General features: G+C 40.4%; 47 protein-coding genes, 1 pseudogene and 1 riboswitch (1 of these 49 running past the window's edge). Of the genes and pseudogenes, 3 read left to right on the top strand and 45 right to left on the bottom strand.

What is annotated here, in order from left to right; translation table 11 throughout:
* Positions 1 to 1,451: 1,451 nt before the first annotated feature.
* Positions 1,452 to 1,991: pseudogene (locus BN1068_RS07575) on the top strand (phospho-sugar mutase); the annotation flags it as partial.
* Positions 1,992 to 2,268: 277 nt separating this feature from the next.
* On the opposite strand, the gene glyA reads toward BN1068_RS07575, so the two are convergent.
* The 4 genes from glyA to BN1068_RS07595 all read right to left on the bottom strand — a co-directional run bounded on the left by glyA (position 2,269) and on the right by BN1068_RS07595 (position 6,470).
* A complete protein-coding gene (gene glyA, locus BN1068_RS07580; protein ID WP_077602878.1) occupies positions 2,269 to 3,504 on the bottom strand; it encodes a serine hydroxymethyltransferase in 1,236 nt (411 codons plus the stop codon).
* Positions 3,505 to 3,757: 253 nt separating this feature from the next.
* The gene (locus BN1068_RS07585; RefSeq protein ID WP_077602249.1) at positions 3,758 to 4,303 is read right to left on the bottom strand and encodes a TIGR01440 family protein; all 546 of its coding nucleotides are present in this window, start codon (positions 4,301 to 4,303) and stop codon (positions 3,758 to 3,760) included.
* 94 nt (positions 4,304 to 4,397) lie between these two features.
* Positions 4,398 to 5,780 (bottom strand): methyl-accepting chemotaxis protein, encoded by a 1,383-nt coding sequence (locus BN1068_RS07590; protein ID WP_077602250.1) that lies wholly within the window; start codon positions 5,778 to 5,780, stop codon positions 4,398 to 4,400.
* A gap of 84 nt (positions 5,781 to 5,864) precedes the next feature.
* Positions 5,865 to 6,470, bottom strand: coding sequence for a low molecular weight protein arginine phosphatase (locus BN1068_RS07595; RefSeq protein WP_077602251.1), 606 nt, complete (start codon positions 6,468 to 6,470; stop codon positions 5,865 to 5,867).
* A 443-nt stretch (positions 6,471 to 6,913) separates the two neighbouring features.
* Between BN1068_RS07595 and BN1068_RS07600 the strand changes: the two genes are divergently transcribed.
* Positions 6,914 to 8,383: an alpha-amylase gene (locus BN1068_RS07600; protein WP_077602252.1), complete on the top strand. Its 1,470-nt coding sequence runs from the start codon at positions 6,914 to 6,916 to the stop codon at positions 8,381 to 8,383.
* 90 nt (positions 8,384 to 8,473) lie between these two features.
* On the opposite strand, the gene BN1068_RS07605 is transcribed toward BN1068_RS07600, so the two are convergent.
* The 41 genes from BN1068_RS07605 to BN1068_RS07815 all read right to left on the bottom strand — a co-directional run bounded on the left by BN1068_RS07605 (position 8,474) and on the right by BN1068_RS07815 (position 55,639).
* The gene (locus tag BN1068_RS07605; protein WP_077602253.1) at positions 8,474 to 9,022 is read right to left on the bottom strand and encodes a manganese efflux pump MntP; all 549 of its coding nucleotides are present in this window, start codon (positions 9,020 to 9,022) and stop codon (positions 8,474 to 8,476) included.
* A 198-nt stretch (positions 9,023 to 9,220) separates the two neighbouring features.
* On the bottom strand, positions 9,221 to 10,243 hold the full coding sequence (locus BN1068_RS07610; RefSeq protein WP_077602254.1) for an L-threonylcarbamoyladenylate synthase: 1,023 nt from the start codon (positions 10,241 to 10,243) through the stop codon (positions 9,221 to 9,223).
* Between the two features lie 236 nt (positions 10,244 to 10,479).
* Positions 10,480 to 10,881, bottom strand: coding sequence for a hypothetical protein (locus BN1068_RS07615; RefSeq protein ID WP_077602255.1), 402 nt, complete (start codon positions 10,879 to 10,881; stop codon positions 10,480 to 10,482).
* Positions 10,882 to 10,950: 69 nt separating this feature from the next.
* Positions 10,951 to 11,544, bottom strand: a complete 594-nt coding sequence (spoIIR, locus tag BN1068_RS07620) for a stage II sporulation protein R (protein WP_077602256.1) — start codon at positions 11,542 to 11,544, stop codon at positions 10,951 to 10,953.
* A 127-nt stretch (positions 11,545 to 11,671) separates the two neighbouring features.
* Entirely contained in the window at positions 11,672 to 12,538 is an 867-nt protein-coding gene (gene prmC, locus BN1068_RS07625; protein WP_077602257.1) for a peptide chain release factor N(5)-glutamine methyltransferase, read from the bottom strand.
* Positions 12,539 to 12,541: 3 nt separating this feature from the next.
* Positions 12,542 to 13,612, bottom strand: a complete 1,071-nt coding sequence (gene prfA, locus BN1068_RS07630; protein ID WP_077602258.1) for a peptide chain release factor 1 — start codon at positions 13,610 to 13,612, stop codon at positions 12,542 to 12,544.
* A 275-nt stretch (positions 13,613 to 13,887) separates the two neighbouring features.
* Entirely contained in the window at positions 13,888 to 14,133 is a 246-nt protein-coding gene (locus BN1068_RS07635) for a hypothetical protein (protein ID WP_254846728.1), read from the bottom strand.
* A gap of 129 nt (positions 14,134 to 14,262) precedes the next feature.
* Positions 14,263 to 14,742 (bottom strand): GNAT family N-acetyltransferase, encoded by a 480-nt coding sequence (locus BN1068_RS07640; protein WP_077602260.1) that lies wholly within the window; start codon positions 14,740 to 14,742, stop codon positions 14,263 to 14,265.
* A 243-nt stretch (positions 14,743 to 14,985) separates the two neighbouring features.
* Positions 14,986 to 15,609 (bottom strand): thymidine kinase, encoded by a 624-nt coding sequence (locus tag BN1068_RS07645; protein WP_077602261.1) that lies wholly within the window; start codon positions 15,607 to 15,609, stop codon positions 14,986 to 14,988.
* 231 nt (positions 15,610 to 15,840) lie between these two features.
* Positions 15,841 to 16,086 carry a type B 50S ribosomal protein L31 gene (locus tag BN1068_RS07650; protein ID WP_077602262.1) on the bottom strand — a complete coding sequence of 82 codons (246 nt, stop codon included), beginning with the start codon at positions 16,084 to 16,086 and terminating at the stop codon, positions 15,841 to 15,843.
* A gap of 180 nt (positions 16,087 to 16,266) precedes the next feature.
* Positions 16,267 to 17,550 (bottom strand): transcription termination factor Rho, encoded by a 1,284-nt coding sequence (gene rho / locus BN1068_RS07655; RefSeq protein WP_077602263.1) that lies wholly within the window; start codon positions 17,548 to 17,550, stop codon positions 16,267 to 16,269.
* 1,236 nt (positions 17,551 to 18,786) lie between these two features.
* Entirely contained in the window at positions 18,787 to 20,073 is a 1,287-nt protein-coding gene (locus BN1068_RS07660; protein WP_077602264.1) for a UDP-N-acetylglucosamine 1-carboxyvinyltransferase, read from the bottom strand.
* A gap of 123 nt (positions 20,074 to 20,196) precedes the next feature.
* Positions 20,197 to 20,838 (bottom strand): fructose-6-phosphate aldolase, encoded by a 642-nt coding sequence (gene fsa / locus BN1068_RS07665; protein WP_077602265.1) that lies wholly within the window; start codon positions 20,836 to 20,838, stop codon positions 20,197 to 20,199.
* Positions 20,839 to 20,972: 134 nt separating this feature from the next.
* A complete protein-coding gene (gene fba, locus BN1068_RS07670; protein WP_077602266.1) occupies positions 20,973 to 21,827 on the bottom strand; it encodes a class II fructose-1,6-bisphosphate aldolase in 855 nt (284 codons plus the stop codon).
* 106 nt (positions 21,828 to 21,933) lie between these two features.
* Positions 21,934 to 22,299, bottom strand: a complete 366-nt coding sequence (locus BN1068_RS07675; RefSeq protein ID WP_077602267.1) for a response regulator — start codon at positions 22,297 to 22,299, stop codon at positions 21,934 to 21,936.
* A gap of 779 nt (positions 22,300 to 23,078) precedes the next feature.
* Positions 23,079 to 25,670 carry an AAA family ATPase gene (locus BN1068_RS07680; protein ID WP_077602268.1) on the bottom strand — a complete coding sequence of 864 codons (2,592 nt, stop codon included), beginning with the start codon at positions 25,668 to 25,670 and terminating at the stop codon, positions 23,079 to 23,081.
* 9 nt (positions 25,671 to 25,679) lie between these two features.
* Positions 25,680 to 26,276 (bottom strand): hypothetical protein, encoded by a 597-nt coding sequence (locus BN1068_RS07685; protein ID WP_077602269.1) that lies wholly within the window; start codon positions 26,274 to 26,276, stop codon positions 25,680 to 25,682.
* Between the two features lie 1,724 nt (positions 26,277 to 28,000).
* Positions 28,001 to 29,605, bottom strand: a complete 1,605-nt coding sequence (locus BN1068_RS07700) for a CTP synthase (RefSeq protein ID WP_077602272.1) — start codon at positions 29,603 to 29,605, stop codon at positions 28,001 to 28,003.
* A gap of 273 nt (positions 29,606 to 29,878) precedes the next feature.
* Positions 29,879 to 30,583 carry a hypothetical protein gene (locus BN1068_RS07705; RefSeq protein WP_077602273.1) on the bottom strand — a complete coding sequence of 235 codons (705 nt, stop codon included), beginning with the start codon at positions 30,581 to 30,583 and terminating at the stop codon, positions 29,879 to 29,881.
* 5 nt (positions 30,584 to 30,588) lie between these two features.
* Positions 30,589 to 31,173 (bottom strand): cob(I)yrinic acid a,c-diamide adenosyltransferase, encoded by a 585-nt coding sequence (locus BN1068_RS07710; RefSeq protein ID WP_077602274.1) that lies wholly within the window; start codon positions 31,171 to 31,173, stop codon positions 30,589 to 30,591.
* Positions 31,170 to 31,616, bottom strand: a complete 447-nt coding sequence (locus BN1068_RS07715; protein WP_077602275.1) for a bifunctional adenosylcobinamide kinase/adenosylcobinamide-phosphate guanylyltransferase — start codon at positions 31,614 to 31,616, stop codon at positions 31,170 to 31,172. Before BN1068_RS07715 ends, BN1068_RS07710 begins: the two co-directional genes overlap by 4 nt.
* Positions 31,568 to 32,194 carry a histidine phosphatase family protein gene (locus tag BN1068_RS07720; RefSeq protein ID WP_077602276.1) on the bottom strand — a complete coding sequence of 209 codons (627 nt, stop codon included), beginning with the start codon at positions 32,192 to 32,194 and terminating at the stop codon, positions 31,568 to 31,570. The genes BN1068_RS07715 and BN1068_RS07720 overlap by 49 nt, the downstream gene beginning before the upstream one ends.
* The gene (gene cobS / locus BN1068_RS07725) at positions 32,152 to 32,958 is read right to left on the bottom strand and encodes an adenosylcobinamide-GDP ribazoletransferase (RefSeq protein WP_077602277.1); all 807 of its coding nucleotides are present in this window, start codon (positions 32,956 to 32,958) and stop codon (positions 32,152 to 32,154) included. Before cobS ends, BN1068_RS07720 begins: the two co-directional genes overlap by 43 nt.
* Positions 32,958 to 33,797, bottom strand: coding sequence for a cobyric acid synthase (locus BN1068_RS07730; protein ID WP_077602278.1), 840 nt, complete (start codon positions 33,795 to 33,797; stop codon positions 32,958 to 32,960). The genes cobS and BN1068_RS07730 overlap by 1 nt, the downstream gene beginning before the upstream one ends.
* The gene (locus BN1068_RS07735; protein ID WP_077602279.1) at positions 33,794 to 34,354 is read right to left on the bottom strand and encodes a bifunctional adenosylcobinamide kinase/adenosylcobinamide-phosphate guanylyltransferase; all 561 of its coding nucleotides are present in this window, start codon (positions 34,352 to 34,354) and stop codon (positions 33,794 to 33,796) included. The genes BN1068_RS07730 and BN1068_RS07735 overlap by 4 nt, the downstream gene beginning before the upstream one ends.
* Positions 34,336 to 35,451: a threonine-phosphate decarboxylase CobD gene (cobD, locus tag BN1068_RS07740; protein ID WP_254846729.1), complete on the bottom strand. Its 1,116-nt coding sequence runs from the start codon at positions 35,449 to 35,451 to the stop codon at positions 34,336 to 34,338. Before cobD ends, BN1068_RS07735 begins: the two co-directional genes overlap by 19 nt.
* Complete coding sequence (cbiB, locus tag BN1068_RS07745) at positions 35,387 to 36,352, bottom strand: adenosylcobinamide-phosphate synthase CbiB (RefSeq protein ID WP_077602281.1); 966 nt, start codon at positions 36,350 to 36,352, stop codon at positions 35,387 to 35,389. The genes cobD and cbiB overlap by 65 nt, the downstream gene beginning before the upstream one ends.
* Positions 36,330 to 37,826, bottom strand: coding sequence for an adenosylcobinamide amidohydrolase (locus BN1068_RS07750; protein ID WP_077602282.1), 1,497 nt, complete (start codon positions 37,824 to 37,826; stop codon positions 36,330 to 36,332). Before BN1068_RS07750 ends, cbiB begins: the two co-directional genes overlap by 23 nt.
* 5 nt (positions 37,827 to 37,831) lie before the next feature.
* The gene (locus BN1068_RS07755) at positions 37,832 to 38,863 is read right to left on the bottom strand and encodes a FecCD family ABC transporter permease (RefSeq protein WP_254846730.1); all 1,032 of its coding nucleotides are present in this window, start codon (positions 38,861 to 38,863) and stop codon (positions 37,832 to 37,834) included.
* Positions 38,853 to 39,851, bottom strand: a complete 999-nt coding sequence (locus BN1068_RS07760) for an ABC transporter substrate-binding protein (protein WP_077602284.1) — start codon at positions 39,849 to 39,851, stop codon at positions 38,853 to 38,855. Before BN1068_RS07760 ends, BN1068_RS07755 begins: the two co-directional genes overlap by 11 nt.
* 263 nt (positions 39,852 to 40,114) lie before the next feature.
* Positions 40,115 to 40,293: riboswitch (cobalamin riboswitch) on the bottom strand.
* 396 nt (positions 40,294 to 40,689) lie between these two features.
* Complete coding sequence (gene rpoE / locus BN1068_RS07765; RefSeq protein ID WP_077602285.1) at positions 40,690 to 41,199, bottom strand: DNA-directed RNA polymerase subunit delta; 510 nt, start codon at positions 41,197 to 41,199, stop codon at positions 40,690 to 40,692.
* Between the two features lie 619 nt (positions 41,200 to 41,818).
* Complete coding sequence (icmF, locus tag BN1068_RS07770; protein WP_077602286.1) at positions 41,819 to 45,049, bottom strand: fused isobutyryl-CoA mutase/GTPase IcmF; 3,231 nt, start codon at positions 45,047 to 45,049, stop codon at positions 41,819 to 41,821.
* Between the two features lie 156 nt (positions 45,050 to 45,205).
* Complete coding sequence (locus BN1068_RS07775) at positions 45,206 to 45,811, bottom strand: TetR/AcrR family transcriptional regulator (RefSeq protein WP_077602287.1); 606 nt, start codon at positions 45,809 to 45,811, stop codon at positions 45,206 to 45,208.
* Between the two features lie 117 nt (positions 45,812 to 45,928).
* Positions 45,929 to 47,068, bottom strand: coding sequence for an acyl-CoA dehydrogenase (locus BN1068_RS07780; RefSeq protein WP_077602288.1), 1,140 nt, complete (start codon positions 47,066 to 47,068; stop codon positions 45,929 to 45,931).
* A 4-nt stretch (positions 47,069 to 47,072) separates the two neighbouring features.
* The gene (locus BN1068_RS07785; protein ID WP_439822974.1) at positions 47,073 to 48,206 is read right to left on the bottom strand and encodes an acyl-CoA dehydrogenase; all 1,134 of its coding nucleotides are present in this window, start codon (positions 48,204 to 48,206) and stop codon (positions 47,073 to 47,075) included.
* Positions 48,207 to 48,379: 173 nt separating this feature from the next.
* A complete protein-coding gene (locus BN1068_RS07790) occupies positions 48,380 to 49,237 on the bottom strand; it encodes a 3-hydroxybutyryl-CoA dehydrogenase (RefSeq protein WP_077602290.1) in 858 nt (285 codons plus the stop codon).
* Between the two features lie 55 nt (positions 49,238 to 49,292).
* Positions 49,293 to 50,480: an acetyl-CoA C-acetyltransferase gene (locus BN1068_RS07795; RefSeq protein WP_077602291.1), complete on the bottom strand. Its 1,188-nt coding sequence runs from the start codon at positions 50,478 to 50,480 to the stop codon at positions 49,293 to 49,295.
* 88 nt (positions 50,481 to 50,568) lie between these two features.
* Positions 50,569 to 52,677: a heterodisulfide reductase-related iron-sulfur binding cluster gene (locus BN1068_RS07800; protein WP_077602292.1), complete on the bottom strand. Its 2,109-nt coding sequence runs from the start codon at positions 52,675 to 52,677 to the stop codon at positions 50,569 to 50,571.
* 319 nt (positions 52,678 to 52,996) lie between these two features.
* A complete protein-coding gene (locus BN1068_RS07805; protein ID WP_077602293.1) occupies positions 52,997 to 53,245 on the bottom strand; it encodes a hypothetical protein in 249 nt (82 codons plus the stop codon).
* A gap of 110 nt (positions 53,246 to 53,355) precedes the next feature.
* Positions 53,356 to 55,026: an arginine--tRNA ligase gene (gene argS / locus BN1068_RS07810; protein ID WP_077602294.1), complete on the bottom strand. Its 1,671-nt coding sequence runs from the start codon at positions 55,024 to 55,026 to the stop codon at positions 53,356 to 53,358.
* Positions 55,027 to 55,207: 181 nt separating this feature from the next.
* Positions 55,208 to 55,639 carry a YwiB family protein gene (locus BN1068_RS07815; RefSeq protein WP_077602295.1) on the bottom strand — a complete coding sequence of 144 codons (432 nt, stop codon included), beginning with the start codon at positions 55,637 to 55,639 and terminating at the stop codon, positions 55,208 to 55,210.
* Between the two features lie 200 nt (positions 55,640 to 55,839).
* Here BN1068_RS07815 and BN1068_RS07820 point away from each other — a divergent pair, with 200 nt between their 5' ends.
* A protein-coding gene (locus tag BN1068_RS07820; protein ID WP_077602296.1) for a transglycosylase domain-containing protein crosses the window boundary here: on the top strand, positions 55,840 to 57,671 show its 5' portion. 187 nt of this gene lie beyond the right edge of the window; the window shows 1,832 of its 2,019 coding nt (coding positions 1-1,832); its start codon is at positions 55,840 to 55,842; its stop codon lies off the right edge, out of view.

Here is a 57,671-nt window from a genome sequence, read left to right on the forward strand (position 1 = left end):
GCCGCCAAGTCCCCAGATTATATTATTTTCATTTAATATATCGGCTGTCTTTGCCAGAGCATGTAACAATATGCAAATCTCCTTTCTTTCTGTTATTTATTTTAATCATAACAGAGTTTTAACTGAAAAATAATGAGGGATTATCTGATTGTTCGCATCTTCAGGGACCATATTTAAATAGAAAGTTATTCTATTATAAGAGTTTATATTTTTTATAGATAACTCAACTTTCGCACCTAAGAATAAATACACTGACCTTGCTATTCCAGGCTGTACATGGTCTCTATTATCATGCTTGTTTTTAGTTAATTCATCTTTTTATTTTTTGAACAGATTATTGTGTATAGCTTCCGCTCCGGCCAACCACTCCGCTTTCCATGGGGACGGCTTCAGCTAACTTGAAAAGAAACCCGCTTTTCAAGTGGATCTTCAGCTCGCCCTGTTCCCATAGGAGTCTACGTGGTTGGCCTGCGCTCTAATAGGATTCTACAGCGCATGGAAGAAATAATATCCTGATGAAGTTAGATGAAATCATCGTTTTTAGCCTAAATAAGCAATCATGCTGATGTTTCAAATGATTTTTAGCAGTTCAAATCATGACAGCATGAATAATCCATATCGAGAATAGCTTTCATGCACCAAAAATAAGGATTGCCGAGCATGTTTACCTTTACCATGCAACACGAAAATTCGTTCTGTCAGATCTGCCTTTTATTTGTTCAATTATTTCAGTATAGAATATCCTGCTAGCGGAGGCGGACCGTTTTGACTCCTGAGGGATTAGCACCATCTGAAGATCCACTTTTGCCAAGTGATCTTCTTGGCAAAAGTTAGCTGAAGAGCGTGCCCCTAGGAAAGCAAAACGGTCCGCCGTAGCGGTCGCTTTACAGCTTTACACCTTACCTTCTATCTTTATCAACAGATATACGGAAGAAATGATCAACCCCTATTCCTATGGATAGGAAGTTTCTTTTTAAAGTGCGAAAGTTGAGTAGATAAGCAATAAAAATAACTTCATTTATATTTATCTGAATAAATTATGAAATTAATCTCTTTTTCTTAAATTCAATGTATAATTCTGTAAGGATTTATAGTATAATGAACTCAAATAACCTTCTTGCTGTTAAATAGAAATGAGTGCTATTTGGCTGTGCAGGAAATTTGTCTACATCTCCAAAATTTAGAATATTTTGTCATTTTTAGACAGCTTGAAAAGCGGCCGGAGAGCAAAATAGAATATATTTCAAGGGAATATTTTTAAACAAAACGTAAACATCGCAGTCATGTTATCATGTATAACATAGAACCATTCCATATATTAACAATATATAATAATGGGGGAAAGCGATGTTTTTTTGTACCAATTTCTAGTATTTTCTGGAAAATATAAAGTTATTTCTAAATAGCAGTGAGAGAAGTGCATTGTTTTTAATGTTGAAGGGGGAATGTTTATGTCATATCAAAGCACCTATGAACAATGGAAGAATGAAGAAGCTCTTGATAGAGAGCTCAAAACAGAATTAGAAAGTCTCTTAAAAAATGAAACAGAATTAGAAGATGCTTTCTCACATCCCTTAGAATTTGGTACTGCCGGCATGCGTGGAATACTTGGCCCGGGAATTAATCGAATGAACATTTATACGGTGAGACAGGCTACAGAAGGTCTGGCCCGATTTATGGAAAGTCAGACAGAAGAGAATAAATCCAGGGGGGTAGCGATTGCCTACGATTCCAGACATAAGTCTCCTGAATTTGCTCTGGAAGCTGCAAGGACACTTGCACGTCACGGGATCCCGGCCTATGTATTCGAATCACTGCGTCCAACTCCTGAATTATCCTTTGCTGTAAGACATTTAAATACATTTACAGGAATTATGATTACTGCATCACATAATCCCGCAAATTATAATGGCTATAAAATTTATGGAGAAAGCGGAGGACAAATGCCGCCGAAAGATGCAGATGCGTTAACAGAATATGTCCGCTCTGTAGANCACTTTACCTTCTCTCTTTATCAACAGATATATGGAAGAAATGATCAGCCCTTGTTCCTACGGATAGGAAGTTACTTTTTAATGTGCGAAAGTTGATTCTTTTATTATAAAAACCAAGCAAATAATTTAAAAAAGCAAAACTTATGTACCTATTATAACCAGTAAAAATTGCATATAGAAATAAATAATCCACAGAGTTATTGTTGAGTACTCTGTGGATTATTTGCTTCTTTATTTTTTAAAATAGTAATCTATTATCCACATTGGGGATAATTTATTTGTAGAGTGGGAATTTTTCTGTTAGTGCTTGTACGCGTTCTTTGGCTTCTTTTAGTTTTGCTTCGTCTTCGTAATTTTTTAGTGTAAGTGAGATGATTTCTGCTATTTCTTTCATTTCTTCGGTGCCGAATCCGCGGGTTGTTACAGCTGCGGTTCCGATGCGGACGCCGCTTGTTACGAATGGGCTTTCGGTATCGAATGGAATTGTATTTTTGTTTGTTGTTACGCCAATGTCATCTAAAGCTTTTTCAGCTACTTTTCCAGTAAGATTCAATGGTGTAACGTCTAATAATAATAAATGGTTGTCTGTTCCGCCTGATACGATACGGATGCCTTCTTTTTGCAGTGCATCGCCAAGCGTTTTAGCATTGTCGATAATGTTACCGGAGTATGCTTTAAAATCATCGGATAAGACTTCTTTAAAGGAAACAGCCTTTGCTGCAATGATGTGCATTAAAGGTCCGCCCTGAATTCCCGGGAAGATAGCTTTATCAATTTTTTTCGCATATTCTTCTTTACAAAGAATCATACCTCCACGTGGTCCGCGCAGTGTTTTATGCGTTGTTGTTGTAACAAAATCAGCGTGTGGAACCGGATTTTCATGGTGGCCTGTAGCAACTAATCCGGCGATATGTGCCATATCAACCATCAGATAAGCATCGACAGCATCCGCAATCTCTCTGAACTTTTTAAAATCAATGCTTCGTGAATACGCACTTGCACCGGCAACAATCAATTTCGGTTTTACTTCTTTTGCTTTTTCCAGAACAGCGTCATAATCCAGCTGTTCTGTTTCTTTATCCACACCATAGTCAACAAAATTGTATAAACCGCCACTAAAGTTAACCGGGCTTCCGTGTGTTAAATGTCCGCCGTGGTTTAAATTCATTCCTAATACCGTATCTCCCGGCTCAAGAAAAGCGAAATAAATTGCCATATTCGCCTGGGACCCGGAGTGAGGCTGTACATTCGCATGATCTGCACCAAATATTTGCTTGGCACGTTCTCTCGCAAGATCCTCTACAACATCAACATACTCACAACCGCCATAATAGCGTTTATGTGGATAACCTTCTGCATATTTATTCGTAAGTATGGAACCCATTGCATCCATAACTGCTTTGGATACAAAGTTTTCGGAAGCAATCAGCTCAATTTTATCCTGCTGACGCTCTTTCTCCTGTAACATTGCCTGAAAAACTTCATTATCTGCTTGTTTTACATATTCCATCATTCGTGTACAGCCTCCTATGTAAGGTAAAGTATGAAAATTATTATTTATTGTCCAAACTGAGGGAAAAGGAATAAAGAATCCAATCTATATAATACATGTCCAAAAAGTTCGATAAATAGGACCAAGAAGTTCAAGGCGACAAGCTATTTCCAAACGGAGCGTATGCTTTTACATACGTGAGTATTGGAAATAGCTTGTCAACGAAGAAATTCGCCGTGTCATTTTTATTGGACTTTTTGAACACCCTTTATTATCTAGAAGGATTCTCTCCGTAAAATGCCCGATGCCCGCCAATCAATTTCGGACGTGTCCGGGCAGCGCGGACTCTGGCATGACCAATCGTACGCTGTTTTAGCTTAAGCGGAACAGCTACTGGTTTTAAGTGCATACCAATCATTGTTTCGCCAATGTCTATTCCGGCATGTGCGCTTATATTTTCAACAACAGCAGGACTTTCCATTTGCTGATAAGCATAGCTTGCCATCGATCCGCCGGCTTTTGGAACAGGCACGACAGCCACTTCCTCTAACCCGTACTGTACAGCTGTCTGTCTCTCTACGACAAGAGACCGGTTTAAGTGTTCACAGCATTGAAAAGCAAGATGGACACCTGTTTGTTTTTGCAGCTTTGACATCTGCTCATAAATCGTTTTTGCAATTTCTGTACTTCCGCTTGTTCCAATGGGCTGACCAGCTACTTCACTTGTCGAACAGCCGATGACAACAATCTCATCTTTCCGCAGACAGTCCAGCGCCAGCCACTCGTCAATAACCAGCTTCAGGTCTTTGATTATCATAAATGACACACACCTTTACAGTCAGTCATTCCATTCCTCCGTTTGACACAGTAAATAATAGAATCATTTATAGCATACCATGATTTTTTAAAAATTACGATACATCTTGATGACTGGTTTCTTCTAAAGTTTCCCCTTCGGCATTTAATGGCTCCAAAGGTGTAACGCTGGCAGTTTCAGCCACCTGTTTCACCTTAAATTGTTTAATCTGCTCTCTCAAAGCACCTGCATGCTCCTCCATCTCACGCGCCAATTGGTCTACCTGCTCCATCGTTACAACCTGTTCCTGAATCGCAGCATTCACTTCCTGTGTTCCGGCAGATGTTTCTTCGGCAATTGCTGCTACTTCCTGAGACTGGTTTGCTGTATTTTGAATCGATTGCAGCTGCTGCTCTACTAATTTATAAATCGTATCAATCTGTGTCGCTGTTTCCGTTACAGTGCTGCCCATTTTAGCTATGGTACGATTTGTATTTTCTCCACGGTCCACTTCCTCACGCGCAGACTTCACATTCGTATTAATTTTTGCTGCTACCTGCTTGACATCATCCTGGATAGAAAGCAAGAGTGCGGAGATATCATTAACCGCTTTCCCGCTTTGATCAGCCAGCTTCCTTACTTCTTCAGCAACAACAGCAAAGCCTTTTCCGTGTTCGCCGGCTCTGGCAGCTTCAATAGAAGCATTTAAGGCTAATAAGTTCGTTTGTTCTGCAATTTCGCCAACTAGGGTAATAATTCCTTCAATTTCCATCGTACTCTTGCGTAGATGGTTCACGTCTTCTAATGAAACTTCCTGCTCTACAGCAATACGCTGAATGCCATCAACAAGCTGTTTCACGACATTTTGTCCCTCTTCCAGCATATTAATCATAGAGTTAGACTGCTCTTTGGATATCTCTGCTTTATCCTGTACCTCTTTGGCTAATCCCGTTGCTATTTCAATAGAACCCACTGTTTCCTGTGTCGCACGTGATGAATTCTCTGCCCCATCTGAAATTTCGGTGATAGATTCGCCAATTGCTGCAGAATGCTGCGTTGCCCTGTTTGAAGCTTCTTTTAATTGCGTCACTGTCTCATTTGTTTCCTCAAAATGCTGATCAATATTTGTCACCATTTTATTTAAGCTTTGCAGCATACTGTTTACAGCAACAGACAAGGATTTAATCTCATCATCCGATTTTGGTATTTCCACCTGCAGCTCCAGGTTTCCTTTTGCTGCTTCCCCAGTAATCTGTTCTAATTTCTGCAAAGGCTTTGTGATCCATCTCGCTGCAAAAAACGCAAGGATTCCAGACCAGATTACACCTAACAGCAATGTCACAATAACAAAGACCTGTTGTGATACATTAATCCATGACTGTATATAGTCAAATAAAAAATAAATAAAAATCGCACTTGTTGTATACGTGATAAGTGCTAAAAAAGTTGTAAACACTACCAGCTTTAACCTTAAACTAAACCGATACTTATTCCCCATTAAACCTTCCACTCCCCCATGTAAACTTTCTTTGGTTTACGAAGACTTCATGAAATCCTACGCTTTAAAATCATCCAAAGGTCTTTACTCTTCAGAAGACAGCCATTGGTTCAGACACGTTTCAATTTCCTGCTTCGTTTCCAGGTAATACGCTGCCGGGCCGCCAAATGGATCAGCAATATCTGAATGAACCAGCTGACTTTTTAAGCGGTGAATCGTTTCAAGCTCTTCATGGCATGCTTCATACAAGAGCTGATTCTGCTGTACCGGATCTAATTCCGCATCCGATTGCTCTAAACAGCGCTTTCTTTTTTCTTCCAATTCTGTATAGGCTTGTTCTAATTGATTCCATATTTGTATATCGGCATGTAGTGCAAATTCTTTAAGTGTATATGTCTTTTTTCTTTCTTCCGGGTATTTGGCCCAGATCATTTCCTTATGGGAAGCCGTCATTGTCAGGATAAGATCTGCCCACTGAACCACTTCTTCACTAATTTGGGAAGCCTGATGATTCATTTCAATACCCTGTTCTCTCAAGATCTCTGCTGCCTGACTGCTTACCGGGGCGCCTGGCATAGCAGTGATTCCACAGGATTTCACATGCATATCTGCTGGTGCACGGTGCTTTAATAATGCTTCTGCCATAGGACTGCGACATGTATTTCCTGTACATACAAAGAGTACATTCATAGGTAAATCCTCCTGTTTTCATCAAAATAATTTTAGGAATAATATTTTTCTCTATCATATCATGAGTAAATTAAAAACGCAGAACCCTCTAAAACCTGCAGATGGTGTTCCGTCTCGCTTGGAATTGCTGCAGAAGTCCATTCAATAATAACTGGCAGCTGGCTGAACCTGTTTCCGTTAAAAGGGAACAGGTTCTTTATATTATTAAATGTATAAATACAGGATACGAGCTTGATTTTACTATTAATCAGCTCTCGATCTGAGCCTCTTTTTATTTATTTCAAAAATAAGAGGTTTGGTTTCCGTGAATAAAGTGTATCTACATCTTAGTGACAAAAATATATTCGGAAAGAATTACACCCCCTTTAGATAAAGGCTTCTCCATATGAACACTATTCGATGAAGCAGAATTACCTAACCGACAAAAAACAAGGAGAAATAATATGAAGCGAAATCATACGATGATTCAATTTTTTGAGTGGCATCTGGAAGCTGATGCAAATCACTGGAATCGCCTGAAAGAAGCAGCTCCTGCATTAAAAAACAGAGGAATTGATGCGATTTGGATTCCTCCTGTAACAAAAGGGATGTCTGCTGAGGATACAGGGTATGCGCCATATGATTTATACGACTTGGGGGAATTTGATCAAAAAGACAGTGTCGCTACAAAATACGGAACGAAAAAGCAGCTTTTGGACGCAATTAGGACATGTCATGATCATGATATCCAGGTTTATGCCGATGTCGTCATGAATCATAAAGCCGGAGCAGATGACACAGAAGTTTTTCAAGTAATTGAAGTTGATCCAAACGACCGGACAAAAGAGGTTTCAGAGCCCTTTGATATAGAAGGCTGGACGAAATTCACATTTCCAAATCGGGATAATAAGTATTCTTCATTTAAATGGGGATTTGAATATTTCAACGGGACAGACTTTGATGCAATGGAGGATAGAACCGGTGTCTTTCGAATTATCGGTGACAATAAAACCTGGAATGACGAGGTAGACGATGAATTCAGTAATTATGATTATTTAATGTTTGCCAATATCGACTACAATCATCCGGAAGTGCAGGAAGAAATGATCCGCTGGGGCAAATGGTTCGCAGATTCATTACATTGCAACGGCTTCCGTCTGGATGCGATGAAGCATATTAATCATGCATTTATTAAACTATTTGCAGAACAGATTACCCAGCATTGCGGAGATGATTTTTATTTCGTTGGTGAGTTCTGGAAACATGATTTGGAAGCATGCCAGCAGTTTTTAGAGCAGGTCGATTATAATATCGATTTATTTGATGTAGCGCTGCATGATAAACTGCACACAGCTTCTAAGTCCGGAAATGATTTTAATCTCACAACGATTTTTGATGATACATTGGTTCAATCACATCCGCTTCAAGCTGTAACCTTTGTTGATAATCATGATACACAGCCTGGAGAAGCACTCGAATCCTGGGTTGAGGATTGGTTTAAACAAAGTGCATATTCTCTTATTTTACTGCGTAAAGACGGCTATCCCTGCATTTTTTACGGCGATTATTTTGGCATCAGCGGAGAAAATCCAATTGATCCGAAACAAGAAGCCATCAACCCTATTCTTTATGCCCGTTATCATAAAGCATATGGTGAACAAGAGGACTACTTTGATCACCCTAATACCATTGGCTGGGTCCGTTGCGGCATACCGGAAATAGAACGCTCAGGCTGTGCCGTTGTCATTTCCAATGGAGATGATGGTGAAAAGAGAATGCGTGTAGGAGAAGAACGTGCAGGGGAAATTTGGGTTGACCTGACCGGTACAAGAGACGAGCATATCGCCATTGAAGAAGATGGATTTGCTGCTTTCCCTGTCAACGGAGGCAGCGTGTCAGTATGGGCGCTTCCACAGGAGGATGTTGAATTATAAACAATGCAGACTGCTATTGACCCTGCAATCTTGTATTGCAGGTCCATAAGTAAGTCAGAGAAAAACGTATATCTGAATGAATATTGTTTCTCAGCTGAACAGCATATAAATTCCAAAGCTGCAAAGTATGATTCCGCCCAAAACTTCGCTGTAAATTCCCAAAAAGCCTTGCAGCCTTCTGCCTAAAAATAGACCTGCCCATGTCAGAATACAGCTCACTATTCCAAAAATAACGAGCGTGATAATAATAGTTACTCCGGAGATACCCAGGCTGAAGCCTACTGTAAAGCTGTCAAGACTGACGCTGAATGCGAGCATCCATAGTCCCAGGCCAACAGGCTGCCACCTGTACTCATCTGATGTATGGAAAGCAGAGAAAAACATATGTGCACCGATAAAGAATAAGAGTACCCCTGATGCCAATGCGGTCCATTGCCCGACTTGTTCTGATAAAGCATGTCCAAGCAGCATTCCTATCATTGGGAAAATCATATGGAAGCCGCCGATTACCAGTCCGATGACAGCAATCCGCTTTAACCGCATTTTATTCATCCCTAAGCCTAAGCTGATAGAGAATGCGTCCATGCTTAAACCAATTGCGAGCAGAGCCAGTGAAAGTAATTCGGTAGAAAAAAACATCCATACGTCCCCCTTTGAAGCATGCTTGTACAATTTATGCTTCGACTGCAGAGAATATGAATGTTTTTATACCGGAAAAGCAAACCAACTCACCTCCGCAGGATGCGGTGGCTTCTACGTTGCCCACACGACGCGGGCGTTCTTAGTAGAATCTCCTCTTATTGCCGTGTCATTTTTATTGGACTTTCTGAACATCCTCTAAATTATACTATCCGCTGCTTTTCGCAGACGGTTCATTACTGCCTGGCCAATTCCTTTTTCCGTAAATGTTTCGCAAATAATTTTATCCACATTGGCCTGTTTAAAGAATCGTAATCCATCATATAAAGTAGATGCAATTTCCTCTATTGTCCCGCCAAGCTTGTGAACATGTGTATCCTCAGCAAATATTTCAGCTGTTTGATCCGATACGAGTATACCTACTCTATTACCTGCCAGCTTTTCTTTATCCGCTAAATCTTTGAGTGCCTCACTTGAGCCTGTAAATAAATAGAGCGGGACCTCTGGTGCGTAATGTTTATATTTCATTCCTGGAGCTTTCGGGCGGTCCACAGATGATGCTGCAAGACCGGGGTCCATCATGACAGCACCTGTCTCCAGTTCTAATTGTTCTTTTGTAATTCCTCCGGGGCGCAAAATAACCGGTATTTCCCCAGTACAGTCAATAACAGTTGATTCTAAGCCGACACCAGTTTGTCCGCCATCAATTAAGCCGGCGATCCGTCCATTTAAATCATCATATACATGCGTTGCTGAGGTCGGGCTGGGTTTTCCGGATACATTTGCACTTGGGGCTGCAACCGGTTTTCCCGCCGCCTGGAGTAATGCAAGTGCAACAGGATGACTGGGAATCCGGACACCAATGGTTGATAAGCCCGCTTTTACACTTTGTGCACAGTACTCGTTTGCCGGTAAAATATATGTTAAAGGGCCAGGTGAAAAAGCCTCCATTAATTTATACACATAGTCCGGAATAAACGTGACAAGCTCTTTTAATTGATCTGCAGAGGCAACATGAGCAATCAGCGGATTATCCTGCGGCCGCCCTTTTGCTTCAAATATTTTACGGACAGCTGATTCATTGGTAGCGTCGGCTCCCAGCCCATATACCGTCTCTGTCGGAAAGGCAACAACCTCTCCTGCCCGCAGCATTTCAGCCGCCTCATGAATATCCTTGTCTAATATATTTGTTGAATTTATTTTCCATACTTTCGTGTGCATAACGTTCCCTCTTTTCTACGTATCTATTTTAGTCGATTCATGACTGAAACGCAAAGAAGGGAATATTTCATCATACTTATGCACATTATTCACAGTTTTTATCCACAGAATAATCTTTGTTCACATATTCCTGCCATTTATACACAGCCACCTGTGAATAGTGTGTATAATTTTCTCTTGACAAATAGAAATGTAGTTCATTGTAGTTATATCAAGCTTTTTTTATTTTCACTATCCTAGGAAACCTGATATGCCCACCAATTACCTGTTTTTTCTGAATTTATATTCTTAAATGTGACATCGCTTTCTCTTTTGAACTGTAAAGACTCCAAAAGGATATCCACAACTGGGCTTTGATTATGCACATATACACATTTTATGTCGTTTTTTCGGGAAATTACGAGAACGGACTCGAAAACAACAAATAATTTCTGTACATGCTCCTTGTTTAAATATAATTGCTTCAGCCAATACGTCGATTTATCTACCATCTCCAGATTAAAGCAGCCCTCAATACTCCCGTCTACTTCTACAACATAGCTTTCTTCCGTTAATTTTTTACCAAAAAGCCTTTCATTCTTATGAATAAAATCCTCTATCAATTCTATTTTCGCTTCTTTGACTTGGTAGATTTGCATTTTTCCCATCCTCCATTCTTTTAATGTAGAAGAGTAACTTAGTATATGAATATGCCTCTATCAAATAAACTATGACAACCCCAGCCATTTAAATAAAAAGAATTCTACTTTTACTTCTTCGTCTTCTTCTGCCTCTGCTGTATCTTCACTCGCTACAGATGTACCGTTAAAGAAATCTAAAAAGCATAATGGCGGGAACAATACACACCACCAGTTCGCACCAGAGCCTTCGCCAAGAGTTACTAAAATTGCTTCGTATTCCCCTGCCGGATAAAGATAGTTTCCATATAATTTCGCCGGAAAAGATATATTCTCTCCATATTCCAATTCAAAATCCTGATCACTATTTTCTTTTGTCAGTGTATCACTGACTACTTCCTCCAGTTCTGGAAGCCGGTCGTTGATCAATGCCCGGGCTTCCTCTATATCTTCAATATCCTTCACCCATTCCGTGATAACTTTATTCACCTCATCACGGACTGTATGTTTTATATCCTGATCCTTTTCGCTGTCACTATTTGCCAGAATTCGTAATCTGATTGCTTCATCCGGGATGACCTGATAGTCAAGCTCTTTATGTTGCAGTTCTTTTGCTGCACTAACTACAGGAATAATCGATAATAATAAAAATAAAAGTCCTACTGCCGCCCATAATTTTTTCATTTAAAAAATCTCCCTTCCGCCTATCTATGAAATAGTGTGGACAAGGAGATTTATGCTTATACTAGTTTTATAGAAATATATATTTGAAATCAGGGTATATTTTTACGTCATTTTGGAAATGGGAATATCAGTTTAAATGGGTTGCCAATACAATCCGGTCTTTTCCGTTAATATCCTGTCTGACTTCCACATGACTGTCAGGAAACACCTGCTGAATGCGTTCTTTAACAGGCTTGCCTTGTGTATAACCAATTTCCAACGCCAGTAAGGTATCTTCTTTTAAATTCATCTGCTTCACTTGTTCAATAATCATATAGTAGGCTGCCATCCCATCCTCTTCTGCAAAAAGAGCCAGCTCGGGATCAAAATTACGGACAGTCTCACTAAGTTCCTGTGCTTCCGATTTTGCAATATAGGGCGGATTGGAAACAATCACATCAAATGGAGCTGTTTCCTTTATAAGCGGGGATAAAAAATTCCCCTGCCGGAAGGAAATATTGGCATGTAATCGGGCTGCATTCTGCGCAGCAACCTTTAATGCTTTCTCTGAAATATCGGTAGCAAATACCTCGGCATTATCTAATTCCAATGCCAGCGTAACAGCAATAATCCCGCTGCCTGTTCCTATATCAGCAATCCGCACAGGCTCTTTCCGCTTAAAAGCAAGGTATTCCTTTACGGCAAGAACAAGTTCTTCTGTTTCCGGTCGAGGAATTAACACATTCCTGTTCACTTGAAAGGAGCGGCCGTAAAATTCTTCATAGCCGGTCAGATGCTGGACAGGAATTCCCGTTTCCGCATGTTTTTTAATATCTGCTTTTATCTTCCTAAGTTTATCTTCCGGAATTGGCTCACGTAAAGAAAGCAGCCATTCCTGCCTGGATAATCCTAAATGATGCCTGATTAAAATCTCGGCAATCTTTGGTTCTCTATTCGCTTGTTCTAAAAAAAGAGAAGCCCAGTTAAGGACTTCATAAATTTTTGTTTTGGTCATAGGTTATTCACCAATCTGTTCCAATTTTTTCGCCTGCTCTTCCATAACAAGCGCATCGATAAATTCATCCAGCTTGCCCTGCATAATCTGGTCCAGCTTTTGAATGGTTAAGCCGATACGGTGATCTGTAACACGATTTTGCGGGTAGTTGTACGTACGGATACGCTCGGAACGGTCACCTGTCCCAACTGCAGATTTACGATTTTCATCATATTCCGCCTGGGCTTCCTGCTGAAATTTATCATAGATGCGGGCACGTAATACCTTCATTGCTTTTTCTTTATTTTTAATCTGTGATTTTTCATCCTGAATCGATACGACAATCCCGGTAGGCTCATGCGTTAATCGTACCGCTGACATCGTTGTATTTACACTTTGTCCGCCTGGTCCGCTGGAAGCAAACGTGTCGACGCGGATATCCTTATCATGGACGTCTATCTCCACTTCTTCTGCCTCAGGGAGCACAGCCACTGTTGCAGTTGAGGTATGAATGCGTCCGCCAGATTCTGTTTCAGGAACTCGCTGTACGCGGTGTGCACCATTTTCATACTTCAGCTTAGAGAAAACATCTGAACCATTAATCATAAAGATAATCTCTTTATAACCGCCAACCCCGGTGGAGCTTGCTTCCATTACGTCAATTTTCCAGCCTTGATTCTCTGCATAGCGGGAATACATCCGATATAAATCACCTGCAAATAAAGCAGCTTCATCTCCGCCGGCAGCCCCGCGAATCTCCATAATAACGTTCTTATCATCATTGGGATCTTTTGGAAGCAGAAGAATTTTCATCTTATCTTCCAATTCTTCTTTTCTGGAGGATAATTCAGATACTTCCATTTTTGCCATTTCCAGCATTTCATCATCTGAATCGTCTTCCAGCATTTCCTTCGCGTCTACCAGCTGCGATGTCACTTCTTTATACTCACGGTAAGCCTGGACAACGTCTTCCAGTCCAGACTGCTCTTTCGAATATTCACGTAATTTTTTTGTATCACTGATTACTTCCGGGTCACTTAACATTTCATTTAATTTATTATACCGATCTTCCAGTGTCTGTAAACGATCTAACACAAGAATACACCTCTTTCTCTATAACAGTCTTATTATATTATAAGGGAGCACCCGGGTCAATTGCACGTCTGATTGGATGAGATTATATTGCTGCCAGCAAGCACAAAAATACCTATAGACTAAAGGAGCATGTTATACGCAGCCGGTCTATAGGTATTCCATTTTTATTTCTTCTCTATTTAACTTGGCATACAGCATGAATACAAATTCCTTTCCAGTTCAATATCCTTCAACAACAAGGACCGGCATTTTTACTGCCATCTGAATCTTACCCATTATTTCTCAATAATATTAGGCTCTTTCCGGCTGGTATGGAGAACATACAGCTCCCTGCTGAGGTCATACCGATGAATCTCCTGATATACCTTCATCGCTTCTGGAGAATTAGAAAATTTTTTCAAAGGGGTCATATCGACTAAAATACGTTCACGATGATCATTTGTATGTGCATCAATTGCTTCAATCAAAACCCACTGTTCCGGAAAAGCCTGGCACACATCCTCCCACTTCAATTGAGTCACCTCCAGGGTATTTATTTATATTATACCATGAGAGAGGTTATGATATAGCACCTTTTCATTTTTGATAAGAAAAAATTGATATTATAACTTAACATCGGTTGACAGGACTTGTCTATAAGCTTCCAGCATTCAATCGATTCCATTTCTTTTTAATATATAGTGATAGTGCAATTGACCTTCTAATACAACCTCTTCACAAAAAACAAAGCCGCATTTTTTTATTATCTTGTTTGAAGCTGTGTTTTTGGGAAGGACAACAGCATTAATATGTTCTATATTTGTATTTTCAAATAAATAAGTTACCAGACATCGAACTGCTTGTGTTGTGTACCCTCTGTTTCTATAACGCTTTGACACAGCATAAGCAATTTCGCGATTCGGTTCACTGAGCCCCTCTTTGATTCCGGTATTACAAAATCCTATGAATTCATTTGTTTCTTTTAAAATCATTCCAAGCTTTAAAAATTCATTCGTTATGTTGGGAATCGCTTCGATAAACTTTTTATTATCTTGTTTTATCGGAATATAAATATATTCACCATCAATATACTCCTGGATCAGTTCTATTAACTCAGATGGCAAAATTTCTTTTATTTTTTTATAGCTCATTTTTGCACTCCCAATTAATTTTTTTAACAGGAAACACAAAGGCTATATGTCATTATGCACTAGCCTCTGCTATGCAATAATAGTGTTCTTTCTCATCAAATCAATCCTCCCAATACTTACCTATTATAATTATGGTAATATAATAAGAACCAAAAGTAAATACTATTCAGACTTTTCTTTCAGTATATATTTTTGCTTCAATAAAAAACTGCCGAACTTATGATTGAATCGGCAGTCATTGTATTAACTATTTATTTGTTTTACGGTATTGTTTGCTATATTTACTTCCGGCCGATTTGGCACTTCATGATGATGACGGCAGCGCGGCTCATAAGACTCTGAAGCTCCCACCAAAATAACAGGGTCATCATACGACGCCGGTTTGCCATCAATCAGACGCTGTGTTCTGCTTGCCGGTGATCCGCAGATCGGACAGATGGCATTTAATTTTGTGACGGATTCAGATAAAGCCATCAGCTGTGGTACAGGCTCAAATGGAACTCCTCTAAAATCCATATCCAGGCCCGCTACAATAACGCGAATATCTTTGTGGACAAGCTCCTCAATCACATCAATGACATTACTCTCAAAAAATTGCACTTCGTCAATAGCTACAATATCTACATTTGGCTCTATTTCCACTAAAATTTCTGCTGCATCCTGGATAGATTTAGCAATTGTCGTTCTCCCATCATGAGAAACAACTGCTGTTTCATCATAACGATTATCTATTGCCGGTTTAAATACACATACATTTAAATGCGCATATGTTGCTCTTCTGACACGACGTATTAATTCTTCTGATTTTCCGGAAAACATACTTCCGCAAATTAGCTCTACCCAGCCGTTTCTCTTCATTACATGCATTTGGAGAAGCTCCTCTCGCGAATTGTGTGAAATAAGTATATTTAGATTGCACTCAATATGTTTATACATACCAACCATTTATTTAATATTAACTGTAATAAATCTTATTTTTCCTACTATACCTCAATAAAAAGTAAAAAAACAGGCAAAATTAGACATTTTGCCTGTCCTTTAACATTCAATTCCTTACAAAATCTGCGTCACCCGGCATATTTCCGGTCAAACAGATAATTAGTTAAGGTTATATTTTTTCTTAAAGCGATCCACACGGCCGCCGACTTTGTCAGCTTTTTGCTTACCAGTGTAGAATGGGTGTGAATCAGAGCTGATTTCAACTTTTAGTAGAGGGTAAGTATTACCATCTTCCCACTCAATTGTTTCGTCAGATCCTTTTGTTGATCCGCTTAAGAACTTGTAATTCGTGCTAGTATCTAGAAAAACTACTTTTCTGTACTCTGGATGAATATCCTTTTTCATGTTCTTCCACTCCTTTTTGCCCTGAATCCCTTGGAAACAGAGTTATTCTAAGAGCCGTCAGAGATGCAGGTGCATCTTATCTAAACTCACATAGAAAGATTATAACAGTCTATAGAATGAAATGCAATAGCAGTTAATAACAAAAGATAAGTTAAATAACTTTACCTGCCAAATTAACTTTTATTGACGGTTCATTCCTTTCCGTTTCATTTCCTCGTCCATCAGCTGCAAGAATTCCTCGTTATTCTTAGAATGCTTCAGACGTTTTAAGAAGCGGTCTAAGAAATCATTGGAATCCTGCATTGTTTTACGCAGGAGCCACATCTTATCAAGATGTGCTTTGTCCACCAGAAGCTCTTCTTTCCTTGTCCCTGAGCGCAGGATATCAATTGCAGGGAAAATCCGCCGGTCTGCAAGATGACGGCTTAAATGCAGCTCCATATTCCCCGTCCCTTTAAATTCTTCATAAATCACGTCATCCATACGTGAGCCAGTATCTACTAACGCTGTAGCTAAGATGGTAAAGCTTCCGCCCTCTTCAATATTTCTGGCCGCTCCAAAGAAGCGCTTTGGACGGTGGAAGGCTGCCGGATCAATACCACCTGATAACGTACGGCCGCTTGGCGGAATAACTAAGTTATATGCACGGGCTAAGCGTGTAATACTGTCCATTAGAACAATAACATCTCGCTTATGCTCTACAAGACGCATCGCGCGTTCCAAAACAAGCTCAGACACTTTAATATGGCTTTCAGGAACCTCATCAAATGTAGAAGAAACAACATCTACATCCGGGCCTACAGAACGTTCAATATCCGTTACTTCCTCCGGTCGTTCATCCACCAGTAAAATAATCAGCTTGGCATGCGGATGATTTTGAGAAATGCTGTTTGCGATTTCTTTAATTAACATCGTCTTACCTGCTTTTGGCGGCGCAACAATTAAACCACGCTGTCCAAAGCCGACTGGTGTCATTAAATCCATAATACGTGTTGATAATTGATTTGTTTCTGTTTCTAATTTAATTGGTCTGTTTGGATAAAGTGCAGTTAATGCAGGGAAATGCACGCGTTCTTTGGATGAATCCGGATCTGCATCATTCACCGCATCTACATGTAATAGACCGTAATAGCGTTCATTTTCTTTTGGAGGACGCACTTTCCCGGATACTTTATCTCCATTTCTTAAGTCAAAACGACGGATTTGTGAAGCGGAGATATAGATATCCTCTGCACTTGGAGAGTAATTAATCGGCCGCAGAAACCCAAATCCCTCAGAAGGAATGATTTCTAAAATCCCATCCATAAATAAAAATCCATCTTTTTCTGCTTGCGCTTTTAATATTGCAAATATTAACTCTTTCTTTGTCAATTTTGCATAATAAGAAATCTTATAATCTTTTGCAAGTGTATAAATCTCTTTTAATGTCATTGTCTCTAAACTAGAGATTGTCAGTGTTGCCATTAAATCACCACGCCTGTTCTAGGTTCTTTTAAATATTTCTAACGGGACAAAGCGTCACCGCGTCCAAATGCATCTGTATTTCTGTAAAAATTTTCGAGTATATTGCCTCCTGTCGAGTCTTTTTCGGCAGAATGCGGACGGATACTATTAAACTGCGTCCTGTTTCAAAGAATGCAATATCCTTCTATTTTCTATAGCAATAAATAGCTTGTTTACATATCATTATCATACCTTTATCTCAGTAATTATTCATTTTTGTATACGCTTCATTAAATTCAACCTCAAAAGGTTTGATTTAATGAAAATAATTCACGTTATCTAAAATAGGATATTTGCCTGTTTTTGTTTTGGAAATGATATGTATTTAGCATATTGATTTCAACATCTTTCAGACTTCTTTATTTACATCTACCAAATCCTTAAATTCAGAAACATTTTTTATAACTGTATTCAAAACTGATTGCCTTGTATACGGAAGGAAATACTAAGAAGAGTTGCCTTGTTCAACAGAAGCAATTTAGAAGCTGTCAACCGTCTGATTAAATCGCTTATCTTTATTAAACATCTATTATCATACTCTTTTACGAATAAAGATTCAATAGACTTTTTTGTCAAAAATAGAGGAATTTCATCTCATATTGTAAAAATCTTTTAAACACCGCCTGAAGTTTTAAAAAATTTTAATCATATAAAGTGTGTATTCAAAAAATCCGATAAATAGGACCAAGAAGTTCAAGGCGACGAGATTTTTACGAGCGGACTTTCACAGGATGTGATGACTTCTGTGTTGTCCACAGGACGTGGACGGTCTTAACAGAAGTTCCTCTATGCTTTATAATACGTGAGCATTGGAAAAAACTCGTCAACGCACTTCCGCAGGATGCGGTGGCTTCTACGTTGCCCACACGACGTGGGCGTTCTTAGTAGAAGACCCTCTTATCGCCGTGTCATCTTTATTGGATTTTTTGAACATCATATAGAAGCTTTCGAGAATTATTGAGGTTTCTTGAGGACAAGGCATGCTTATTTATAAGAGGTTTTAAAAAGATGCAGGAAAGGACACACCTGTATCAAAGAGTTTGACAAGCCATCCCTATACCCTCAAAAATGCTATATAATAAAAGAGAAGGAGAAAAAGTCTTCTCTTTTATTATATACATATACTGTTAAGAGGATGCTTAAAAATCACGACAAAAGGACATTCTGACTTTTTGTCAGTCTTTTTAAACGCGCTCTTTACGTATGCTGATCCTGATAAATTTCTGATTCAGACATTTCTTCTCTCCAGATAGAAGCTCCCAGGGACGAAAGCTTATCCGTTAAGTTTTCATACCCGCGGTCAATATGATCCAAACCAGTAATTTCGGTTACTCCATTTGCAAGTAAACCGGCTATTACAAGTGCTGCCCCGGCACGGAGATCACTTGCTTTTACTTTTGCGCCTTCCAATTGTACCGGTCCAGAAACTATTACAGAGCCGCCTTCCACTTTAATTTCAGCATTCATCCGGCGGAGTTCATCAATATGCTTCAAACGAGCAGAATAAATCGTATCGATAATAACGCCTGAATGGTTTGCCTGGGTTAATAATGTCGTTAACGGCTGCTGCAAATCCGTCGGAAAACCTGGATAAACCAGTGTCTTAATATCCACACTATTTAAAGATTTGTTTTTGGCAACATACAATTGATCATTGTGAGATTCAATATTAACATTCATTTCCCGTAATTTTGCAATTAAAGACTCCATATGCTGCGGAATAACATTGTCGATGACAATTTCTTTCCCCATTGCAGCAGCTGCAATAGCATAGGTGCCTGCTTCAATACGGTCAGGAATAATGGTATGCGTACAGCCATGTAAAGAAGGAACTCCATCAATGCGGATGACATCTGTTCCGACACCTTTAATCTTCGCACCCATATTTGTTAATAACGTTGCAACATCAATAATCTCAGGTTCCTTTGCAGCATTCTCAATAATTGTTTGTCCTTTTGCCTTTACCGCTGCAAGCATAATATTGATGGTAGCACCGACACTGACGACATCCAGATAAATGCGTGCACCGCGAAGCTCTTTTGCACGTAAATAGATAGCTCCCTGCTCATTTGTTACTTCTGCACCAAGCGCTTCAAAGCCTTTAATATGCTGGTCGATTGGACGCGGGCCTAAATAACATCCGCCAGGTAAACCAATGACTGCTTTATTAAATTTTCCAAGCATGGCACCCATGAAATAATAGGATGCACGCAATTTTTTGACTCTTCCGTTTGGCAACGGCATGGCAATCATCTTTTCTGGATGAATCGTCATATCCTGACCATCCCGGTATACTGTTCCACCAATTTCTTCTAATAGAGCACCCAATGTGTCTACATCCGAAATATCCGGCAATCCTTCAATTGTCACCGTGGAATCTGCGAGAATAGCTGCAGGCAATAGTGCCACTGCGCTATTTTTCGCACCGCTGATGTGAACTTCTCCAGACAGTTCATGCCCACCCTCAATTAATAACTTTTGCATGTAAAAACCTCGTTCCTATGGAAGTTATACTCCACAAGCTGTTTTGTTTGTTCAGCTTTAGCTGCATATTCTTTCATTTCTAACCTTTGTCTTATTGTCTGCCGTTTTTCCTGCTCTATACAATTATTTTTGTTTATTCCAATCTGCCAGGAATTTTTCGATGCCCTGATCAGTTAATGGATGTTTTACTAACGATGACAGGACATTAAACGGAATCGTTGCAATGTGTGCACCATTTAATGCTGCGTCTGTTACATGAATTGGATGACGGATAGATGCAGCGATGATTTCAGTCTGGATAGAATGGCGGTCAAAGATTGCAGCAACATTTGCGATTAATTCCATGCCGTCTTGTCCAATGTCATCTAATCTTCCTAAGAACGGGGAAACATATGTCGCTCCAGCTCTTGCTGCAAGTAAAGCCTGATTAGCATTAAAAATTAATGTTACATTTGTTTTAATATTTAAATCACTAAATGCTTTAACCGCTTTCAAACCTTCAAGGGTCATTGGAACCTTTACAGTAATATTCGGTGCGATTGCTGCAAGCTCTTTCCCTTCTTCAATCATACCTTCTGCGTCTTCGGAAATAACCTCTGCACTGACAGATCCGGAAACTTCTTCTGTGATTTCACGCAGGCGGTCATGAAAAGAAACGCCTTCTTTTGCCACCAGACTTGGATTGGTTGTAACACCTGCCAAAATTCCCAGCTTATTCGCTTCTCTGATATCTTCAATATTTGCTGTATCAATAAAAAATTTCATTAAGATTACCTCCCCGAGATTTTGTAGCAAAAGCTGTACCAATGGTACAGCTTTTGCTGAATATATCTTTTTTAGATGACGTTAAAAAGTTCTTCTCTTCAGCCCTTTTTAACATACATTTTTAATAAAATCAATTACGCATTATTGGAAGAACCAAATTCACGCATTTTACCAATTACTGTTTCTTTAATAGCTGCAGTTCCTGGTCCTAAATATTTACGTGGATCATATAAATCAGGTTTTGCTGCTAAAGTTTCACGAATCGCTTTTGTCTGTGAAATTTGATTTTCTGTGTTTACGTTGATTTTAGCAGTTCCTAAAGAAATTGCTTTTTGAATATCTTTTGTAGGAATACCAGTACCGCCGTGAAGTACTAATGGTACATTTACTAACTCCAAGATTTCTTTCATTTCTGTGAATCCTAAGTTCGGCTCTCCCTGATATGGTCCGTGAACAGAACCTAAAGCCGGAGCTAAACAATCAACTTCTGCTTCCTTAACAAGACGTGCACATTCTTCTTTGTCTGCATAGTTGATGCCGCCGATAACACCATCTTCTTCGCCGCCTACCGTACCAACTTCTGCTTCAACAGATACACCATGAGTATGAGCAAGTTCAACCACTTTCTGTGTTACAGCGATATTCTCTTCAATCGGTGAATGAGATCCATCAATCATTACAGAAGTAAATCCTGCATGGATTGCTTCTGCACAGCTTTTGAAGCTTGATCCGTGATCTAAGTGGATGGCAACAGGCACAGTTGTCCCATAAGAATCCATTAAAGATTTAACCATAGCAACTACAACATTATAGCCGCCCATATATTTTCCAGCACCTTCAGAAACACCAAGAATTACTGGTGACTTTTCTTCTTGAGCCGCTTGGAGAATAGCTTGGATATATTCCAGGTTGTTGATATTAAACTGACCTACTGCATATCCATTCTCTTTTCCTTTTTCAAGCATTTCTTTCATTGATACTAAAGGCATACCAAGTTCCTCCTTCAAATTCATCCGCATGATGAATCACTGACAATATTCATTACAATATAAGAATACCAATTTCATGACTTTATCGCAACAAAGTAGCAGCGATTCATTCTTTTTTCTTCAAAATTTCTTCGACAATGTGACATAGTTTGGCAACATTAAAAGGTTTAGAAATAATTTTTTCAGGTAACTCTTCTCCTATTTCCTGTTTTGCAACCTCCGGCAAACCGCTAATGACGACAATTTTTGTTTTTATCTTCATTTGTTTGATTTTTTGTATAACAACATTTCCGTTATAGACAGGAATATGATAATCCAGAATTACTAAATCGCAAGGAGATTTTGATAGATATTCTATCGCTTCTTTTCCGTTCTCTGCAAGAGAAGTATAATATCCGGCTGACTGAAAAACTTCTTGAAGCAACATACGAATTCCTATTTGATCATCCACAATTAGGATTGATTGGCTCATACTTACCCTCCTCCGATATATTTAATTTTTTGTTTAAATTTAAATTTCGATAGTATTTATTTAAATTCCTGCTTATTCATTTGGAATCGTTATTTTTGCCTTCATTTTAGTCTAAAGCGTTCACGACTAAAGTCGCAAGTTCTCAGTGCTTCACCCTTACTTAATCCCTATAAGAAGGAAGGCTGAACGCTCTCGGGTTTTCCAGGCTTTCGCAGGAAGGGCAGCTGATTTCACCATTTTTATCCTGTCTTTCCACTGCTTCCCTCTTTCTTCTTCTACAAATTCAACAGAGCAGACTCAGTTTCGCAAGCTTCTGTTTAGAAGTTTTGATTATAAGCTATGCTGATGAAACTGCCGTTTCCTGGTACACCTCAACCATACTTTAGCATATGTCGCAAGCATTGTTCATCTATTTTGGAGCGGTAAGATGCTTATGTTCATTTTCAAAATGGCAAATACTGCTTTCCTGTCGAGTGCCATTTATCCAGAACTTTCCCCGCCATAAAAAGCGTGATCGCTGCCTCAGGTCCAATCCAGGAATCTTTTGTTCCTTTATATTTTTTCAAAAAAATTCCTATGTATCTGTGCCTCTTTAAAAATCACAAAAAGAGACAGCTTTTTTCTCTCTGCCTCTTCAGGTATTTCCTTGCATCAGATTTATCATTGTGTGACTGGCTGGGACTGGGATTACTCACCCCATCGAAGAGCTTTTGTAAGTCTTCCGCTTCAAGAACAGAAAAAAATTATGCGTTAAAAGCTCGGTTGAAGAATGCTTCACTTTATCCCATACTATTTTGATAAGAAGCATACATCCTATCTAACAGCGCTGTACTGATTTGTTTCATCTCGGTTCCAGAAAGCTGATGATCGCTGATCCAGATTTTATGATTTTGAGTCAGCTTCTCGCTAAAATTACGTGCCCATCTGGCATTGGCTTTCTCTGCTTCCGGAAGATGACGATAAATGTCACTTACCACGGTACGAAGATAATCTGAATCTACCTGCCAATGCTTTGTGATATTTTTTTCAACAATGGTAGCAATGTCTTCCGGATGATAATCAGGGAAAATAATTTTCTCCGGAATCCGTGAGCGCAGTCCCGGGTTCATATCCAGGAATTTTTCCATTTCCTTTGTATATCCTGCTAAAATTACTATAAATTTATCCCTGTAATTTTCTAAATACGTGAGTAATGTTTCCACAGCCTGTTTTCCAAAATCATTCTCACTGTTATTGGTCAATTGATAGGCTTCATCGATAAACAGGACACCGCCCATTGCCTGATTGATAATGCTTTTTGTATTTTTTTCTGTATGGCCGATATAGGATCCGACTAAATCGGCACGGTCAACTACTTTGACATTTTTACTTGGAAGAATATCCAAATAATAGAATAAAGAAGCAAGTATATTTGCTACCGTTGTTTTTCCGGTACCGGGATTACCTTCAAAAATCATATGGTATGTCGGGTTAAAAGAAAGCTCCCCTTGGTCCGCAAGCATTTTATCAATTTTCACCTGCTTCACCAGGCTTTGTACATAATCCTTTATTTCTCCTAGTCCAATTAAATCATTTAGCTGGGATAACAGTTCTTCTACCTTTTCTTCCTTATTTTCACCGCTGTTTCCGATTAATGCATCTATATCCTCATTGATAATCGTCTCTGTATCCTCTGAGCCTGTTTCAATCACACGATTCGCCATTGTAACGATTAATTTCTGATTGAAATTACGGGCCCATCTTGCATTACTTTCATCCACACTGCGGGCATATTGATTCATTACTACTTCTTTATACTTTTTTTCATCTACTACATAATCCTGATCCAGTATATCCAGATAACCAATTTCAGCGATTTCAAAGCTGGAATAGTCGTCAAAAACAAATTCATTCGGAATACGTGAAGCTAATCCGCTGTTCATCGACAGGAAATTTTGCATATCGTCAAAATATCCGGCAAAGATAATCATAATTTCATCACGATTATCCTCCATAAATTTTAAAATAGTTTCCACAGCCTCTGCTCCAAAATCATTATCAGAAGCACTGTGCAATGCGTATGCTTCATCAATAAATAAGATGCCGCCACGGGCACGGTCTAATACTGCCTGTGTTTTTGGAGCTGTCTCGCCAATATGCAGACCGACCAGATCCTTTCGTGTAACCTCTACAAAATTATCTGCGGGAATGACCCCTTCCTGATACAATACTTTTCCCAGTAACCTGGCAACGGTTGTTTTACCTGTTCCGGGGTTTCCAAGAAATATGGAATGTAAATTTAATGGCGTTGCTTTGAGCCCTTTCAGCTGTCTGGATTGATTAAACTTAATCGTATTAATAAATTGCTTCATCTGCTTCTTTAATTCTGTTAAACCATACATTTCGTTTAATTGCTCTAAAGCAGATTTTTCCTCTTCCTGCAAAGGGTCATTCTCAGGAGTTCGTTCATCTACTTCTTCCAGCTGATCTGCTTCTCCGTTAGCAGCTTCTGTTTCTTCGGCAAACTGTTCCTCTGTATTTGCTGCTTCTTGCAGAGTGGCATTTTGACTGACACTTTCCTGAACAGGCTGCTCATCTATATTCTGAACAAATACACGTTCACCACTTGCTTCCACGGTTGACTGGTCATTATGATAGATATCAAAAATATTGCTTTCCCCAAGTTCTATTGTATGAATAATTAATAAACCGTTATCTACATTTGCTTCGATATGGTCTTCATCCCCAATGACAAGCGCTAAATTAGCCTGGGATCCTGAATAAACTGTCAGCACATATTTATCTGGATTTTGACGCGGAAAGTCCAGAACTCCGGCAGACTCCGCAATTGATTCATTTTCTAAGTATAGGATTACCTGGATTTGTACATTATTCAAGTATACTTTGGATTGGCTTGCGTAGATGGAATCAGCCACTGTCGAGGTGATTTCAAGCTTCGAGCTCTCTTGTACGTAGATTCCATATGGAGAATCCTGATTAAAATAGAGTTCTGATGCAGAAATTTTCAGATATGAATTCACACACCAGATGGCAGGGTATCGTCCAGTTTCTTCCCCGTTTACAATAACATTTTTCAAAAATAAGCTTGAGTTGCCGCTGATATGAAGTGCATTCATCTCTCGTGGTGCGGACAGTGTAAGATTTGATAAATTTAACTTCGCATTATTCTGCAATGAGAAAAATCCATTGAGTACTACATCATTTGGCTGGTTCCCTGCTCCTTTAATCTCTAACTCATTTATATTATAGCCTTTCGGAAAATGATATGTACCGGGCTCAATAAGCAGTGTATCTCCTTTTGCAGAACTTTTGACAGCATCCTCAAAGCTTTTCTTCCCGAACCCTTTGCCAACCTTCCATATATGTCTCATTCCTTACACCTACTTTTCTATTTTTCTAGCATTTATTGCTGCTAATAATATTCCGAGAATTCCCCATAAAAAGGAAGTAGCCCAAATAAAATAATAAAACATGAATTTTATCACGTACCAAATTATCAAAAACAGCATGGAATTTATATTAGGACTCTTCTTATACGTCGGGTAGAGCCAATAATATACCCCGGGCATAATATTTCTAAAACGTATTGCGATGCTTCCCATAACAATTACCGAAAAGGGAAAGAGAATGGCATTGATTAAATGAAAGATAGATGGAAAACTGAAATGGGAAAAACTCCCGTTGCTTAAAATTAAATAGATAACCGCCATAAGATAGGAGTTAACCCAAAATAATTTATTTTGAAGCGAAAATACCATTTTTATATTTGCCAGTTTTCCCTGCTGATTCTCGTCGGCTGCTGTGTGCTGTGCACCAAAAGCAATCTGTTTTCCCATGGTTTCTTCTTCCTTCACATGGCTGCCAAACGCACTTTTTTTCTCATTTCCCGCCCCCGGCTTGACCGGCTGCTGATTTACTTCCGTATTATCTTCCTCCAGCTCGCTGCCAACTCCAAAAAGCTTCTTTTTGTCACTCACAATCCTCACCTGCTTCACTTAAAATTCATATCAAAAATTTTTAAAGAGCTGGACAATAAAGCCCCAGCTATTATTTTATTTCTCCAAATATCTGCTTATGTACTTTCCAATATGCAACACTGAAGCATAACAAACTTATACTCTTTTCGACTTTTAAAAACATTCTTTTTATTTCCATATTTGTATGCTATATTAGCATAATTATTTATATAAGTGAACGGAGATACTTTTAAAATTGCTTGATCTTTGAAACACTGGTGTTCTTGCCAAGGAGATGAAACTAATTCTAGCGAGGATTTTTAATGGAATGAGTAATCGTGACAGAATATTATGAACCAGGAAAAACGTTTTATCTGATCTAACTTCTATTTAGTCAGCTGTTTCAACTTGTATAGAGTACTCCTTCTAGCGGAGGCGGACCGTTTTGACTCCTGTGAGGAAAGCGGAAAGCGTCGTTTAAAAACGTAACAACTGGACCGAAGCAACTGAGATAAAGGAATCACCGTGAGTTTACGAACGGATGATGACTTATCGTAGGGCGCTCTCGGGAAGTTGTCTAGTTTTTGACGCTTGCAGCTGGACAGGGAATAGCATCATCTGAAGATCCACTTTTGCCAAGTGCTCTTCTTGGCAAAAGTTAGCTGAAGAGCATGTCCCTAGGCAGGCTAAGGTCGCAACGTCCTGGGGTTGCGATTACTCACCCCATCGAAAAGAGTTGTTGCAACGCCTGCATTAGTACGTCCTGTACGTCGAAAGCAAAACGGTCCGCCGCAGCGGTGGCCTTACACGTCACCTTCTTTCTAAATAGAGTTTTTGCTTTGTCAAGAGCTAGATGAAAGGAACGATCAACACCTGTCAATATGATAAGCAAGTTATTTTTAATCTGCTTATATTAGGTTTTAGTTGGACAGGAATATAAAAAAAGTCTTATAATAGTAATTATTATCGAATAATGTTTTTAAATCCGCGAAATTTAAAAGATTTTTAATGAAAGAAATGGCTTCAAGCATTCAGACACTTGTTGCTATTTTTATTTTTACATCAGAGAAGGATTAATTTTTAATAAAATAATTTATTCAATATTGAAAGTAAATAAAGGTGATTACATGGCAAAAGATGAAAATGTCAGCATTACAGATATTATAGAAAAAGTAAAAGAATATTTATCTGATGAAGATGTTGCTTTAATTGAACGCGCTTATGAATTTGCGAAAGAGGCTCATAAAGATCAATTTCGTAAATCTGGCGAACCGTATATTATTNCTGGACCGAAGCAACTGAGATAAAGGAATCACCGTGAGTTTACGAACGGATGATGACTTATCGTAGGGCGCTCTCGGGAAGTTGTCTAGTTTTTGACGCTTGCAGCTGGACAGGGATCAGCACCATCTGAAGATCCACTTTTGCCAAGTGATCTTCTTGGCAAAAGTTAGCTGAAGAGCGTGCCCCTAGGCAGGCTAAGGTCGCAACGTCCTGTTGCAACGCCTGCATTAGTACGTCCTGTACGTCGAAAGCAAAACGGTCCGCCGCAGCGGTGGCCTTACATGTCACCTTCTTTCTGGATAGAGTATATGCTTTGTCAAAAGATAGATGGAAGGAAGGAATGATTAACACCTGTCTCTATGATATGTAAATTATTTTTTTGGTGCGGAAGTTGAGTTATTCTTAAAAAAATGGAGATATTCATCAAATATAGATGAATATCTCCATTTTAACTTTATATATTATTTTTGATGTTCTACAGCCGCTCCAATAAATCCTTTAAACAGTCCTTGAGACCTTGTTGGGCGGGATGTGAACTCAGGGTGGAATTGACATGCAATAAACCAAGGGTGGTCTTCCAGCTCAATGGTTTCGACAAGACGTCCATCCGGGCTTGTACCTGAGAAGATAAGTCCTTTTTCTGCCATTTGTTCACGATACACATTATTAAATTCATAACGGTGGCGATGTCTTTCTTCCACTACATCTGCGCCATCATAAGCTTCTTTTGTTTTTGTTCCTTCTGTTAAGTGGCATGGATACAATCCAAGGCGCAAGGTACCGCCCATGTCTTCAATATCCTTTTGTTCCGGCAACAGGTCAATAATTGGATATGGCGTTCCCGGATTAATTTCTGCAGAGTGCGCACCTTCTAATCCTACTACGTTTCTTGCAAATTCTACCGTAGCTAACTGCATACCTAAGCAAATGCCGAAGAATGGGATATTGTTTTCCCGTGCGTAACGGATCGCATGGATTTTCCCGTCAATACCACGATCCCCAAATCCGCCGGGAACAATAATACCGTCTACTTTAGATAATTCAGCATCAATTTCTTCTTCTGATAACAGTTCAGAATTAATCCAATGAACATTTACATTGGCATCATAATCATAGCCGGCATGTTTTAGAGACTCTACAACAGAAAGGTAAGCGTCTGGAAGCTCTACATATTTACCAACTAATCCAATCTCTACTTTTTTAGATAAGTTACGAACCTTATTAATCAGCTTTGTCCAATCCTCCATATCTGCATCCTGGCAATCTAATCCAAAATGATCACAGACAATCTGGTCCATATTTTGCTCCTGTAAAGCAATTGGTACCTGATAAAGTGTGTCAGCATCCAGCATTTCGATTACTGATTTTTCGTTAATATCACAGAATAAAGCAATCTTTTCTTTCATTTCTTTTGTAATTGTCATTTCTGTACGTAAAACAATCACATCCGGCTGGATTCCCAAAGAACGTAATTCTTTTACACTGTGCTGTGTCGGCTTTGTTTTTACTTCTCCAGCAGCTTTAATGTAAGGGACAAGCGTACAATGTACGTACATGACGCTATTGCGGCCTACATCACTTTTAATTTGACGAATAGCTTCCAGGAACGGCAATGACTCAATATCGCCGACAGTTCCGCCGATTTCTGTAATGACAACATCTGCACCAGTAGCTTCTCCTGCGCGGAAGACCTGGTCTTTAATTTCGTTTGTGATATGCGGGATAACCTGTACCGTTCCGCCAAGATAATCCCCGTGACGCTCTTTGCGGATCACGCTGGAATATACTTTTCCTGTCGTAATATTGCTATATTTATTTAGGTTAATATCAATAAAGCGTTCATAGTGTCCCAGATCTAAATCCGTTTCTGCGCCGTCTTCTGTCACAAATACTTCGCCGTGCTGATAAGGACTCATTGTTCCTGGATCTACGTTGATATATGGATCAAATTTTTGAATGGTTACTTTTAATCCGCGATTTTTTAATAAACGTCCTAATGAAGCTGCTGTAATTCCTTTTCCGAGCGATGATACTACGCCACCAGTTACAAAAATATACTTTGTCACTTGCCCTCATCCTTCTTTCTTTATTTTTATGCTGTGTGTTGAATAATATATTTGGTCGTTCTTTGGAATGATTGTCCTGTCATTATCTTTTACATAGACAGTAAAAGTTATCATGTCAGAACGGTTTTGCTTTTATTTCTTTATCTAACAAGAAAAGCGTTTCCCCCTCTCATCTCTCAGGGGAAACGCTTTGTAATTATATTCAAAGAGCCCAATAAAGATTCTACTGTTAGTCCATGTAAATGTCAAGCTCTGAATGTAATCTGTTGTATTTCAACAATTGGATATCTTGATCGGGTGGAAAAGCCTTCCTGCAAGCTGTTCAGCTTCTGTCTTAGTTCCCTGTTCAAAAGCAATAAGAAAACATGTTGCAGGACCTGCAGATGCTTGTAGATCAAGTACTGATTCAAACTCTGTCCTCAGGCCTGTCCATTGTTGAAATGTCTCTGTAATTCCTTTGGATCCTACTGGCATGATTGATTTAACTCCTGCTGTATCAGCGATTTTTTTTAATAGAGCAGCACTTGGAATCTTCCCACCGTTATCCAAAACAGCCTGACCGTTAAAAGGAGCTCCGATAACTGCAAAGCTCTCCTTGCCTGTCCATTGATACCTGTTTCTTTTTTCCCTTTTCCCAATCAGGGTTAAGCCAAGTCCGGACTGGAGCGTTTGAAAATTACTTTCCGTACTTCCGGTAATGGGCAGTCCGGCAAATCCAGCATTATTAAGTTCTTCAAACACTCCTGCTTTATAATCCTGCCAGGCCTCTTCATTCGTAAAGTTTTGCATAATCACAGCGGCAGGCTCTGCATATTCTGCCAGGCATTCCATTAACACTACCCGGCAGGCAAATTTCCCGACTATCTGATTAGAGGTTTTCACCAGATCGGCTTCTTTTTCACCGATAGCCCCGCTGTTATCTGTCGCAATCACCAATTCCTTATCTGCTTCCAACGGCAAAATGATAGCATTTGTCATCCGTCTTATTTATTTTTCTTGTGGCTGCCTCGAAATACTCTGGCGCTCCGCTCATATTCTACATCAGCAACTTCAAGTCGCGCATTTACAACACGGGCAGCAGCAAAAAAGTAATCCGAAAGGCGGTTGATATATTTTAATGGAATTGGATTAATTTCTTCAGCTTCGTGATACAGTGTTACCATTTGTCTCTCTGCTCTTCTTGTCACTGTTCTCGCAACATGAAGTGCAGAAGCTGCCTGAGAGCCTCCCGGTAAAATAAATCTCTCGAGCTCCGGTGCTTCCTCAATGAGACTGTCCATTCGCTCCTCCAGATAGGTAACTATATCCTCCGTCAGCTCATATGGTCTTTCCTTTTTGGAAACATTGGAAAGCTCCGTGCCGCAATCGAATAATTCATGCTGGATTTTCACCAGATCCTGAATAATATCCTCAAATACATCCGGATCAAGGTAAGCAATTGCCAATCCGGTAAACGAATTGATTTCATCGATAGAGCCATATGCTTCTACACGCACATCATCCTTGCTTGCTTTTCCGCCAATTAACGCTGTCTGTCCTTTGTCCCCAGTTCTTGTGTAAAGTCTCATTTAAATCTCTCCCTACTTTTTAGTGTTTGTGAAATGCCGTACCAAACCAGATCAACCCGCTCTGCACGCGCAGTTATTCTTTGATAAAGCCAGCCGGTAATATCACGATGCAGCCGATTTTCTTTTTCCATTGGTACAATTCCCTTTGAAATATCCGTTCCAATCAATACAAGCCTGTGGTTTTCCTCATTTTGTTCCCATTCCATCCATTTTTCAATCTTTTTAATGTTTTTATCTAAGAGTACATCAGCAGATAATTCCGCGTTCATTTCTTTTTTTACCCATAATTCCAGCCCTTCTAAAATCACAACAGAACGCAAATTTTCACCTGGAACGGGCCAGTCAGGGTATTCTGATGCCGAAAACCATGTTGTATCCTCAGGATAATGCTGCTTCACCCATTTCCTTTTGCCGTTAAAGGCACCTCCTGTAACGAAATGCATTTTCGCTCCCCCTTCCAATCGTCTATTTTCCAAGTTAAGCGGAGTCCTGCGTCATGTGATACTTTCCAATCAAAAAATGATCTCTTTTCTTTCGTTAAACTTGCTAATAAACAGCGAATGACTCCTCCGTGGGCAACAAGCAATATATTTTTACAATGCCGTTTGTCTGCCTCTTCCCTTAATTGCTGAAAACCTGCATTAATACGCTGCTGCATTTTCTGAAAGCTTTCTCCGTCTGGAGGCGTATTGCTTTCTGGTGCATCAATCCAGGCCCGATAGCTCGCATTTCTTTTTAAATCGTCGTAGGTTTTCATTTCCCACGCACCAAAATACATTTCCCGAAAACCTTTTATTTCTATTCGTTCCAGCTCCGGGCAAAGCAGGTCAGCCGTTTGACGGGCCCGTAATAAATCACTTGTTATACAAAGATCAAACTGTTTCCCGAAACCTTGAACGGCCCTTAATCTGTCCAATTCTTCCGGCAGAAGCGGCTCATCTGTCCAGCCAAGGTATCTTTTTTCCTGATTCGCTCTTGTTATACCATGGCGAAGGAGTGTAACAGTAATAAAGTCAGCCATAGTAATAATTCCATCCCTTCTGAGCTTGCACCTAATGTATCCCCCGTAATTCCATTGAAATTTTTCCTAATACTTCTGGCGATAAGTAACCCCGCAATGAAAGTCACTGCAATAAACAGCAAATAAGCAAATAACGAGGCTATCTGAAACCAGGCAATGAAGCTGCCGATAAGTACGAGGTAAACAGCATATACTCCGAAGAGGCTGCTGCTTTTCCCACGCTGAAAAAAGCTCGCCATTCCATCCGTCCTGGCAGGTGGCAGTATTTGCAGAAATATACCAAGGAGCATCTTCCCCAGAAACGGAATCAATATGATCAAAAGAAAGATAGTGCTGTCTGCAGCCTGGATTAATTCATAAAGGACAATAAATCTTGTAAACAAGAGTACAATAACCGATAGCACACCAAATGCGCCTGCTCTCGGATCCTTCATAATCTCTAATCTCTGTTCCGGATCTTTATAAGAGAAATAAGCATCACTGGTGTCTATCCAGCCATCCAGATGAATGCCGCCCGAGAGAATAATCAGCAAAAGCCAAAGAAAAAGTGCCATCATTAAATCTGTAAATGGTGTAAAGCTTTGCAGTATATAGAGAAAAGCTGCATAGATGCTTCCTTGCAGCAGCCCCAATACCGGAAATGTCCGGAGTACGTATTTTAACTGATTTTGATCCAGGGAGAATTGGGCTTTTATCGGGATACTTGTAAAAAACTGCAGGTTAATAAGTATCCCTGTAAAAAATAAGCCGATCTTATACAGCATCAGGATGCTCCTTCCATCATTTCCATCAGTTTTTCTAGATTTATGTTTGCCTCCAAATGGTCTGCAAGCCTTTCATAATCCGCTTCTTTACTTGTTAAATTTGGCTGGTAAGAGGATTCTGTTCCATGCAGACTGTCCTCTTCGTCCAGTTGATGCTGGATATAAGGAATGACACCCAGTACAGGGAGGTTTGTCTCGTTTTCCAGCCACTCCACACCATCCGTAAAAAGAGCTGGATTGCCGGAAAATTTATTAATGATGATTCCTTTTACACGCGAGCGTTCTTTTTCTGTAAGTAAGGCAAGTGTACCGGCAATACTGGCAAAAACACCGCCTCTTTCAATATCAGCTACTAAAAGAACCGGGATATCTGCAAGCTCGGCAATTGCCATATTCGCCAGATCACGTTCCTTTAAATTCATTTCTACAGGACTTCCAGCCCCTTCAATAATTACAAAGTCGCTGCTGTTGTCAGCCTGTGCCAAGCCTTCTTTAATTGTTTGGAGTGCTCTCCGGTAATAAAGGTCTTTAAAGCTTGCACCTGTAATCACGCCCTGTGATTTTCCGTTAAAAAATACTTCTGTACGCATATTTTTTAACGGCTTCAGCAGAACTGGGTTCATCCAGGGCTCCGCTCTGCGCCCTGCAGCTTCTGCCTGCTCGTATTGTGAAATGGCAATCTCTCTTCCCGTTTCAAGTACAACACTATGACTCGACATATTCTGTGCTTTAAAAGGGGAAATATGAAATCCGCGTCTTGTCAGCATCCGGCAAATTGCTGTTGTGAGAATACTTTTTCCGACATGAGAAGCTGTTCCCTGCAGCATAATTCCTTTCATTTCCATCTCCCCTTCTTCACCAGCGGCATCCCGCTTTCCACTAAAATTGCCAAATTTGCGTTCTCTACTATCTGCTGATGCATATTTCCTAATAGCTTTTGATAATGCAGCGTGAGCCCATCCTCATAAGGGGTGTCCTGCAGCACTTCATTGGAAACAATAATGACCTCACCAGCCCGGCTGCAAAGCGCTGCAATATCCTTTTTCACAAGCTCTAAAACTGTAGGTGCATCAATTATTTCTTCTTGAAATAAATAATTATTCAAAAGTGTGGTCATACAATCTAATAAAATCACATCCTGACCCGTAAATTGATTAGCGATATGTGATAAATGAACCGGCTGCTCCCAGGTCCTCCACGCAGACTCAGATTGCTTCCGATCCTGCTGATGGCGTTGAATGCGCTCCTGCATTTCTCTATCCGAGGGGATACCGCACGCGATATAATGAAGATTGCTATCTGTTTCCCGCGCATGCCCTACAGCTAGTTTTTCAGCAAAAGCACTTTTGCCGCTACGTACTCCTCCCGTAATAAATATCAATTCCCCTGTTTCCATGCAGCTAACGCCTCCAGCAGTATTTTATTATCATCAGACTGCTTCACGGCAACACGAAGCCATTTTCCCTTTATTCCCGGAAAGTTTTCAGTGTGCCGCAGCACAAGCCCCTGTTTCAGAAGATAATGAAACAGCTTTTCCTGTGTTGATAGTGCAGGATCCTTCAATAAATAGAAATTCAGCTGTGATGAACTATGTTCAAAGCCAAGCTGCCTAAGCCGCTGAAAAATTGCTGTCCGTTCGGATTCAATAAAACTTCTTGTTTCCCCAGTATGAGATTCATCCTGTAAACAGGCAACACCAGCCTTCATTGCCAATGCATTCACGCTCCAATGCGGCTTTGTTCTGCCGATCTTTTGAAGCAATTCAGGATTCCCGGCAAGAAAACCGAGACGCAGACCGGCAATACTATACATTTTTGTCAGCGAGCGGATAATAAGCACGTGCTGTTGATGCAGCACTTTATCTATATAAGTAACAGGCTCCGGTAAAAAATCATAAAAAGCCTCGTCGATAATACAAAGTGTATCCGTTCTTTTACATACTTCTATCAGGTTTTCTACCGCCTCCCGATTGTAATGAATGCCTGTAGGGTTATTGGGATTACACAGGAATACCGCCTTTACTCCTTGAAGCTTATCCGCTAATGCTGACGCCTCTAAATTCCATTCCGGTGCAGCAAGTACAATTTCCATAACCTCACAGCCTTCATTCCTGCAGGCGGTCGCATATTCTGAAAAAGCCGGATGGATAACAGCCACTTTACTTCCAGCTAAATATCTGGCAACCAGAGTAATTATCTCGGCAGCTCCGTTTCCTGCCAATAAATGTGTAACAGAAATATTCTCCTGTGCTGCAAGCTCTTCCATAAGCTCATTAGCGTACGGATCTGGATAATCATTGATCGCTGTGAACCAGTCTCCCCATCTGTCCTTTAATACTTTCGGTGCACCTACTGGGTTAATATTCACGCTGAAATCAATCACCTTCTCAGGCTGTTCCATCTTTAGAGATGCATAGACATATTTTGTGTTAGAACCATGCTCCGGCAGCTGCAATGATGCCACCTCCAATCCATAAGATAATAACAAAAGCAAAAACGGCGCGCTCCATTATTTTGATAGTATGTAAAATATCCTTCTTTTCTAATTCCCGCCTGCTGATACCCATATGAGCGCGCTTTGATTTAATACCCTTATAATAATTTACTCCACCCAGTTGAACACCAAGGAATAACGCAACAGCTGCTTCAAAAAAACCACTGTTCGGGCTTGGATGCTTTTTGGCATCTGTGTACCACCTTTTAAAGGCTTCTTTTCTGTTAAGGTGGGGAGTACGATTTGTTAGCATCATCAAAAAGGTCGTTATTCTGCCGGGAATCCAGTTTAAAACATCGTCAAGCCTTGCGGATGCCCAGCCGAAATCCCGGTAACGTTCATTTTTATGACCCAGCATGGAATCACATGTATTTACTGCACGGTACACAATTGCCAGCGGGGCGCCGCCAATAAAAGCCCAAAAAAGCGGGGAAGTAATTCCATCACCAATACTTTCAGCAACTGTTTCGACAGCAGCACGTGTTACTTCCTTTTCATCCAGATTTTCCGTATCTCTGCCGACAATCATAGACACCTGATAACGGGCCTTCTCTATATCGCCGGCAGCCAGCGGCTCATAAACACGCAATGCTGCTGTTCCTAAATCCTTTTGTGCAATCGTTACTGCAATCAGACATGCCTCTACAATCATTCCTGCAGCAGCATGAAGCTGATATGCGCTCCAGCTTATCAAAAAACTCATTAATAAAACTGTCATTGTTACCAGTAAAAGAAGGACAATACCTTTCCATTTTTTATATCTCCCGTGATTCAAACGCCTGTCGAGCAGGGCAATAAAATTCCCCATCCAACGTACCGGATGCGGCCAGTCCGGAGGATCACCAATGATGCGATCAATGATTAATGCGAGTGTGATGCTAATTAGGTGATAGATAATCATGCATTTCTTTCCTCTTAAAATAATGCTGGATGGACTGCTTCATTTCCTGATAAACACCTTTGCCAATAATAGCCCCCAGCTCGGTAGCTGTCCCCGCATAATCGATTTCTTTGCCCTGCTGTGTTGCCGCAACTAATATACTGTCTGTCGATGTGCCGGTAGCCGGCTTTTTCGTAACGGCATCAAGAATATGACAATCACGGAGCACCTGTGCCTTCGCTTCTGTTGCCGTAATAATTGACTGAATATAGGCTTCATCCGTTAATTTCCCGTTTACAAAAATCCATGTGTTAATTGTACCCGGCTTGACCGGCCTCGCTACAGATGAATTTTCTCGTGTACTGTCTACAGCATTTCCCACGCCTGCAGTCACAACAATCATGACAGAGAATCCATCTCCTTCATATACACGATAACTGTTATCCTCTAAGGCAACAGCCGTCATCATCCCGACTGTCTGTGAAATTGGAAAACCATGATTGGTTAAATATTCCCGCATTTCTTCCCGATGGTTCGTACAATTATAATTTGCATCTACATGCCTGTTCACAAAATTACTGTACCAGCCTGCTCCGGCTCCGACAACACCGGAAGACACTGTTTTCAAGGGCTGCTTTGACTGTAATACAATCTGTTCCGGACTAATGGACAGCATGCTTTCTTCAATTTTCACCTGTTCTCCCTCTCTCTCGCTTTTTTTCCCCGGTAATAAATGAAGCTGCGGTTTTGCAATTTGGGAATGCGGCTGTTTGACGACCTCTGTTTGATAGACATGATTGATCAGCTCTTCCGAAAGTACATCATCAGGACCCGCAACCGCCTTCGTCTCTCCGTTATCCATTAATAAAATTTTGTCACAATAAAGACTTGCCAGATTTAAATCATGTAAAATAGCAACAACCGTCAATCCTTCTTCCTTAGCCCTTGTTCTTAGTAAATCTAGAAGCTCCTTTTGATACGCTAAATCTAAATGATTTGTCGGTTCATCCAGTAAGAGAATATCCGGCTGCTGAACCAGTGCCTGTGCCAGGAATATCCTTTGCTGTTCCCCGCCGGAATGCTCCATCACAGAATTATTTTGAAAGTGGCTGATATTCGTCTGTTTCATTACCTTCTGGACGATATTCTCATCTTCATCCGTCCATGTCTGAAAAAAACTGCGATGATGTGCATACCTGCCAAGTGAAACGGTTTCCTTCACCGTATACGGAAAAACCTGCGGTGATAATTGGGGCAAGACAGCCATCTTCTTCGCGAGCTGTTTTTTTGTTAAATCAGAGATGCTTCTATCGTCGATTTTTACCTCTCCCTGCTTAAGCTCCAATAAACCGCTCATCATCTTGAGCAATGTGGTTTTTCCGCTGCCATTCGGACCCAAAATACCGAAGAATTCTCCTTTTCCAACAGAAAAATGAATATTCTTTACGATTGTTTCACCATCATAACCGCCAGATACGTTTTCTACTTTGAGCATCTTTTTTACCTTCCTTTTGCTTTTTTCTGTTTGATTAAAATCATCGCAAATACTGGTGCACCTACTAGTGCTGTGATGACTCCCACAGGCAGAACCTGGGGCGATATAATCGTCCTTGATAATAAGTCCGTTAAGATAAGGAATCCCGCTCCAGTAATAATGGATAGTGGCAGAAGATGAATATGATCCGGTCCCCACAGTTTTCTCGTTAAATGAGGGATAACCAGTCCGACGAAGCCGATAGTACCTGATACAGCCACTGCAGCACCTGTTAAAATAGAGCCTGCAGCCAAAATAAGCATTTTGCGCTTTTCTACATCGACTCCTAAATGCTGTGCCCGCTCTTCTCCAAATGACATAGCATTTAATTCTCTTGTGTTCATCAGCAATAATAAACCGCCAATAATTAAAAACGGTAAAATAATCCCGACGTATTTCCAGCCGCGCATTGATACACTGCCTAAGAGCCAGCCAATTATTTGCTGCAGCTCTTCTCCTGTTAATGCAATAATCAAAGAGATAATAGACCCTAAAAAGGAGCTGAAAATAATCCCGGTCAGAATAATTGATTCAACACGCATTGTTTTATCAATTTTCTTCGCAAAAAAGAGTACAATCATAATCGTTGCCAGTGCTGAAAGAATACTTAAGAACGGCAACGTATACATTCCCAGAAAAGGAATGGAGATATTAAAGAATAAGGTTGATACCGCCCCGACTGATGCCCCGGAGGAAACACCGAGAATATAGGGATCGGCTAAAGGATTCCGCAATAAACCTTGAAAGGCCGCTCCTGCAATCGCAAGAGAGGCCCCCACAAGTCCCGCCAGGATAACCCGTGGCAAGCGTATATCATATACAATGCTGATGAACTTCGGATCGACATGATCACCTAGAGGCAGATGAAATACCTCAGATCCGATAATTTGAATAATTTCAGGTATCGGGACAGAGACACTGCCAACCGATATTGCTATCAGCATGGTACTGATTAAAAACGCTAATGAAAGCGTATATTTCAATAAATTACTCTTCATCAAAAAGCTCCGGATATACCGCCTCAGCGATTTCCTTTGCTCCATCAACAAGACGAGGTCCAGGACGGGAGACTGTATCCGAATCAACGTCATAAATTCTTTCATTTGCTACAGCATCTACAGTATCAAAACCATCTCTTGAAGTTACTTCACCGATTGGATCTTCTACATAAGAACCATATGTTGAAATAATCACCTCTGGATTCAGCTCTATAATTGCTTCCGGATCCATCTCAACCCATCCTTCCTGATCACCGGCAGCATTATCTGCATGGATAATCTGCAGCAGCTCATCAAGGAATGTGTTCTGTCCGGCTGTATAGATCTCTGGTGATGGAGAAATTTCAAAGAACACAGATTGACGATCTTCCTCTGCTACTTCTGAGGTTATTTCCTCTAATTCCGCAAAGTCAGCCTGCATGTCTGTAACTAATTGTTCTGCCTCTTCTTCAGCACCGACAACCTGTCCAATATTGTCAATTGTTTCATATGTGGTATCAACATCTGTTGCATCTGCAACGGTGAATACCTCAATATCAGCACCTTCCAGTTGATCTAACGCTTCCTGTGATGAAGCCACTAAAGACTCGTGTGCTAAAACAACATCCGGGTCCAGACTGATAATCACTTCCACATTAAATTCCATACCGCCAACCTTATCAATATCCAAAACCTCTTCCGGGTAAGTATCGTTATCAGAAACACCGACAACCTTATCTCCCTGTCCTAAAGCAAATGTAATTTCTGTGTTACTTGGCATCAATGAGACAATGCGCTCCGGTTCTTCCTCCAGCGTCACTTCATTATCTATTGCATCTGTTATTGTTAGCGGATAAGCAGAATCTTCTCCGTCTGTATCCTCTGAAGCTGATTCTTCATTTGTCGTATTTTCATCCGGTGCTCCTTCATCTGCGCTGTCATTATTACTGCATCCAATTAAGACACCCGCTAATAAAGCCAGCAGCAGTACCTGTAAAAACTTTTTCATTTTGACTTCCCCCTTGATTTTTGATGTATTCTTACATGTTCAGCCGTGTATTATTGTTGAGGAAGTACTGACGTGAAATGGCTTTCATAAATTATTCTGCCTGCTGAATATCCTGAATTAAATAGTTTTGTACAGTTAGCGGGTCTCCACTTTTTACACTGGATTAAAACGAACTGTACAACGCTAAAAAACATCTCCACGGCAAATGAAGATGTTAGAAAGATGCAGAAAAAAACGCTTCACCTTACTATCCTCGTAGAATTGGCTTGAACTAAAAATAGGCAGGTATCCTGGCTTATGGTCATCACTCACAGAACCCTTCCCATACCTCGTTGTACAGTGGCTCGTTCTGCTCGCTCGCAATTACAGTGGCGGGACCGCGTTGGAATTACACCAACTTCCCTTTATGATTTTAAAAATCACCTATTTTTATTTTATGTAATTGTCTTCTCTGTCTATTTTACAATGTTTTACTATGAAAAACTATAAAAAGGAATGAGAGTTTGAAAAAAGTTCACTTATGACCTGACGATATGCTGCCGATACTCCTGCTGAAACAGATTACATTGAGATTTCCTTTACGTAAATTTCTGCTTCTTTTTCTGAAAAAGGTATTCCTGCAAATAATCTTCTCTGTTTGATCGGGCGAGTAATCGTAGTCCCAAAACGAAAGGAAGTTCGCTGCCTGAGATTACTTATCCCATGAAACCCGTTGGAGCGGCTATTCTCAAGCAATTTTTATATGCTTTCCTATTATTTTAAAAAAAGCTGGAGCAAACCGAGTTTTCACTCAGCCTGTTCCAGCTTTTTTTAATTCATCTATTTTATATACATCGGATTAGCGGTCATCCTCGTCATCATAATCTAATTCATCCAGATCATCTTTACCAATGACGTCATCCACTTCATCTTCAATTTCTTCTATATCCGTATCTTCTTCCTCTGCATCATCAAAATCATCCAGCATATCATCAATATCTTCATCAGTTACATCTAAATCATCATCAATTTCTTCTGCTTCTACTACTGCCACTTTTTTCTTCTTTTTCTTACGTTTTTTCGTCGGCTCATCTGTAATTTCTTCTTCTGCCTGTTCTACCGGATACCAGCTTTTTAATCCCCACATGCCAGATCCTAATGTTAAGTAGCGTCCGTCAACATTCATATCTGTGTAGAATTGTGCAATCAAATTTTCTTTATCTTCTTTTGAAAAGTTTTTTAACTCTGCTATCTTAGAGAATAAATCTTGAAAAGAGACTGCTTTATTTTCTTCCTTTAAAATAATAGAACCTAATTCAATCATGGACAGATTGCTGATTTCTTCTTTTGTCAATTCTTTCACGCTCACGTTCATGCACTCCTTTGAAAATATAATTAAGGCTAAAAATAGCTATCTATGCTGCAAATAATTATTATATATGCGATTTTGTCACAATAAATCTATTTTACATTATAAACATATTTGAATGCAATTATCCAGTGAAAGTTTACGGTTCTATCTACTTAAAGTGGTTCTTTAACAAAACCAATGTTTGAAAAAATGAATATAATCATGATTCTTAGAAGAGCTGAATAGCGGCCGCTCCAGAAAAACACTACGCTTTCCATGGGCTTGAGCTCAGCCTCCTCGAAAAAGAAGTTCACTTTTTCTGCGGGGTCTTCCCACTGCGCTTTCCCATAGGAGTCTCCGTGTTTTTCTTCCGCTAGTTATTGTATAAAATCATAATTGATTCATTTTATTATGATAAACAAAAACGTGTAATTTATTTTCTTTACTTAATATAGTTGCATGGCTTAATCAAGATCTGTTTTCTTTATAAAAAATAACTCCTATGATACTGTTTGATGCTAATGATATTTTTATTCCAAAATATCAATTTTGGATTTTAGAGCGCATAATAAAAATATCTCTTCTTTATAAAAGAACGTGAGCATGGATTTCATAGTTCATTATACTTTTAATGAATTTACATATTGCGCCGGTACTGTCCGCCGACTTCGTAGAGTGCTTTTGTGATTTGGCCCAGACTTGCGTAGCGGACGGTGTGCAGTAATTCTGCAAAGATATTTCCATCTGTTACTGCTGTCTGTTTTAATCGTTTTAAAGCTTTTTCTACATCCTCTTGATGCTCTGTCTGAAAACGGCGCAATTCTTTGATTTGATGCATTTTTTCCTCTTCTGTTGCACGGGCAAGCTCCATGGAGTCAATATCTTCCTCAGATGGCGGATTGGGATTTAAATACGTATTCACGCCTACAATCGGCAGTTCTCCGGAGTGCTTCTTCCCTTCATAATACAGCGATTCTTCTTGAATTTTCCCGCGCTGATACTGGCGTTCCATTGCTCCCAGAACACCGCCGCGGTCATTCATCTGCTCAAATTCCTGCAAAACCGCTTCCTGCACAAGATCGGTTAATTCTTCAACAATAAAAGCTCCCTGTAAGGAATTTTCATTTTTTGCTAATCCAAATTCTTTATTAATAATCATTTGAATTGCCATTGCCCGGCGGACTGATTCTTCTGTCGGTGTCGTAATCGCTTCATCATAAGCGTTTGTGTGCAGTGAATTTGTATTGTCCTGTATAGCCAATAATGCCTGCAATGTTGTACGGATATCGTTAAAGTCAATCTCTTGCGCATGCAATGATCGTCCGGAGGTCTGTACATGATACTTCAGCTTTTGACTGCGCTCATTTGCATTGTACTTTTCCTTCATCGTAATGGCCCAAATTCTTCTTGCCACTCTTCCAATCACTGTATATTCCGGATCTAAACCATTTGAGAAGAAGAAAGAAAGGTTCGGTGCAAATTTATTAATATCCATTCCCCGGCTCAAATAATACTCTACATAGGTAAAACCATTTGCTAATGTGAATGCCAGCTGGGTTATCGGATTTGCACCTGCCTCTGCAATATGATAGCCGGATATGGAAACAGAATAATAATTTCGTACTTTATTATCTATGAAATATGCTTGAATATCCCCCATCATCCGCAGAGCGAATTCTGTCGAAAAAATACAAGTATTCTGGCCCTGGTCCTCTTTTAAAATATCCGCCTGCACCGTACCCCGGATTACAGAAACAGTATCTGCCTGAATTTGGCTGAATTCTTCACTCGTCGGCGGGCGTCCATTTTTTTCTGTGAATTTATCAACCTGCTGATCAATGGCCGTATTAAAATACATCGCCAGAATAATTGGCGCCGGCCCATTAATCGTCATGGACACAGATGTTAACGGATCTGTTAAATCAAAGCCGCTATAAAGCTTTTTCATATCATCCAAGGTACAAATATTTACGCCGCTGTTGCCGACCTTCCCGTAAATATCCGGACGTTCTGCAGGATCTTCACCATATAAAGTCACTGAATCAAAAGCGGTCGAAAGACGTTTCGCTTCTTCTCCCTTAGAAAGATAATGAAAACGGCGATTAGTCCGCTCGGGAGTTCCTTCACCTGCAAATTGTCTTGTCGGGTCCTCTCCTTTTCGTTTAAACGGGAACACACCGGCTGTATAAGGAAAGGAGCCTGGAACATTTTCCCGCATTAACCAATACAGACGATCTCCCCAATCCCGGTATTTTGGGAGCACAACTTTCGGAATCTTTAACCCTGATAATGACTCTGTTGTTAAATCCATTGTGATTTCTTTATCTCTTACTTTAAAGGTGAATGTGTCGCCCAGATAACTCTCTTTTAATGCTTCCCAATTATCCAGCAGCTGTTTCGCATCCCCGTCTAATTGCTGTTCATATGCTGTAATTGCCTGATCTAATGAAGCCCCTGCTTCATCATCCAGGTCTTCTCTTACTCCTTTTAACTGATAGAGCTTCGTGGCAACTCCCCGCTGTTTCCCGGCACGCTTATCATAATTCCGGACATAGGAAGCAATTTCCCGCAAATAATGCCTGCGCTCATTGGTAATGATTTGATTTTGCTTTTCTGAGATAACATGACGTTGAAATGAAACTTCTGCTTCCCACTGGTAATCTTCATTCATGCGATCAATCAATGAAGCAAATAAAGCGTTTGTTCCTTCGTCATTAAATTGACTGGCTATTGTGCCAAAGACAGGGAATTTGGTTTTATCCTGATGAAACAGCATATGGCTGCGTTCATATTGCTTCCGCACTTGATTGAGTGCATCCTCTGATCCTTTTTGTTCAAATTTATTAATGACGATAAAATCAGCATAATCAATCATATCGATTTTCTCCAGCTGGGTAGGTGCACCAAACTCTGCTGTCATAACATACATGGATAAATCCGTAATATCTGTAACTGCTGCATCGCCCTGCCCTATTCCGCTCGTCTCCACAATGATAAGATCATAGTCTGAAGCACGTACCACCTCTATCGCATCCTGAATCGAATTAGAAAGCTCCGTGCCTGAATTTCTGGTAGCAAGAGAGCGCATATAAATCCGGTCAGAAAAAATTGCATTCATACGGATACGGTCTCCAAGCAAAGCACCACCTGTTTTTCGCTTGGAAGGATCGATAGATAAAATCGCTACCTTCCGCTCCGGAATTTCATTCAAAAATCGGCGGATAAGTTCATCGGTCAGAGAGCTCTTTCCTGCACCGCCTGTTCCCGTAATCCCAAGTACAGGTATTTTCTTTTTGGAATGAGTAGAGAACTTTTCTAAAACCTGCTTCTTTGTTTCTGCTTCCCCATTCTCCATTAAAGTGATAAATTTACCGATCGCCAGCCGGTCTCCTTCCTTTAATCGTAAGAAGTCTTTCTCTATATCAATCGGCGGGATAAAATCACATTTTTCCAGCATACGGTCAATCATTCCCTGAAGGCCGTATTTTCTTCCATCATCGGGAGAAAACAGCCAGGCAACTCCATATTCGTGAAGCTCTTTGATCTCTCGCGGAAGAATGGTCCCTCCCCCTCCGCCTAATACTTGAATATGCGCCGCATCCAGCTCTTTCAACAGATCAATCATATATTTAAAATATTCGACATGTCCGCCCTGATAGGATGAGATGGCAATCCCCTGTGCGTCTTCTTGAATGGCTGCATAGACTACTTCCTCTACAGAACGGTTATGCCCAAGGTGAATAACCTCCGCACCGCTGGCCTGCAGAATACGCCGCATAATATTTATGGAAGCATCATGCCCGTCAAACAAGCTGGACGCTGTCACAAAACGAATCGGATGCTTTGGCGAATAACGCTCTTCTGTCATGCTTTATCCTCCTCTTTAATTATATAATTCCTCATTAACCTGATATGTGCTCTTGATTCATTAACACGAATGGATCAAACGAAGTATTGTTAGATTTTTGTTATATTTATAAGTTCAACTTATATAGATTTCAAAGCTTCTGACCTTTCATAATGTTTACAACCAACAATTCACTTGTTTCATCTGTAATTCTACGTATTCATCAATGGTAAATTCTTTTTGAATCATCCAGCGGCGGAAGCACCACATATGACCACTGACGACAATATTATTTGCCAAAAAATAAATTTCTTTAGAGCTCAGCTTATCTTGTAAACAGACAGCCAACAGATCCTCCATCATTCCGACGACTTTGCGCTCCTGCTCCAGCACAAATTTACGCTTTTCTTTATTTAATGATTTCGTTTCCTGATAAAGCATTAAAATTTCAGGCTGTATGGTATCCATAAAATAAAGGTATTGCCGGATAGCCTGTCGCAGACTTTCATCTGATGGATTATCTACAGAAATCGTTGCCGAGAGCTGGTCACGCACTTGATCATGTACAAATTCGCAAACAAGAAAAAGCACATCCTCTTTTGTTCTAATGTATTCATATAACGTACCAATGCTAAATCCAGATTCTTTGGCAATTTCCCTTGTCGTCGTCCGGTGAAAGCCTTTCTCCTTAAACAGCCGCATCGCTCCTTCTATAATTTGCTTTCTGCGCCGCATTACGAGCTCCTGGTCTTTTACAGAAGAACGGATCTGGTCTTCACTCATCTCTCAACCTCCTTTTTATAAATAAATTGGCGGTTCTCTATGATAAATCAATGATTTTTTATCCTTATAATTTATAAATAGTTTGTTCTGCTTCCATTACTGAAAGGGAAGTCTCCTTTATTTTGTCAGCATCCGTCCGATAACAAGGCGCTGAATTTCATTGGTACCCTCGTAAATTTGCGTAATCTTCGCATCACGCATGTAACGTTCCACTGGATAGTCTTTTGTATATCCGTACCCGCCAAAAATTTGGACCGCTTCTACTGTAATGCGCATCGCCGCATCACCTGCGAATAATTTCGACATGGCAGATGCCTTTCCATATGGTTTTCCCGCTGATTCCAGCCAAGCAGCCTGGTAGGTTAACAGGCGGGCAGCTTCGATATCTGTTGCCATATCTGCCAGTTTGAAGGATATGCCTTGGTTGGCTGCAATCGGCTTTCCGAATTGCTCTCTCCCCTTCGCATAGGCTGCAGCTGCATCCAGTGCTCCCTGCGCAATCCCCAAAGCTTGTGCAGCAATGCCGTTTCTGCCTCCATCCAAGGTGGTCATTGCAATTTTAAAGCCGTCTCCTTCTTCCCCAAGTACATTTTCTGCAGATATTCTGCAATTCTCAAAAATTAGCTCTGTGGTTGGAGACGAACGAATGCCAAGCTTCTTTTCTTTTTTGCCGAATGTGAAGCCCTCTGTTCCTTTTTCAACGATAAACGCAGTAATCCCTTTATGCTTTTTGTCCGCATCTGTTTTTGCAAATACAATATAGAGATCGGCTACGCCGCCATTCGTGATCCATACCTTGCTGCCATTCAATATATAATCATTGCCGTCTTTTTTGGCTGTTGTTTTCATCGAAACTACATCACTGCCTGCCCCCGGCTCCGATAAGGCATAAGCTCCTAATGCTTCTCCAGTTGCAAGACGTTGTAAAAAGTTCTGCTTCTGTGCTTCATTTCCATATTTATAAATCGGCCAGCTCGCTAAAGATAAGTGAGCCGAAAGCGTCACTCCCGTAGAAGCACAGACCCGCGACAGCTCCTCCACCGCAATACAATAGCTCACGTAATCCGAACCTATTCCACCATATTCCTCCGGCCAGGGAATCCCTGTTAATCCGAGCTCGGCCATCTGATCGAAAATCTTCCTGTCAAACCGCTCTTCTTCATCTCTTTCTGCTGCTGTCGGTTCTACTTCATTTTCAGCAAAGTCTCTGACCATTTTCCGCAACATCTCTTGTTCTTCAGTTAATTGAAAATCCATTTTTTCATCTCCCCTTCAACAGCTCTTTAGATATCACGATATGCTGTATTTCATTCGTTCCTTCATAAATTTCGGTTACCTTCGCATCACGAAACAGTCTTTCCACAGGATATTCCTTGGTATAGCCATATCCGCCATAAATCTGGACAGCTTCAATTGCATTTTGCATTGCTGCTTTGGTTGCTGTCAGCTTTGCCATCGATGTTTCTTTAATACAGGCCTGATTCATTTCAATCCGTTTTGCTGCTTGATAGGTTAATAGTTTTGCCGCTTCTACCTTCGTTGCCATCTCAGCCAGCTTAAAGGAAATCCCCTGGTTTACTGCAATCGGCTTGCCAAATTGCTCCCTTTCCTTTGCATAAGCAACGGAATATTCTAATGCTGCCTCCGCAATACCCAGACCCTGGGCTGCAATACCAATTCTCCCGATATTTAAGTTAGCCATCGCTATTTTAAAGCCATGCCCTTCCTTGCCAAGCAGATTTTCTTTAGGAATCCGGCATTGCTCAAAGCTTAATTCAACTGTACTTGACCCCTTCAATCCCATTTTCTTTTCATTCTTTCCAATCACCAGACCTGGACTGTCTCTTTCGACAATAAAAGCACTGATCCCGTCCTTATCATCACTTGTTCTGGCAAAAGTAATAAAGGTATCAGCATATTCTCCGTTCGTAATAAATACTTTTGAGCCGTTCAATACATACATATCATCTACCAGTTTGGCAGTTGTTTTTAAACCGCTTGCATCTGAACCGGAATTCGCCTCTGTTAAAGCAAAAGCGCCTAAATATTCTCCGGAAGCAAGCTTGGGAATATATTTCTTTTTCTGCTCCTCTGTTCCAAAGTAAAGAATCGGATTAGTACCGACAGAGGTGTGTACAGACAAAATAACGCCAATCGTTGCACTGACCTTTGACAGCTCGTGAATCACCCGGATATAGGAGCTGAAGTCCATCCCGGCCCCTCCGTACTCTTCCGGTATGGGGATACCCATTAAGCCAAGCTCTCCCATCTTTGCAATAATTTCTTTCGGAAAACGGTCTTCCTCCTCCATTCGCCCGACTTCCTTGGTAATCTCATCGCGGGCAAAGTCTTGAACCATTTTGACTAACATTTTTTGTTCTTCTGTTTGTGTAATAATCAATATGCATACCCCTTCCACTATCAATACACGTTTAAAAATTTTCCAACGCTTTCCAATGGGTCAAATAACTCCAGCAACCTTGTCAGGTTTCATGCGACCGCTGCGGAAAAACACGGCAACTAAAGAATTTCCCGCGTACCTTTTGGAAACTTTTTAAACTATTTCTTTTAGTCACTATATGTGTAAAAGCCTCTGCCTGCCTTCTTGCCAAGTCTTCCTGCCTGCACATACTGTCTCAGGAGCGGGCATGGGCGGTATTTACTGTCTCCGAAACCTTCATGAAGAATTTCCATAATAGATAAGCATGTATCCAGACCAATGAAGTCTGCCAGCTGCAACGGCCCCATCGGATGATTCATCCCCAGCTTCATTACCTGATCCACATCTTCTATGCTGGCAATCCCTTCAAAGACGGTATAAACTGCTTCGTTAATCATCGGCATCAGGATGCGATTGGAAACAAAGCCCGGAAAATCTTTTACTTCCACATCCTGTTTACCTAAAGCCTCCGTCAATTCTTTCACTGTCTGGTAAGTCGCTTCACTCGTTTCCAGTCCCCGAATAATTTCAACCAGCTTCATAACAGGAACGGGGTTCATAAAATGCATGCCGATAAATTGCGCTGCCCTGTCAGTAACAGCTGCAATTTCCGTAATCGACAGAGAGGATGTATTAGTTGCAAAAATAGTGTGCTTCGGTGCCAGCTCATCCAGTCTGCGGAATACATCTTTTTTTACTTCCATTTTTTCAATAACTGCTTCAATAATAAAATCAGCTGTGATTGGATCTACATCCAGATCAACAACAAGCTGCAGACGATTCAGTGCCTCTTCTTTTGTATCCGCTTCCATTTTTCCTTTAGCAGTATCCTTGTCGAATATTTTTTCAATATACTGCTTGCCTCGTTTTAACGCCTCAATATCTGCGTCATACATTTTCACCTGATAGCCGGAACGGGCAAAAACGAGTGCAATTCCTGCACCCATTTGCCCTGCTCCGATTACCATTACTTCTTTTACAGTCACGATAACACGCTCCTTTTTGAACATCCTATTTTAGAGATTGTTTAAACGCACATGATTAATTTGCCGGTACTTCAATTAAAACAGCATCTCCCTGGCCGCCGCCACTGCAGATTGCCGCGATGCCTTTTCCGCCGCCGCGCCGTTTTAACTCATGAATTAATGTTAAAATAATCCGATTACCACTTGCGCCAATTGGATGTCCCAGTGCAACTGCTCCTCCATTGACATTTATTTTCTCCTCATCAATATCTGCAATTTGACCGCTTGCCAGTGCCACAACTGCAAATGCTTCATTGATTTCGTAGAGATCGATTTCTTCCTTGGAGACACCTGTTTTTTCTAACAGACGATTAATGACTAAGCCTGGCGTCTGTGGAAAGTTTTTTGCTTCCACTGCTACTTCTGCATGGCCTAAAATCGTTGCCAATGGTGTTTTATTTAATTCCCTTGCTTTTTCATCTGACATTACCACAACAGCACTGGCTCCATCATTCACACCAGGAGCATTTCCAGCTGTAATTGTGCCGTCCTTATCAAAGGCCGGTCTTAATGCAGCCAGCTTTTCCACAGTTGTTCCTTTTCTTGGTGTTTCGTCTTCACTGACAACAACCGGATCTCCTTTACGAACCGGGATTTCTACAGGAACAATCTCATCTGCAAACTTTCCAGATTCAATTGCATCCACTGCCAGCTGCTGGCTCCGGGCAGCCCATTCATCCTGGCGTTCGCGTGTCACTTCAAAGGCTGCTGCTGTATCATTGCCATAGCTTCCCATATGGTTTCCTGTAAAAGTGCAGGTAAGACCGTCATGAATCATTAGGTCCTTTACCGATTTATCCCCCATGCGGTTTCCCCATCTGGCATCAGGTAAGAAATATGGTGCATTGCTCATGCTTTCCATTCCGCCGGCCACGATGATATCCTCTTCGCCTAACCGGATTAATTGGTCTGCCAATGTAACACTGCGCAGCCCGGAAGCGCAGACCTTATTAATTGTTTCTGTTTTTACTTCCCATGGAATACCAGCTTCCACGGCAGCCTGCCTGGATGGGATTTGTCCCTGTCCGCCCTGCAGAACCGTTCCCATAATCACTTCATCTACATCTGCACCATCAAGTTCAGCTCTTTCTAATGCTGCTTTAATTGCTGCTGCTCCCAAATTTACTGCTGTTAACGGTGTTAATACTCCCCCAAATTTGCCAAAAGGGGTGCGTGCCCCCGAAACAATAACCGATTTCCTCATAATATATAGCCTCCCTTTATAGTTCGAACGAACGCTCGTTCAATGAACAGTAGAAAGTATAGAGAGGACACCCGCCCTCTCTATACCCTTATGCTGTTTTTTCTTCATTTTGTTCAAAAACAGACAGTGCCAGAATCTCAGCAACATCCATGGTACCAATATCCTCTTCTACTTCTTTTGCTTTTGTGCCATCACTCAGCATTGTTAAACAATATGGACATGCACTGGAAATCATTGACGGCTGTACTTGTAATGCCTGCTCTGTACGTGCAACGTTAATCCGGTTTCCAGTCGTTTCTTCTGTCCACATTAAGCCGCCGCCTGCGCCACAGCACATCCCATTTTCACGGCTGCGATTCATTTCCACCAGCTCCAGACCTGGTATAGCCTTCAATATTTCCCGCGGTGGATCGTAAACGCCGTTATACCTTCCTAAATAGCAGGAATCATGATAGGTTAATCTTTCATTTATTGCTTTTTGCGGTTTCAATTTTCCTGACATAATCAAGTCGTAAAGCAGCTGTGTATGATGATATACCTCTGCTTCAAACCCAAAGTCAGGATATTCATTCTTAAATATATTGTACGCGTGCGGGTCTATCGTGACAATTTTCGTGACGTCATTCTTTGTAAATTGCTTGATATTTTTCTCCGCAATTTCCTGGAATAAAAACTCATTTCCAATCCGTCTTGCAGTATCGCCGGAGTTTGCTTCTGTATTTCCTAATATAGCAAAGCTGACGCCGGCCTGGTTCATTAATTTCGCAAAGCTGAGTGCAATCTTCTGGCTGCGGCTGTCAAAGGATCCCATCGAGCTGACCCAGAATAAATACTCGAATGATTTATCTTCCTTCTTCAATTCCTTCACCGTCGGAATATAGACGGATTCATCTTCATCACGCCATTTAATCCGGTCCTTCTTGGATAATCCCCAAGGGTTGCCCTGACGTTCAATATTCATGACAGCACGCTGAATATCCGAATCCATTTTCCCTTCTGTCATGACTAAATAACGGCGCATATCAATAATCGTACCAACGTGCTCATTGTTTACAGGGCAGGCATCCTCACAGTTTCGGCAGGTCGTACATCCAGACAGCTCCTCTTCTGTGATTACATCACCGATCAAGCTCATACTTTGTACTGATGCAGCAGCTTCCTTGCTTGCAGAAGCCTGATTGCCGGCAGTTCCTGAAAAGGCATAGGAAGGGACCCATGCTGATTTGCCGGTAACCGCTGCTCCTTTTTCTGTTAAATGATCACGAACTTTAATCATAATATCCATCGGAGAAAGCATTTTTCCAGTTCCGGAAGCCGGACATACATCGGTACAGCGGCCACATTCCACACAGGCATAAAAATCTATCATTTGATGCTGCTTGAAATCTTCTACCTTTCCGACTCCGAATGCTATCTCTTCTTCGCTTTCTTCATCCATATCCTCTAAATCAAAATCCAGCTTTTCTAATTTTCCGGGTACCTGTTTACTCAGGAATACATTGATTGGCGCAGCAATTAAGTGTGCATGCTTGGACTGCGGTACATACACTAAGAATGTAAGTATGGTTAACGTATGTATCCACCAGGCGATATAGAATAAGACCATTGCGGTATTTGCTGACATCCATCCGAATAATCCGGCAAAAACACTGGCAATCGGCTCCATCCACGTTAATTCATGTCCTTGCCAAATCATCGCCATGCCGTTTCCAAATAAAACAGAAACCATCAATGTACCGATAAAAATAAGGACAAGTCCAGCTTTAAATCCTCTTTTCAAACGGACAAGCTTCTCCATATAACGACGGTAAAATGCCCATGCAACTGCAACTAAAATCATCAGCGTCACGAGCTCCTGGAAAAAGACAAATCCCGGGTAGAGCGCGCCGAACGGCAAATGATTTCCCGGTGAGAGTCCTTTGATAAACATATCAATCGCTCCGAATTGTACCAGGATAAAGCCGTAAAACATCATAACGTGAATCGTACCGGATTTTTTATCCTTTAACAGCTTCGACTGCCCGAATACGTTTTTTATAATGCGCTGGATTCTCAGCTTTATCTCGCCATCAAACTCTGACTTTTTTCCAAGTCTGATATATGCAACCCGTGTTGCGATAACTTTAACAAATAAAAATAGCGCATAGCCGGTCACAGCTAAAAAAGCTATCCAATTAATCATCAGAAATGTATCCAATATGATTTCCCCCTCTTTCTATTATAATACAAATTGTTAGCGTTTTCATATTTTAATAAAAAATAATTCTATCTCTACTTTAAAACATGAATGAACATTCAGTCAACCTGTTTGGAGAAATAATAATATTTTTTAGATTTGGATTTTCCATCAGTAACAGCTTCTAACAGAATTTTTTATCTACATCAAATTTAACACAAAAAAAGAATCTTAAACAAATTAGCATGACTGTAAGATTCTTGAGAAATTTTATTCTCATTTTTTAAATCCTATCTTCAACTCTTTTATATCCTTCCATTTTATCTTCTTTCCCCATAAACTAATCCTCTTCCACACCTAAATCATCTGAACTCAATTTTGAGTTTAAAGAGTCAAAATCAATTTCAATTCCTTCGTCGTTTAAACTTTCCACCATATCTTCGAAAGATAATGATTCATTTGGGTTATTGTCCAAACGCGCAATTGCGTCCATTTCTACCAGTTGATCAAAACGTTCTTTATATTTCAGCAGTTCTTTGTAATGCTCCGTTTCAGCCAATACTACAGCTGCGTCTTTTTTCTTCTTCATACCTATCACACTCCCTTTCACAACATCTTTTTATTGTACTCAAAATAAAATCTATAAAAAACCCGCAGAAAAATTAACTCTCTCTGCAGGCTCTTAATATCATCTTCCATTTACATTTTTTCCGGCGCAGCTACTCCCAAAATCCCTAATCCATTCGCCAGGGTTTGACGGACAGCTTTCATTAAAGCAATGCGTGCGCCCGTACGCTCGGGATTATCTGCATCCAATACTTTTTCTGCATTATAGAAGCTATGCAGCGTTGATGCCAGATCAAATACATATTGCGTTACTTTATGCGGCGTTTGTTTGTCTGCTGCATCGGCAATCACTTGCGGCAGTTCTCCTACTTTTTTAAGCAGATCCAGTTCCTTTTCCGCTGTTAATAGGGAGGCATCAAATGCTTCCTCTGTTGCAAAGCCTTTATTTTTTGCCTGTTCAAGCATTGTACAGATACGTGCATGTGCATATTGAACATAGTAAACCGGGTTGTCATTGGATTGTGATTTGGCAAGATCCATGTCAAAATCCAATTGTGAATCATTCGAGCGAGCAACGAAATAATAACGTACTGCATCAATTCCTACTTCATCCATCAGTTCTCTTAATGATACAGCTTTACCTGTACGCTTACTCATTTTAACCTTTTCGCCGCCTTCAAACAGATTTACCATTTGAATAATTTTCACGGAGAATTTATCGACTGGATACCCTAAAGCCTCAAGAGCTGCACGCATTCTTGGTATATAACCATGATGATCTGCACCCCATACGTTAATAATCTGGTCAAAGCCGCGGTCTAATTTATTTTTATGATAAGCAATATCCGGAGTTAAATAGGTGTAAGCTCCATCCTGCTTGATAAGTACGCGGTCTTTATCATCACCGAAGGCTGTCGTCTTAAACCATAATGCACCATCTTTTTCATACGTATAGCCGCCGTCTTCCAGTACTTTTAAAGCATCATCAATCTGATCGTCCTTAAAAAGAGATCGCTCGGAGAACCAGCTGTCAAATTCCACACGGAAGTCCTTTAAATCATTTTCAATGTTACGTAAGGAAGCTTTAAGGCCATATTCTTTAAAATAATCCAGACGTTCTTCATGTGATTTCTCCGCCCAGGTATTTCCTTCTTCTTTCACAAGCGTTTTCGCAATATCAATGATTGCCTGTCCATGATAGCCGTCTTCCGGCATATCGACTGACTGTCCTAATTCCTGAAAATAACGGGCTTCTACTGATAAACCTAAATTATTAATCTGGTTTCCTGCATCATTTATATAATATTCTCTCTCTACCTCATAGCCGGCAGCTGCAAAGAGATTACACAAAACATCGCCAAACGCCGCATTTCGTGCATGGCCTAAATGGAGATCTCCAGTCGGATTAACGGATACAAATTCGACTTGTACCTTCTCGCCATTGCCGTCTTTTGAAGTTCCGTAAGCATCTCCAGCCTCAAGCACCGTTTCAATCACTTCACCTAAGAAATTCTGCTTCATATAGAAATTAATAAATCCAGGTCCGGCAATATCTACTTTTTCAACGGATGCTTTCTGCTTATCTAATTTAGCTACAATATCGTCTGCAATTTGGCGCGGTGCTTTTTTAGCAATCCGGGCCAGCTGCATCGCAATATTAGCGGCAAAATCGCCATGTGCTTTATCTTTTGGTTTTTCCAGAATAATATCGGGAATAGTATCCTCTGTTGCAAGCTCTGCAGCAATAACGGCTGTATGAATTTGCTCCTTTAATGTTTCTTCTGCTTGTGCTAATACGTTCATTTCCTATTTCCTCCTTGTTTCGATCCCCGCAGGCAGTTTAAGGAACATCCCAATATAGGTGGATTGTTCTTATGCCAGAAAGGGATACCACTTACGTTCTGCCACGCAATCGCCACTTTACTTTTGGCAATTTCTCCCCTGCTTACCCTTTTTGCTCTTCTTGAAGGCGGGGGATCCTTGCTTATTTAATTGAAAATTGCAGCTTGAGCTGATGCTTACGTTCTATTTGGCCATTCAGCTTCATTGTATAATTCATTTCAAGCATTCGCGGCATTGTATCCTCTGTAAATGTGATGGATTCCACAAAAGTTTCCATATGAATATTGCCATGCATATGCTGATAAATGTTTTCTGTTTTCTGACCTAACTGAAATTGCTGATTCATTTGGATAGCTCCTGTACGCTTAATAGAAACACGCTCCGGCCGAATCATAATCATATTCTGGATGGTTCCGGCTTCTTCAATGACTTCCTTGTATCTAAGCACATCAATGTCGCCTTTTTTTGTCCATTCTCCAGTAAAAGTCTGCTCCTGTGTTTCCTGATCGCCTGAATCCAAATCAAAAATCATTGTCTCCAGCGTAATATAGACATGTTCGGAATTTTGTTGCATAGGTACTCCTTCTATCATTTTCTTAATTTAATGTATTTGTATATTATATCTGTAAAACACCATGATAAGCAATACTCTTGCTGATGGAAAACTTTTGAGGTTTATAAAATCGTTTATTTTTCCATAATGATATAGAGAGGATATACAAACTCCAGTATCACCATTTTAGAAATGACATATTATTTTGGAGACGATGAAGGATGAAATCATTAAAAGAACTGCGCCTGATCTACAAGCTGATTGGCGGTATCATTTTACTGATGATAGCCGGAATATTAGCGATCTACTTATTAGCCTATTTGATGGGACCGCCAAATCTCAGTAATCAATCCCCTGCTGTTTTTTATGATCAGGAGGGAGAAATTATTGAAGACAGCTTTGGGGATTCTTATGAATGGGTTTCTTTAGACAATATAGATCCTTCTGCTATTCAGGCAACTCTGGTTATTGAAGATAATCGTTTCTTTGATCATAACGGTCTTGATTTCATTCGTATTGCAAAATCATTATTGAATAATTTTGTTTCCGGCTCGTTGAAAGAAGGAGCCAGCACCATCACACAGCAATACGCAAGAAATCTCTATCTATCTCCAGAAAAGACCTGGTCCCGTAAGCTGCAGGAAGCTTTTTATGCCATTCGTTTAGAAATGTTTTATTCTAAGGAGGAAATTTTGGAGGGCTATATGAACACCATCTATTACGGGCATGGCGCTCATGGAATTGAAGCCGCGAGCAATTATTTTTTTGGAAAGTCTGCTGTGCAGCTGTCTTTGGCAGAAGCAAGTATGCTGGCGGGAGTTCCAAAGGGACCGACCTATTATTCCCCATTAAATAATTTGGAGAAAGCCACTGACAGACAGCAGCTTATTCTTAAAAGAATGCTTGATAACGGGATTATTTCTGAGGCGGATTATAATACAGCAATAAATGAAAAATTAAATTATCAAGAACAGGCTCCTGTTGAGGAATCGGCATCCTTTTTTAAGGACCAGGCATTAAAAGAAGCCGCAAAGATTTTAAATAAAGATGTAGAAGAGGTAAAACTTGGCGGTTATCAGATCCATACGACATTAAACAGGGGTTATCAGCAGGAAATGGAAGCAGCAGCTGCCCGAATCATCGATAAAGAGAGCGACTTGGAAGCTGCCGGCATTTCCATTGTTCCGCAAACTGGCGAAGTAGCAGCAATGGTCGGCGGAATCGATTATCATGCCAGCAGCTACAACCGGGCCGTCGATGCCAAAAGGATGCCAGGCTCTACCTTTAAACCAATATTATATTATGCTGCTTTAGAAAACGGTTATACAGCCAGTACAGCTTTAACCAGCGAAGCAACGACATTTCAGCTTTCTGACGGTTCTACGTATCAGCCAAGTAATTTTAACGGGTACTATGCAGATGCGCCAATTACACTTGCTCAGGCAATTGCATTATCAGATAACATTTACGCTGTGAAAACAGCGCTTTATGTAGGCGGGGACCGTTTTATAGAAGCAGCGAAAAAATTCGGGATTGAAAGTGATTTAAACTCGGTTCCTTCCTTAGCGCTTGGCACTTCTTCTGTTTCTGTAATTGAGTTGACAAATGCGTATGCCCGTCTTGCAAACGGAGGAAATGCAGTCACTCCTTATCTGATCGAGGAAATTACAGATGCCAGCGGAAAATCCCTTTACTCACATAAACCAGAGGAGGGGAAGCCGGTGCTGGATGAGAAAAAAACTTTTATTCTGACACAGCTACTTACGGGAATGTTTGACGAAACGTTAAACGGATATACGAGCGTCACTGGAGCAAATGTAAAAAATCAGCTGACTGATATCTATGCCGGCAAATCTGGAACAACTGACTTTGACAGCTGGATGGTCGGCTACAGCCCTGTTATCTCTACCGGCATCTGGGTGGGTTATGATGATCACCGGGAGATGACTAATGTAGCAGAAGCTGCTTTCTCAAAAGAAATATGGGCAGACTATATGGAAAAAATTGATGATGATGAAAAAAATGTTTTCCCAATGCCTTCTGGTGTTGTCGG

The organism is Oceanobacillus sojae (assembly GCF_900162665.1).
In the GTDB taxonomy this organism is placed as follows: domain Bacteria; phylum Bacillota; class Bacilli; order Bacillales; family Amphibacillaceae; genus Oceanobacillus; species Oceanobacillus sojae_A.

Bases quoted from the DNA above. Each gene is read 5' to 3' on its own strand.
- glyA (WP_077602878.1), bottom strand. From the start codon at position 3,504: ATGGAATATGTAAAACAAGCAGATAATGAAGTTTTTCAGGCAATGTTA.
- BN1068_RS07585 (WP_077602249.1), bottom strand. From the start codon at position 4,303: ATGATAATCAAAGACCTGAAGCTGGTTATTGACGAGTGGCTGGCGCTG.
- BN1068_RS07590 (WP_077602250.1), bottom strand. From the start codon at position 5,780: ATGGGGAATAAGTATCGGTTTAGTTTAAGGTTAAAGCTGGTAGTGTTT.
- BN1068_RS07595 (WP_077602251.1), bottom strand. From the start codon at position 6,470: ATGAATGTACTCTTTGTATGTACAGGAAATACATGTCGCAGTCCTATG.
- BN1068_RS07600 (WP_077602252.1), top strand. From the start codon at position 6,914: ATGAAGCGAAATCATACGATGATTCAATTTTTTGAGTGGCATCTGGAA.
- BN1068_RS07605 (WP_077602253.1), bottom strand. From the start codon at position 9,022: ATGTTTTTTTCTACCGAATTACTTTCACTGGCTCTGCTCGCAATTGGT.
- BN1068_RS07610 (WP_077602254.1), bottom strand. From the start codon at position 10,243: ATGCACACGAAAGTATGGAAAATAAATTCAACAAATATATTAGACAAG.
- BN1068_RS07615 (WP_077602255.1), bottom strand. From the start codon at position 10,881: ATGCAAATCTACCAAGTCAAAGAAGCGAAAATAGAATTGATAGAGGAT.
- spoIIR (WP_077602256.1), bottom strand. From the start codon at position 11,544: ATGAAAAAATTATGGGCGGCAGTAGGACTTTTATTTTTATTATTATCG.
- prmC (WP_077602257.1), bottom strand. From the start codon at position 12,538: ATGACCAAAACAAAAATTTATGAAGTCCTTAACTGGGCTTCTCTTTTT.
- BN1068_RS07640 (WP_077602260.1), bottom strand. From the start codon at position 14,742: ATGAGCTATAAAAAAATAAAAGAAATTTTGCCATCTGAGTTAATAGAA.
- BN1068_RS07645 (WP_077602261.1), bottom strand. From the start codon at position 15,609: ATGCATGTAATGAAGAGAAACGGCTGGGTAGAGCTAATTTGCGGAAGT.
- BN1068_RS07650 (WP_077602262.1), bottom strand. From the start codon at position 16,086: ATGAAAAAGGATATTCATCCAGAGTACAGAAAAGTAGTTTTTCTAGAT.
- rho (WP_077602263.1), bottom strand. From the start codon at position 17,550: ATGGCAACACTGACAATCTCTAGTTTAGAGACAATGACATTAAAAGAG.
- BN1068_RS07660 (WP_077602264.1), bottom strand. From the start codon at position 20,073: ATGCAAAAGTTATTAATTGAGGGTGGGCATGAACTGTCTGGAGAAGTT.
- fsa (WP_077602265.1), bottom strand. From the start codon at position 20,838: ATGAAATTTTTTATTGATACAGCAAATATTGAAGATATCAGAGAAGCG.
- fba (WP_077602266.1), bottom strand. From the start codon at position 21,827: ATGCCTTTAGTATCAATGAAAGAAATGCTTGAAAAAGGAAAAGAGAAT.
- BN1068_RS07675 (WP_077602267.1), bottom strand. From the start codon at position 22,299: ATGAGCCAATCAATCCTAATTGTGGATGATCAAATAGGAATTCGTATG.
- BN1068_RS07680 (WP_077602268.1), bottom strand. From the start codon at position 25,670: ATGAGACATATATGGAAGGTTGGCAAAGGGTTCGGGAAGAAAAGCTTT.
- BN1068_RS07705 (WP_077602273.1), bottom strand. From the start codon at position 30,583: ATGACAAATGCTATCATTTTGCCGTTGGAAGCAGATAAGGAATTGGTG.
- BN1068_RS07710 (WP_077602274.1), bottom strand. From the start codon at position 31,173: ATGAGACTTTACACAAGAACTGGGGACAAAGGACAGACAGCGTTAATT.
- BN1068_RS07715 (WP_077602275.1), bottom strand. From the start codon at position 31,616: ATGCATTTCGTTACAGGAGGTGCCTTTAACGGCAAAAGGAAATGGGTG.
- BN1068_RS07720 (WP_077602276.1), bottom strand. From the start codon at position 32,194: ATGGCTGACTTTATTACTGTTACACTCCTTCGCCATGGTATAACAAGA.
- cobS (WP_077602277.1), bottom strand. From the start codon at position 32,958: ATGCTGTATAAGATCGGCTTATTTTTTACAGGGATACTTATTAACCTG.
- BN1068_RS07730 (WP_077602278.1), bottom strand. From the start codon at position 33,797: ATGAAAGGAATTATGCTGCAGGGAACAGCTTCTCATGTCGGAAAAAGT.
- BN1068_RS07735 (WP_077602279.1), bottom strand. From the start codon at position 34,354: ATGGAAACAGGGGAATTGATATTTATTACGGGAGGAGTACGTAGCGGC.
- cbiB (WP_077602281.1), bottom strand. From the start codon at position 36,352: ATGATTATCTATCACCTAATTAGCATCACACTCGCATTAATCATTGAT.
- BN1068_RS07750 (WP_077602282.1), bottom strand. From the start codon at position 37,826: ATGCTCAAAGTAGAAAACGTATCTGGCGGTTATGATGGTGAAACAATC.
- BN1068_RS07755 (WP_254846730.1), bottom strand. From the start codon at position 38,863: ATGAAGAGTAATTTATTGAAATATACGCTTTCATTAGCGTTTTTAATC.
- BN1068_RS07760 (WP_077602284.1), bottom strand. From the start codon at position 39,851: ATGAAAAAGTTTTTACAGGTACTGCTGCTGGCTTTATTAGCGGGTGTC.
- icmF (WP_077602286.1), bottom strand. From the start codon at position 45,049: ATGACAGAAGAGCGTTATTCGCCAAAGCATCCGATTCGTTTTGTGACA.
- BN1068_RS07775 (WP_077602287.1), bottom strand. From the start codon at position 45,811: ATGAGTGAAGACCAGATCCGTTCTTCTGTAAAAGACCAGGAGCTCGTA.
- BN1068_RS07780 (WP_077602288.1), bottom strand. From the start codon at position 47,068: ATGGATTTTCAATTAACTGAAGAACAAGAGATGTTGCGGAAAATGGTC.
- BN1068_RS07795 (WP_077602291.1), bottom strand. From the start codon at position 50,480: ATGAGGAAATCGGTTATTGTTTCGGGGGCACGCACCCCTTTTGGCAAA.
- BN1068_RS07805 (WP_077602293.1), bottom strand. From the start codon at position 53,245: ATGAAGAAGAAAAAAGACGCAGCTGTAGTATTGGCTGAAACGGAGCAT.
- argS (WP_077602294.1), bottom strand. From the start codon at position 55,026: ATGAACGTATTAGCACAAGCAGAAGAAACATTAAAGGAGCAAATTCAT.
- BN1068_RS07815 (WP_077602295.1), bottom strand. From the start codon at position 55,639: ATGCAACAAAATTCCGAACATGTCTATATTACGCTGGAGACAATGATT.